This is a genomic window from Vreelandella neptunia (genome assembly GCF_000712975.1).
GTDB lineage: Bacteria > Pseudomonadota > Gammaproteobacteria > Pseudomonadales > Halomonadaceae > Vreelandella > Vreelandella qaidamensis.
In genome coordinates, this window is the sequence record NZ_JHQL01000005.1 from 57672 (window position 1) to 115342 (window position 57671).

52 protein-coding genes and 1 CRISPR repeat array (2 of these 53 cut by a window edge) are annotated in these 57671 nt (G+C 54.2%); of the genes, 28 read left to right on the forward strand and 24 right to left on the reverse strand.

The window, feature by feature from the left end; all coding sequences use genetic code 11:
• The 4 genes from CR46_RS0114725 to CR46_RS0114740 form a co-directional block, all read right to left on the reverse strand.
• Positions 1–1876, reverse strand: partial view of an ATP-dependent DNA helicase gene (locus tag CR46_RS0114725; RefSeq protein WP_030074139.1) — the 5' portion only. Its footprint begins 479 nt before the window's first position; the window shows 1876 of its 2355 coding nt (coding positions 1–1876); the start codon lies at positions 1874–1876; its stop codon lies beyond the left edge, outside the window.
• Positions 1873–3648, reverse strand: a complete 1776-nt coding sequence (locus CR46_RS0114730) for a VRR-NUC domain-containing protein (protein WP_030074140.1) — start codon at positions 3646–3648, stop codon at positions 1873–1875. Before CR46_RS0114730 ends, CR46_RS0114725 begins: the two co-directional genes overlap by 4 nt.
• Before the next feature lie 32 nt (positions 3649–3680).
• Entirely contained in the window at positions 3681–4061 is a 381-nt protein-coding gene (locus CR46_RS0114735) for a hypothetical protein (RefSeq protein WP_030074141.1), read from the reverse strand.
• 184 nt (positions 4062–4245) lie between these two features.
• Positions 4246–5151 (reverse strand): LysR family transcriptional regulator, encoded by a 906-nt coding sequence (locus CR46_RS0114740; protein WP_030074142.1) that lies wholly within the window; start codon positions 5149–5151, stop codon positions 4246–4248.
• A gap of 109 nt (positions 5152–5260) precedes the next feature.
• Here CR46_RS0114740 and CR46_RS0114745 point away from each other — a divergent pair, with 109 nt between their 5' ends.
• The 12 genes from CR46_RS0114745 (at position 5261) to CR46_RS0114800 (ending at position 15837) form a co-directional block, all read left to right on the forward strand.
• Positions 5261–6622 carry an aminotransferase family protein gene (locus CR46_RS0114745; protein ID WP_030074143.1) on the forward strand — a complete coding sequence of 454 codons (1362 nt, stop codon included), beginning with the start codon at positions 5261–5263 and terminating at the stop codon, positions 6620–6622.
• 5 nt (positions 6623–6627) lie between these two features.
• Positions 6628–7329: a CoA transferase subunit A gene (locus CR46_RS0114750; RefSeq protein WP_030074144.1), complete on the forward strand. Its 702-nt coding sequence runs from the start codon at positions 6628–6630 to the stop codon at positions 7327–7329.
• Positions 7319–7972: a 3-oxoacid CoA-transferase subunit B gene (locus CR46_RS0114755; RefSeq protein WP_030074145.1), complete on the forward strand. Its 654-nt coding sequence runs from the start codon at positions 7319–7321 to the stop codon at positions 7970–7972. Before CR46_RS0114750 ends, CR46_RS0114755 begins: the two co-directional genes overlap by 11 nt.
• Complete coding sequence (locus tag CR46_RS0114760; RefSeq protein WP_030074146.1) at positions 7972–9255, forward strand: ArgE/DapE family deacylase; 1284 nt, start codon at positions 7972–7974, stop codon at positions 9253–9255. The genes CR46_RS0114755 and CR46_RS0114760 overlap by 1 nt, the downstream gene beginning before the upstream one ends.
• Positions 9252–10442: an acetyl-CoA C-acyltransferase gene (locus CR46_RS0114765; RefSeq protein ID WP_030074147.1), complete on the forward strand. Its 1191-nt coding sequence runs from the start codon at positions 9252–9254 to the stop codon at positions 10440–10442. The genes CR46_RS0114760 and CR46_RS0114765 overlap by 4 nt, the downstream gene beginning before the upstream one ends.
• Positions 10443–10509: 67 nt before the next feature.
• Positions 10510–11976 carry a Na+/H+ antiporter NhaC gene (nhaC, locus tag CR46_RS0114770; protein WP_030074148.1) on the forward strand — a complete coding sequence of 489 codons (1467 nt, stop codon included), beginning with the start codon at positions 10510–10512 and terminating at the stop codon, positions 11974–11976.
• A 77-nt stretch (positions 11977–12053) separates the two neighbouring features.
• On the forward strand, positions 12054–12458 hold the full coding sequence (locus tag CR46_RS0114775) for a universal stress protein (protein ID WP_030074149.1): 405 nt from the start codon (positions 12054–12056) through the stop codon (positions 12456–12458).
• Between the two features lie 302 nt (positions 12459–12760).
• Entirely contained in the window at positions 12761–13246 is a 486-nt protein-coding gene (locus CR46_RS18005) for a PAAR domain-containing protein (protein ID WP_030074150.1), read from the forward strand.
• Between the two features lies 1 nt (position 13247).
• Positions 13248–14099: a polymorphic toxin type 44 domain-containing protein gene (locus tag CR46_RS18010; RefSeq protein ID WP_030074151.1), complete on the forward strand. Its 852-nt coding sequence runs from the start codon at positions 13248–13250 to the stop codon at positions 14097–14099.
• Positions 14099–14680: a hypothetical protein gene (locus CR46_RS0114790; protein ID WP_030074152.1), complete on the forward strand. Its 582-nt coding sequence runs from the start codon at positions 14099–14101 to the stop codon at positions 14678–14680. Before CR46_RS18010 ends, CR46_RS0114790 begins: the two co-directional genes overlap by 1 nt.
• 67 nt (positions 14681–14747) lie before the next feature.
• A complete protein-coding gene (locus CR46_RS0114795) occupies positions 14748–15350 on the forward strand; it encodes a hypothetical protein (RefSeq protein WP_030074153.1) in 603 nt (200 codons plus the stop codon).
• Positions 15343–15837: a hypothetical protein gene (locus CR46_RS0114800; protein ID WP_030074154.1), complete on the forward strand. Its 495-nt coding sequence runs from the start codon at positions 15343–15345 to the stop codon at positions 15835–15837. Before CR46_RS0114795 ends, CR46_RS0114800 begins: the two co-directional genes overlap by 8 nt.
• A 146-nt stretch (positions 15838–15983) precedes the next feature.
• Here CR46_RS0114800 and CR46_RS0114805 read toward each other — a convergent pair whose 3' ends face one another.
• From CR46_RS0114805 to CR46_RS0114815, 3 genes are all read right to left on the reverse strand, one after another.
• Positions 15984–16373, reverse strand: a complete 390-nt coding sequence (locus CR46_RS0114805; RefSeq protein WP_030074155.1) for a VanZ family protein — start codon at positions 16371–16373, stop codon at positions 15984–15986.
• 125 nt (positions 16374–16498) lie between these two features.
• The gene (locus CR46_RS0114810) at positions 16499–16813 is read right to left on the reverse strand and encodes a GIY-YIG nuclease family protein (protein WP_084180506.1); all 315 of its coding nucleotides are present in this window, start codon (positions 16811–16813) and stop codon (positions 16499–16501) included.
• The gene (locus tag CR46_RS0114815) at positions 16806–17279 is read right to left on the reverse strand and encodes a YchJ family protein (RefSeq protein WP_030074157.1); all 474 of its coding nucleotides are present in this window, start codon (positions 17277–17279) and stop codon (positions 16806–16808) included. The genes CR46_RS0114810 and CR46_RS0114815 overlap by 8 nt, the downstream gene beginning before the upstream one ends.
• Before the next feature lie 154 nt (positions 17280–17433).
• On the opposite strand from CR46_RS0114815, the gene CR46_RS0114820 reads away from it, so the two are divergent.
• Positions 17434–17745, forward strand: coding sequence for a hypothetical protein (locus CR46_RS0114820; protein WP_030074158.1), 312 nt, complete (start codon positions 17434–17436; stop codon positions 17743–17745).
• Positions 17746–17851: 106 nt separating this feature from the next.
• On the opposite strand, the gene argE is transcribed toward CR46_RS0114820, so the two are convergent.
• Entirely contained in the window at positions 17852–19021 is a 1170-nt protein-coding gene (argE, locus tag CR46_RS0114825) for an acetylornithine deacetylase (protein WP_030074159.1), read from the reverse strand.
• A 201-nt stretch (positions 19022–19222) separates the two neighbouring features.
• Between argE and ugpB the strand changes: the two genes are divergently transcribed.
• The 5 genes from ugpB to CR46_RS18365 all read left to right on the forward strand — a co-directional run bounded on the left by ugpB (position 19223) and on the right by CR46_RS18365 (position 23832).
• Positions 19223–20548 carry a sn-glycerol-3-phosphate ABC transporter substrate-binding protein UgpB gene (ugpB, locus tag CR46_RS0114830; protein ID WP_030074160.1) on the forward strand — a complete coding sequence of 442 codons (1326 nt, stop codon included), beginning with the start codon at positions 19223–19225 and terminating at the stop codon, positions 20546–20548.
• Positions 20549–20646: 98 nt separating this feature from the next.
• Positions 20647–21531 (forward strand): sn-glycerol-3-phosphate ABC transporter permease UgpA, encoded by an 885-nt coding sequence (gene ugpA, locus CR46_RS0114835; protein ID WP_030074161.1) that lies wholly within the window; start codon positions 20647–20649, stop codon positions 21529–21531.
• 31 nt (positions 21532–21562) lie between these two features.
• Positions 21563–22405 (forward strand): sn-glycerol-3-phosphate ABC transporter permease UgpE, encoded by an 843-nt coding sequence (gene ugpE / locus CR46_RS0114840; protein ID WP_030074162.1) that lies wholly within the window; start codon positions 21563–21565, stop codon positions 22403–22405.
• Between the two features lie 2 nt (positions 22406–22407).
• Complete coding sequence (locus tag CR46_RS0114845; protein ID WP_030074163.1) at positions 22408–23460, forward strand: sn-glycerol-3-phosphate import ATP-binding protein UgpC; 1053 nt, start codon at positions 22408–22410, stop codon at positions 23458–23460.
• A 231-nt stretch (positions 23461–23691) separates the two neighbouring features.
• Positions 23692–23832 (forward strand): hypothetical protein, encoded by a 141-nt coding sequence (locus CR46_RS18365; protein WP_156963081.1) that lies wholly within the window; start codon positions 23692–23694, stop codon positions 23830–23832.
• 7 nt (positions 23833–23839) lie between these two features.
• On the opposite strand, the gene CR46_RS0114860 is transcribed toward CR46_RS18365, so the two are convergent.
• Together CR46_RS0114860 and CR46_RS0114865 are read right to left on the reverse strand one after the other, a co-directional pair.
• A complete protein-coding gene (locus CR46_RS0114860; protein WP_030074165.1) occupies positions 23840–24505 on the reverse strand; it encodes an SDR family oxidoreductase in 666 nt (221 codons plus the stop codon).
• 125 nt (positions 24506–24630) lie between these two features.
• Positions 24631–25632, reverse strand: a complete 1002-nt coding sequence (locus CR46_RS0114865) for a porin (protein WP_030074166.1) — start codon at positions 25630–25632, stop codon at positions 24631–24633.
• A 422-nt stretch (positions 25633–26054) separates the two neighbouring features.
• On the opposite strand from CR46_RS0114865, the gene CR46_RS0114870 reads away from it, so the two are divergent.
• The 6 genes from CR46_RS0114870 (at position 26055) to CR46_RS0114900 (ending at position 30449) form a co-directional block, all read left to right on the forward strand.
• Positions 26055–27242, forward strand: coding sequence for a glycosyltransferase family 4 protein (locus CR46_RS0114870; protein ID WP_030074167.1), 1188 nt, complete (start codon positions 26055–26057; stop codon positions 27240–27242).
• Positions 27205–27744, forward strand: coding sequence for a phosphatase PAP2 family protein (locus CR46_RS0114875; protein WP_030074168.1), 540 nt, complete (start codon positions 27205–27207; stop codon positions 27742–27744). The genes CR46_RS0114870 and CR46_RS0114875 overlap by 38 nt, the downstream gene beginning before the upstream one ends.
• A gap of 913 nt (positions 27745–28657) precedes the next feature.
• Entirely contained in the window at positions 28658–28792 is a 135-nt protein-coding gene (locus CR46_RS0114885) for an entericidin A/B family lipoprotein (RefSeq protein WP_030074169.1), read from the forward strand.
• Between the two features lie 18 nt (positions 28793–28810).
• Entirely contained in the window at positions 28811–29338 is a 528-nt protein-coding gene (locus CR46_RS0114890) for a YqiA/YcfP family alpha/beta fold hydrolase (RefSeq protein ID WP_035536887.1), read from the forward strand.
• 76 nt (positions 29339–29414) lie between these two features.
• Positions 29415–29591 carry a DUF6435 family protein gene (locus tag CR46_RS18370; protein WP_156963082.1) on the forward strand — a complete coding sequence of 59 codons (177 nt, stop codon included), beginning with the start codon at positions 29415–29417 and terminating at the stop codon, positions 29589–29591.
• A gap of 12 nt (positions 29592–29603) precedes the next feature.
• A complete protein-coding gene (locus tag CR46_RS0114900; protein ID WP_030074171.1) occupies positions 29604–30449 on the forward strand; it encodes a ChaN family lipoprotein in 846 nt (281 codons plus the stop codon).
• Between the two features lie 49 nt (positions 30450–30498).
• Here CR46_RS0114900 and glnG read toward each other — a convergent pair whose 3' ends face one another.
• The 4 genes from glnG to glnA form a co-directional block, all read right to left on the reverse strand.
• Complete coding sequence (glnG, locus tag CR46_RS0114905; protein WP_030074172.1) at positions 30499–31929, reverse strand: nitrogen regulation protein NR(I); 1431 nt, start codon at positions 31927–31929, stop codon at positions 30499–30501.
• A complete protein-coding gene (gene glnL / locus CR46_RS0114910; RefSeq protein WP_030074173.1) occupies positions 31926–32984 on the reverse strand; it encodes a nitrogen regulation protein NR(II) in 1059 nt (352 codons plus the stop codon). Before glnL ends, glnG begins: the two co-directional genes overlap by 4 nt.
• 192 nt (positions 32985–33176) lie before the next feature.
• Entirely contained in the window at positions 33177–33692 is a 516-nt protein-coding gene (locus tag CR46_RS0114915; protein ID WP_332245097.1) for a DUF4124 domain-containing protein, read from the reverse strand.
• A 115-nt stretch (positions 33693–33807) separates the two neighbouring features.
• A complete protein-coding gene (gene glnA / locus CR46_RS0114920; protein ID WP_030074175.1) occupies positions 33808–35214 on the reverse strand; it encodes a glutamate--ammonia ligase in 1407 nt (468 codons plus the stop codon).
• A 472-nt stretch (positions 35215–35686) separates the two neighbouring features.
• On the opposite strand from glnA, the gene CR46_RS0114925 reads away from it, so the two are divergent.
• Positions 35687–36310: a glycosyltransferase family A protein gene (locus tag CR46_RS0114925; RefSeq protein WP_030074176.1), complete on the forward strand. Its 624-nt coding sequence runs from the start codon at positions 35687–35689 to the stop codon at positions 36308–36310.
• 25 nt (positions 36311–36335) lie between these two features.
• Here CR46_RS0114925 and CR46_RS0114930 read toward each other — a convergent pair whose 3' ends face one another.
• Positions 36336–37361 carry an acyltransferase family protein gene (locus tag CR46_RS0114930; RefSeq protein WP_030074177.1) on the reverse strand — a complete coding sequence of 342 codons (1026 nt, stop codon included), beginning with the start codon at positions 37359–37361 and terminating at the stop codon, positions 36336–36338.
• Positions 37362–37571: 210 nt separating this feature from the next.
• On the opposite strand from CR46_RS0114930, the gene CR46_RS0114935 reads away from it, so the two are divergent.
• Entirely contained in the window at positions 37572–38456 is an 885-nt protein-coding gene (locus CR46_RS0114935; protein WP_051690194.1) for an alpha/beta hydrolase, read from the forward strand.
• Here the strand turns inward: CR46_RS0114935 and CR46_RS0114940 are convergent.
• Complete coding sequence (locus CR46_RS0114940; RefSeq protein ID WP_084180508.1) at positions 38429–40051, reverse strand: sensor domain-containing diguanylate cyclase; 1623 nt, start codon at positions 40049–40051, stop codon at positions 38429–38431. The genes CR46_RS0114935 and CR46_RS0114940 overlap by 28 nt on opposite strands.
• Before the next feature lie 141 nt (positions 40052–40192).
• On the opposite strand from CR46_RS0114940, the gene CR46_RS0114945 reads away from it, so the two are divergent.
• A complete protein-coding gene (locus CR46_RS0114945; protein WP_030074180.1) occupies positions 40193–40507 on the forward strand; it encodes a hypothetical protein in 315 nt (104 codons plus the stop codon).
• A 507-nt stretch (positions 40508–41014) separates the two neighbouring features.
• Positions 41015–50138: a CRISPR direct-repeat array (repeat unit 29 nt; unit sequence CGGTTCATCCCCGCGGGTGCGGGGATCGG).
• Positions 50139–50248: 110 nt separating this feature from the next.
• Here the strand turns inward: CR46_RS0114945 and cas2e are convergent.
• The 7 genes from cas2e to casA are packed head-to-tail and all read right to left on the reverse strand — an operon-like array spanning position 50249 to position 56442.
• Positions 50249–50542, reverse strand: a complete 294-nt coding sequence (cas2e, locus tag CR46_RS0114950) for a type I-E CRISPR-associated endoribonuclease Cas2e (protein WP_030074181.1) — start codon at positions 50540–50542, stop codon at positions 50249–50251.
• On the reverse strand, positions 50543–51463 hold the full coding sequence (gene cas1e / locus CR46_RS0114955; RefSeq protein WP_030074182.1) for a type I-E CRISPR-associated endonuclease Cas1e: 921 nt from the start codon (positions 51461–51463) through the stop codon (positions 50543–50545). It lies immediately after the preceding gene.
• Between the two features lie 9 nt (positions 51464–51472).
• Entirely contained in the window at positions 51473–52162 is a 690-nt protein-coding gene (gene cas6e, locus CR46_RS0114960) for a type I-E CRISPR-associated protein Cas6/Cse3/CasE (RefSeq protein ID WP_030074183.1), read from the reverse strand.
• Positions 52162–52914: a type I-E CRISPR-associated protein Cas5/CasD gene (cas5e, locus tag CR46_RS0114965; protein ID WP_030074184.1), complete on the reverse strand. Its 753-nt coding sequence runs from the start codon at positions 52912–52914 to the stop codon at positions 52162–52164. The genes cas6e and cas5e overlap by 1 nt, the downstream gene beginning before the upstream one ends.
• Before the next feature lie 9 nt (positions 52915–52923).
• The gene (cas7e, locus tag CR46_RS0114970) at positions 52924–54015 is read right to left on the reverse strand and encodes a type I-E CRISPR-associated protein Cas7/Cse4/CasC (RefSeq protein WP_030074185.1); all 1092 of its coding nucleotides are present in this window, start codon (positions 54013–54015) and stop codon (positions 52924–52926) included.
• 58 nt (positions 54016–54073) lie between these two features.
• Complete coding sequence (gene casB, locus CR46_RS0114975) at positions 54074–54739, reverse strand: type I-E CRISPR-associated protein Cse2/CasB (protein ID WP_030074186.1); 666 nt, start codon at positions 54737–54739, stop codon at positions 54074–54076.
• The gene (casA, locus tag CR46_RS0114980; protein WP_030074187.1) at positions 54739–56442 is read right to left on the reverse strand and encodes a type I-E CRISPR-associated protein Cse1/CasA; all 1704 of its coding nucleotides are present in this window, start codon (positions 56440–56442) and stop codon (positions 54739–54741) included. Before casA ends, casB begins: the two co-directional genes overlap by 1 nt.
• Before the next feature lie 88 nt (positions 56443–56530).
• Between casA and CR46_RS0114985 the strand changes: the two genes are divergently transcribed.
• Entirely contained in the window at positions 56531–56962 is a 432-nt protein-coding gene (locus tag CR46_RS0114985; protein ID WP_030074188.1) for a DUF29 domain-containing protein, read from the forward strand.
• A gap of 5 nt (positions 56963–56967) precedes the next feature.
• Here CR46_RS0114985 and CR46_RS0114990 read toward each other — a convergent pair whose 3' ends face one another.
• Positions 56968–57671, reverse strand: the final stretch of a protein-coding gene (locus CR46_RS0114990) for a CRISPR-associated helicase/endonuclease Cas3 (protein WP_030074189.1). Its footprint extends 1972 nt past the window's final position; only the last 704 of its 2676 coding nucleotides appear in the window; its start codon lies beyond the right edge, outside the window; the stop codon is at positions 56968–56970.

Here is a 57671-nt window from a genome sequence, read left to right on the forward strand (position 1 = left end):
TAAAAAACGCCAGGTAGTGGCCGGGTTGACGCTGGTATTGATCGGACAAAGCTTCGACAATAGGCGTTACAGAGACCTCTCGGTGATGATAGCGAGTGGAAATATCGGCTCGAATACGCACTTCCAACTGGCAGGCGGAAAAAGGTGAGGCTACTTCACGCCACACGCTGCTTTGTGGCAACCCTAGTAAATCGCGGTAGTAATGAAACGGGCTAAGCGTGGCTGAAAACAGCACAGCGCTGTGGGCAGCCTTAAAGCGCGCCGCGAGAAAATCCGCCGGAATAACATTGCGCAGCCCAAGCACCGCATCGCCACGGCCATAAATAGCAAGGTCGCACAGTGAGTGATCATCGAACCGCTCCGCCAACCGGCAGAAGCCTAACGCTTCAAACAGTAGCTCTTGAAGCTCAACACTTGCGGCGTCAGGGTGCTCAACCAAATAATCAGTGATCGCGCCAGCCAATGTTTGAAGCGAGCCCACCAGCTTGCTGGGCAACGTATCAAGGAGATGGTAGCGCTGTGACGCGGCTGCATAGCTGGTCACTTCCTTCGTGAGCGCCTGCCACTGCCTGCCGACCCTTGCTAACGGTTTAGCCAGTGCAGGAGGTGAACGTCGACGCAAGCGGCTCAAGCGTTGCTGGGAAAGCTCGGCACTGTACATCCCCCGTGCTCTTTCAACCATGTTGTGTGCTTCATCTACTAACAAACCAACTCGCCAGTCGTTAGCTTGGGCCAAGCCATGCAGCAGCGCATGGCTATCAAACCAGTGATTCACATCGCCAACTACTACGTCGGCCCAACGAGCTAGCTCTTGGCCTAGATAATATGGGCACACACTGTGGGCAAGCGCCACCTCACGCAGTCCGTCACGATCTAGCCAGCAACGTGCCACCGCGGCTTGGCGAGCGGCAGGCAAGCGGTCATAAAAACCCGCCGCTAACGGACAAGCATCGCCTTGGCAAGCAGCGCCAGGGTATTCGCAGGCTTTTTGTCTCGCTACCAGCTCCAACACGCGCAGTGGCGATGCGAGTGCAGACGATGAGAGGGAAGATGCAATAGGGGGTGTTGAAGTAGAGGGTAATGAAGTAGGCGGTGATGAACTGGGGGCAGAGAGACGCGCCAGCGCATCCAACGCTAAGCGGCGGCCTGGGGTTTTCATGGTTAGAAAGGCCACCCTATCCAACTGCTGACGAGGCATTGCTGAGAGCATCGGAAATAGCGTGCCAAGAGTTTTGCCAATACCGGTTGGCGCTTGAGCCAATAGGCACCGACCAGTACTGGCTGCTTTATAGACATCTTCCGCTAGCGGACGCTGCCCAGGGCGAAAATCAGGATAGGGAAACGTCAGCGTCGCCAGCCACTCATCGCGGCGCAGGCGATGGGTATACTCCTGCTCCGCCCAAACCAAAAAGCGCTGGCATTGATCGGTAAAAAACGCCTGCAACTCAGTTGAGCTAGCCTCTTGGGTAAGCAGCGTTTCCTGACCGCTGGTAATCTCCAGATAAACTAACGCCAGCGTGACCCGTTCAAGGCGTTGCTCAGCGCACAGCAGCGCGCCGTATACCTTCACCTGTGCCCAGTGCAACGCGCGCTGGTTGGCGGCCATACGGTCTAAATTGCCACGATAGGTTTTGACCTCTTCCAAACGGTTCGCGTTGGGATCAAAGCCGTCAGCGCGGCCCGCCACGCGAAGCCCCTGATACTCACCAGAAAGCGGCAGTTCAGACAGGTAATCTTCGCCCCGGCGGCTAGCCACTAGCCTATGCCCTTCGATGCCTTCTTGGGCGCTGGGTGCTGGCGTGAATCGATGATCAAGGTCGCCCTCCCGCGCGGTGAAATCGCACAGCGTACGCACCGCTACCCGATAACGGCTCATTCGGCGTCTTCTTGTTTAGACTCTCTTTGTTTAGATTCTATTTTTTTAGATTTTTCTTGTTTAATTTCTTCTGGCTCGGGTGCTGGCTGCCAACGCACATGGCATACCTCAACGGGCATGCTGTGGCGGCAAAAGAAATCAATCCAACGGCGTTGGTTATCTTGCAGGCGGTCTCCCGGCCCTTTCACTTCTATCATTTTGTAGCGCGGCTCTCTGGGAGGCGCATCCGGCATCAACTGAATCAGGTCAGGCAGTCCCGCACGGTTATGCTTAAGGTCATCTAATAGCCGCATAAAACAGGCACGCAAGTGGGCAGGCGGCAAACATTTAAGCGCGAGCGCTAAAAGTTCTTCACTAACGATTCCCCAGTGAACGAATGGCGATGCGATGCCTTGTTTAGCGTGCCACGTGCGAAGGATCGTCTCCTTATACCGACCGTCATCCAACTGGGCCAGGCAGGCGTTAATATCAGCTTGACGCTGAGGGACAAAATCCTCGCGATATAAATCCGCTGGCCCACTGTGAAACGGGTGAAAAAACGCCCCAGGGAGCGGTTTAAAAATAACCGGCCAAAACAGCAAGCCAAATAGACCCGTTAACAAACTATTTTCAACGTAATATACCGGTGCAGTAGGCGTTGCTAACGCTTCAGCAACAGCGCGCTCTACTGGCTGAGGGCCGGGCAGATGAAGCACATAGGTAAGCGCCTGGGCAGCCTGTTGCTCAGCCCTATCAGAACGCTCAACTTTTTGGCCTAACTTGCGAGCCAAGCGCGGTAACAAGCGCATAAGGGCTTGGATCTCGCCTTCATGTGGCTGTGCGTCAAGCGCGCTAATTGTAAGCTTATAAGCGTCTGAATAACGGCCTAACCGCTCTAACACGCGCAGCCTGCGAATACGCGCATCGCTGTTATTGGAATCGGCATAAAGCGTTAAGGCGAGTTCGCTGTCGCCGCCGCGTTCGGCTTCGCGACCCATAGTCAGCAGCAGCCGTGCCCGTCGCGAGGCTAGCCAGCGGTTGCTGGAGGCTGGTAGCACCTGCGTGGAAAGCGTCTGGGGCAACTCGCCGTCATCCAAGCGTTCGCGCAGGCGGTGAAGCGTTAAATAAGTAGTGACTTCTTCACGGCTTTGAAACGCGCGGGATTCCGCAGTAAGCGGTACCTGCTCAAAGCGCTGCAGGCCCAGCTCCGTTAACACGAACTCTGCCCAGTCCTGGCGCAAGTTGCCAAAAAACATCAGCCGTAAGCGGTCGCAAAACGCCATCACCGTTAGCCGCACAACCTGCGTTGTGGCTGCTGGCCACCACTGTTGAAGAGGCGCTGGCGCTTGCAGTGGTTTTTCTTCAACTGCTGCTTGAAGCGCAGCTTTCGTGCTGTTGCGCGCTAGACCTGCGTTAGCAATTTCATCTGCCAATGCTTGGCGCAATTCGCTCAGCCGCAGCAGGCGAAATAGCTCACGGCTGGTTAACTGCGGTGCGCGGTCTACCCAGCCCAGCGCAACCAGCGGTACTAGCGCCTGCTCGGTGTCACCGATTTCCGCATAAGAGAGCTTATCCAGCCGAAACAGCTCACCTTTGCGCATCACCATGCGCACCAATAGCGCCTGAGAGGCTTGAGGTAGCGTCTCAAAATGACCGATAGCATCGCGCTCGGTGGCACTTAACAGATCATGGTGGCGGGCGTTTACCCATGACACTACATAACGGAAATTCGTCAGGTAATAGAAAGGGTCATCTAGGGAGGCGGTCGCTGGTGCGACAGGGGCACTGTTCATCTATCCATTATAACAGTGCTTTCTAGAGCAGGTTAACCCACCCGATGCTGATAGAGCACGTGTAATACATCGTCATTGTCTACCGGCTCGTCAATGGCTGGTGCCTCGACAGTAGGGGTTGACGCGCCTGCGTGGACTTCGGCAGGCTGGCGACCGCCTACCAATACATACCATTCCGCTTCTGTCAGATAGTGCTGACACCAGCGGCTTAGGCCATCGGCCACGTCGTCACGAATGCGTTCACCGCTACGAAAACCATGGGCGAGATGCAGTAAATCTTGGCGGGCAGTGCGGGCACGAGCATTACCGCCGTGCACTTTGGAAAGTGGACAGCGTCGATCGTAGGCCGCATTGGTTAGTGCATTCAACCAACGCTCCAATTCGTGCGCCTGAATACCGCCATAAACTGCCACTCTGCACTCCATGCTGAACGGTGATTAAAGTTTAATGAGCTATGCCCATTAGCATTTACTAAAAAGCAAAAGCGTTAGATTGCCCGATTTTGAAGTCACTGTCATCTTCTTGCTGGCAGACTCAACGCATTGAACTCTCAGTCAAACATTATACCTGTTAAACGATTAAAATGATTTTTAAACGTTAGTAGTTCATTAGCGTCTCTTTCGATTTTCGCTTAAGCGACGCCAGCACTTTGGACGCATGCCACTCAGGGCGATAAACAATTCCAAAACCAAACGTCAACGCAGGTATAAAAGGCAGCACCTTGACGCGATCATAATAAGACAGCTGATCTTTTGCGGTAATTGGGTTAATCACCGTGACCCCGACCTCGTTGGCTACCAACGCGCTAATCGTACCGATGTTAGCTTCCGTTTTACCGGCAATCTTAACGCCGTGTTCAGCTACCAGTTCCAACAGCGGGTTTGTGCTCACACTTGGCTGATTGCTGATTACTAAATGTTGACCACGCAAGTCGCTGACTTCAACGACGTTCTGCTTAGCTAGCGCAAGCTTTTCAGGCACCAGTGCCACAGCTTCTGTGGTCAGCAGCGCTTCGGTCAAGAGCTGGGGGGAAGTCGCCGGTAGCGTGATAAAGCCAATATCTGCATGGCTTGATTCCACCGCCGTTTGTACATCATGGCTCGACATCATATCCAGACTAATACTTATCCGACTGTTTTCAGCCAGCAACGCTGCCACTACCTGAGGTACAAACCCAAAACATAGTCCAGGAATCGCGGCGATTCTCAAGCGTGATGTACCAAACTCCTTTAGCGCCAGCACGCTATGACGAAGCTCTTCAATATTGCCCATCAGCCTGAGAATTTCATCGTACAGCTCTCGTGCTTCAGGCGTTGCTAATAAGCGGTTTTTTTCACGTAAAAAAAGCTGTATTCCCAGGTTCTCTTCCAGCTGTGCTAGCGAGCGACTGACGCCAGACTGCGTCATGCCAAGAAGGCGTGCCGTTCCTGAAGCGCTGCCCACCTCAAATAGTGTTTTGAACGTTGCTAATGCTTTCAACGAGTTAATGGTAACTTCAGGCATGACTTTTACTCATTGATATTCGAAAAACGATCATATATTGAAATATAGTAACAAGCCTACCTAGACTGCAAGGGAGATTTTTCAACCGACTATAAAAACGGAAAACGTGATGACCGACTCTCCGCTGTTCTACCAGGCAGGCCCTGCCCTGCCGGAAGTCAGCCACGCTGATGGCGTCATGCTCTGGGACACCCAGGGCAAGGATTATCTGGATGGCTGTTCCGGGGCCATTTCCTGCAACCTTGGTCATGGCCGTCAGGATATTCGTGACGCTATGCTCGCCCAAATGGACAAGGTTGCCTTCACTTACCGCACCCAGTTTGAAAGCGCGCCCGCCGAAGCCCTAGGCCAACAGCTGGTTGAGCTGTTTAACGGCGAGCTGGGCAAGGTGTTCTTTGTTTCCAGTGGCTCCGAGGCGGTGGAGTCTGCCCTCAAGCTAGCGCGCCAATACTTCTTCGCACTCGGCCAGCCCCAGCGTCAGCGCTTTGTCTCGCTGCGCCCCTCCTATCATGGCAGCACCATGGGGGCGCTGGGCATGACCGGCTATCAACCGCTGGAAGCCCCTTTTACCAGCATGACCCATGCCTCCATCAAGGTGCCAGGGCCGGATTTCTTCCGCCATCAGGATAGCGATGACGACACCCACGTGGATCGCCTGCTGGCAGAAGCACGCGCCGCCATGCAAGCCGCCGGGCCGGAGTCACTGATTGGCTTTATCCTCGAACCGATTGGCGGTGCCAGCACCGGCGCGCGGCTGTTGGGCAAGCGCTACCTGCAAGGCATTCGCGCCCTGTGCGATGAGTTTGGTTGCCTGCTGATTGCCGATGAAGTGCTCACCGGGGTGGGCCGTACCGGCGCCTGGTTTGCCTGCCAACATTACGATGTGGTGCCGGATATTCTGGTCACCGCCAAAGGCCTGGGCGCGGGCTACTACCCAATTGGTGCCATGCTGGCCCGCACTGACATCGTCGAAACGGTGATGGCCAGCGGTGGCTTCCAACATGGCCATACCTATGCGGGCAACCCGCTGTCTTGTGCCACTGGCCTGGCTGTCATCGATGCCATCAAGCGCGAAAATTTACTGGAAAACACCCAGGCGCGCGGCACGCAGTTGGAAGCCGGGCTGCGCCAGCTCGCAGAGCGTTACGACTGGGTCGGCCATGTACGCGGCGCTGGCCTGTTATGGGGCGTCGAACTGGTCGCCGATGGCGCATCACGCAAGCCCTTCCCCGCTGAGCAGAACCGCTTCGCCCAGATCACCGCCTTGGCCAAGCAGGAAGGCCTGCTGATCTACCCGCGCCGCAGCCTGGATGGCCTGGCCGGTGACCATTTCCTGGTCTGCCCGCCGCTGACCATTCAAGCCGAGGAAGTGGACACCCTGCTGGAACGTCTGGCACGTGCCATGGCGCGTTTTGACCAAGCGCTTACGCCGTCGCCTGACCTGAACGCACAACCCACCAGGGAGAGCTGAACACCATGACGCTGCTTAACCACAAGGTCTGTGAAATTGACGCGGCCATTGCCCAGATTCCTGATGGCGCCACCATCATGGTCGGTGGCTTTGGCTCGCCGGGCACGCCCTTTGCGCTGCTTGATGCCCTGCTGGCATCCGGCCAAGGCAACCTGACGCTGATCAAAAATGATGCTAACGAGCCCGGCATCGGGATTGGCAAGCTTATTGAAGCGGGCCGGGTCAAGCGCCTGATCACCTCGCATCTCGGCTTGAACCGGACGGCCATCGAAGCGATGAATAGTGGCCAGATGGAAGTCACCTTTCACCCCCAGGGGCTATTGGCGGAAAAAATCCGCTGTGCAGGCGTTGGCCACGGCGGCTTTCTCACCGATATCGGGATGGGAACGGAAATTGCCGAAGGGCGCCATGAGATCACTATCGAAGGCGCAACCTGGGCCATCGAACCGGCGCTTCAGGCAGATTTCGCCCTGGTACATGCCGAGCGGGCCGACCGCTACGGTAACCTCATCTATCGCGCCACCGCCAGCAACTTCAACCCCCTGATGGCCATGGCGGCTGATCGGGTAATTGCCCAAACCTACCGCATCGACGAACCCGGCGACCTGCCTATCGACACCATTCATACGCCCTGTGCCTTTATTAGCCAAGTCGTGCAGGTCGACCGCGCGTCCAGCCAGCAAGGAGTTCGCCCCCATGCCCTCTGACCAGCAACGCATGTTGACCCGTGCTGCCCGTGAAGTCATCGATGGCCAGATCGTCAACCTGGGCATTGGGCTGCCAACTCGCCTGTTCCACTATCTACCCGATGGCATGAATGTCCTGGTGCACTCTGAAAATGGCGTACTCGGCTGCCGCCCGCGCCACGAGGGCGAAACCCCGGATATCGACATGATTGACTCCGGCGGCGCGTATATCACCACTCGCCCGGGGGCCAGCGTGTTCGATAGCGCCACCTCCTTTGCGATGATCCGCCGCAGCCGCGTGGACGTTACCTTTATGGGCGCCTTCGAGGTTGATCAGGAAGGCAACCTGGCCAACTGGAAAATTCCCGGCAAGTTCTCACCAGGGATTGGCGGCGCCATGGAGCTGGCCCAGAAAGTCGCCCGGCTGGTGGTGCTGTGTTCGCATAATGATAAGCATGGCAACCCCAAGATTCTGACCCGCTGCCAACTACCCCTGACGGCCAGCCGCTGTGTGTCGCGCATTATCACCGAAAAAGCCGTGATGGACGTGACCCCAAAAGGGCTTGAAGTAGTGGAAATCGCTGAAGGGCTGAGCGTTGCGGCGCTGCGCGAAGCCACCGACGCTACTCTGCTGATTGATGAATCACGCCTGGGGAGGTTCTGATGCTTGATGCTACCGAACAGCGCATTATCGCCTGCTGCAACGCCTTGATGGACGACACTCTGGAACTGACCAGCGACCTGGTGAAAAGCTACAGCGTGATTGGCCAGGAACAGGGCGCGCTGGATACCATGGAGCGCCATCTTGAACGCCTGGGCCTGCCGGTCACCCGTGTGCCGCTGGATGCCCCAGGTTTTGAGGAGCACCCTCATCGGGCGCCCGCCGAGTGGCCCAGCACTGGGCGTTACAATGTGATTTCAGACCTCAACCCCGGTGCGCCAGGGCCGCACCTGGTGTTCAACGGCCATCTCGATGTAGTGCCCGCCGAACCTACCGATATGTGGACCCGCCCGCCCTGGGAGCCCTGGCAAAAAGATGGCTGGCTGTATGGCCGCGGCGCCGGCGACATGAAAGCCGGTATTGCCGCCATGGTGATGGCGGTTGAAGCAGTGCGCCAGGCAGGCGTCGAGATCAACTTCCCGCTCACCCTGCAAACCGTGATTGAGGAAGAGTGTACCGGCAACGGCGCTCTGGCTTGCCTGCACCAAGGCTACAGCGGTGATTTCGTGCTGATACCAGAGCCGTTCGGCGCTCAGATCTATGCAGGCCAGGTAGGTGTGCTGTGGTTCCGGATGCGCCTGGATGGCGTACCCGCCCACGTGCTTGACCCTTCCGCCGGGCGCAATGCCATTGAAGCCCTGCAGGACTATCTGCCCGCGCTGAAGACCCTGGAAGCGGAAATGAACAGCCTTGCGCGGCCTGAACTTTATGCCGACCACCCTCACCCCTTCAACCTGAGCATTGGCCGGGTGGATGCGGGCAACTGGGCCTCCAGCGTGCCGGCCCACGCCATTCTGGAAGGCCGCGTTGGTTTCCCCCCCGGCATGTCGCCGGAAGAGGCCATGCAGCGGGTTCGCGATACCCTGCAGGCCCGCCACGCCGAGCTTGATGACGCCACCCCGGCGCCCCAGGTGAGCTTTCACGGTTTTCGCTCTGAAGGGCATGTGGTTGATCTCGACACCCCGGGCATCCGGCTACTCTCGGAATGTCACGAAGCGCTGATCGGCGCGCCTCCCGGCCATTATATCTCCACCTGCACCACCGACCTGCGCGCCTTCCACGTATCCGGCAATATCAACGGTACCTGCTACGGTCCCGTTGCCCAGCGCATTCACGGTGTAGATGAGTGTGTGGAGATCGACTCAATCCGCCATGTACTGACCACCTATGCCTTGTTTATCCATCGCTGGGCAAAGATGGCTGAACAGCAGGAGAGCAACCAATGAGAAACGTCTACCTGGCTGACTATGCACGCAGTGCCTTCAGCCGCGCTCACCCCCGCAAGCCCGAGGTGGATGCCTGGGCCGACACCCGCAGCGATGCCCTGCTGGCCAGCGTTCTGGATGGCTTACTGGCGCGCAGCGATGTTGATGGCGCAGCGGTGGAAGACCTGAGTATTGGCTGCGCCCTACCAGTAAAAGAACAATGGAGCTTTGGTGGCCGCTACCCGCTGTGGCTGGCCGAACGCCTGGGCCCCAAAGGCCAGGCGTGCGCCACCCGGCAGATTGATCAGCAGTGTGGCTCCGGCCTTGCTGCCCTGCGCAACACCGCGCGGGAGATTCAGGCCGGTGCCGTTGAAGTGGGTATGGCCGGTGGCGTGGAAAACATGACCCGTGTGCCCATGGGCCCAGCCTTGTTCAAGGAAGGTGTGTTGACCAGCCCTGACGCGCTGCAACAGGCTGACTGGCTCGCGCTGGACGTGGTGCTCAATATGGGCCTGACCGCTGAGCGACTCGCCACGTCAGCGGGTATTTCCCGTGCTGCCATGGACGCCCTTGCCCTCAGTTCCCACCAGCGGGCGGCGAGCGCCGATGCAGCCGGCCACTTCGCTGGCGAACGTTTGACCCTGAACAACGCAGCCGGTGAGCCAATCAGTGTGGATGGTAACATTCGCGCCGATACCAGCGCCGAGCGTTTAGCGGGGCTGGACCCGGTCTTCATGCAAGGCGGCATGGTCACCGCAGGCAACAGCTCACCGCTGACCTCTGGCGCCGCCGCCACGCTTTTGATGTCAGAACCTGCCCTGCACCAGCACGGCATTAGCCCCTTGGCGCGGGTTGTGGCAATTGCCGACTGCGGCGTCAAGCCGGAAGAAATGGGGGCCGGAGCCGCCGCCGCTATCCAACGCGCCCTGAAGCAGGCGCAGCTAACGCCTGACGATATCAGCGTATGGGAAATCAACGAGGCCTTTGCGGCTGTGCCACTGCATGCCATGGGTGAGCTTTCGCTTGACCCCGAAAACGTCAATATCTGGGGCGGTGCCATGTCACTCGGGCATCCGTTAGGCGCAACCGGTATTCGCCTCGCTGGCACCCTTGGCCGCCTGCTGCAGCATCGCCAACAGCGTTACGGCTGTGCGGCGGCCTGCATCGGTGGCGGTCAGGGCATCGCCATCATTCTGGAACGCTGCTGACTGCCACTGGATTTACGAGAACAACGTTACGATAACAACGCTTGACCCCTAAGCAGGGAGAATAACAATGTCAACAACCACGCAAGACACCCATAAGCGTCCTTCATTTCTGGGCGCTATCACCGTTATCGGATTTCTGTGCTTCATGATGTTTGCACAGATTTTTATCCTCGGTGAAGACTGGGTGACGCATATTTCACTGATTTTCGCCATCGTGGTCTGCGCCCTGGTGGCACTGTATTCCGGCTTCAGCTGGCAGGATATCCAGAAAGGCATCCTGTATGGCTGTGAAATCGCCATGCTGCCGATGCTGATCTTGATGATGGTCGGGATACTGGTGGCCAGTTGGATCGCCTCAGGAACGATTCCATCGCTGGTCTATTACGGCTTGCAGCTGATCAACCCTTCGTATTTCCTGTTCACCGCGGTGATTGTCTGCGCTGTTGCCTCACTGGTCACCGGCAGTTCATGGACAACCGCCGCCACCTTTGGCGTGGCTTTTATCGGCATTGGCAGTGGGCTGGGTATTTCTCCGGCGATGACTGCCGGGGCAGTGATTTCCGGAGCAATCTTTGGTGACAAGATTTCACCAGTATCAGACTCCACCAACCTCGCCGCTGGGGTTGCCGAGGCCAACCTGTTCGACCACATCCGTTCGATGTTCTACACCACCGGCCCTGCACTAATCATTACCATTATTCTGTTCTTTTTTATTGGTATGCGCTTTGACGGCGAAGGGGCTGATATTTCGCGCACCGCTGAGCTTTTGGCCGGCATTCGCGAGAACTTTTCGGTCGGTCTGCTGCCCTTTATCCCTCCACTGGTAGTTGTGGTACTTGCCTACCGGCGTGTTAATGCGCTGGCGGTGATGGTGATTGGCAGCCTGCTGGGTGCGGGCCTTGCCGTGGCTACTCAGGGCGTTGCGCTAGGCAACATGATGAACTACATGAACTACGGCTATGTTTCGGAGACCGGCGTAGAAGCGGTTGATGACCTGCTCAGCCGCGGGGGTCTGCAAAGCATGATGTGGACCATCTCACTGGGCTTTATCGGCCTGAGCCTGGGCGGTTTGCTGGAAAAAACCCGTATGCTAGAAGTTATCCTGGAAAAGTTGGGCAAACTGGTCAGCAATTCACGCGGGTTGATCGTCACACACGTTTTCTCGTCGCTGGCCACTAACCTGTTCTCGGCCAGCCAGTATATTGCCATCATCATTCCGGGGCGCATGTTTGTACCCGCCTACCGTAAGCTGAAAATTCTGCCCTCGGTATGCTCTCGCACCTGTGAAGACTCGGCAACCGTCACGTCACCTCTGGTGCCCTGGGGGCTGGGTGGCGCTTACTACATGGGGGTGCTGGATGTTTCCGCGTGGGATTATATGGGCTGGACGTTTTTAGCCATCATCACGCCGATCATCGCTATTCTCTATGGCCTGTTCAACATCTTCATCTGGCGGGAAGGCGAGCGTAACGACGTTAACACCTATAGCCAGTCAAACGTTGAACACCAACCGTCAGCCGATCTAGCGAAGTAGATCGAGAACAGGCACGTGGCAAGAGGCGACCAAGCTATCGCCTCATGCCACCGCCTATCAGCCTGAGGATACATGTCATGTATAAAAATATTCTGATTACCACGGCGGCAGACAATAACTCGAATGTTGTGCAGAAAATCGACGTAGCACGTAAGTTGGCCGACGAAGATAGCACCATACAGATCATTTCTGTCATGGAGCGTATTCCGCCTTATATTGCACCATCACTGCCCAGTGATTACCGCGAAACCACCGCGCAACGCATTAAAGACGGTATTCAAAAGAAAATTGGCGACGAGCACTACGAGATTCATGTGGTGGAAGGCAATGCCGCCCATCAAGTGGTCAAGTTTGCCAAGCGCAATGGCGTCGACTGCATCATTATTTCATCGAACCGTCCCGGCTTTCCTGACCACTTTATGGGTTCCACCGCCTTAAATGTTGTGCGCCAGGCAACGTGTACTGTAACGGTAGTTCGGTAAACATCCCCTAAAGTAAAGCCAAAAACGCGGTGCGTTGCATCGCGCTTTATTACCAAACATAAAGAATATTTAAGCCAGGCAATTAATTGCCTGTTTTTTTATGCTTTTGAAACTTAACTACTATTTATTATGGATAATTAATCAAACGCTAAAAGTATCAATATTACACATTTTTTAGTATTTACCAGCCAGTGCTAGCTTGATAATTTAGCCAGCTCAAATCACTCTAACCATTTAAAAACTTCAGACGAGCAGTCACTTTAAGCATTCTTTAGTGGCTTTATCAGGAAGATAATACTGCCATGGAACAAGCGAAGCTTGGCGACCAAGTTGCCTGCCCCTGCAAGGGAGGCCCTCACCGCATTGTCAGTGCGGCCTCGACCACCTTTGTTGACGGCGTTCCCGCCGCCCGCGTTGGCGACCGCAGTTCCTGCGGCGCCAGTATCGTCACCGGCCTGGATTGGTACACCATTGAAGGTGCCGCGGCGGCCATTCACGGCAGCCAAACTTCATGTGGCGGAACGGTAATCGCAGCCTCCAGTGCTGTCACTGGCCAACCTTCAGGCGGGGCAAGCGCCTCGTCACTCCCCGGCATTCAACCACCTCGCTACAACCGACGCGTTGTTTTGCGTGATGAATACGGTTCCCCGCTTGCTAATCAACCCTATCGGTTAGTTCTGGAAAGTGGAGAAACAAAAGAGGGGAAAACCAACGCCGAAGGGGAAGCAGACCTGATGGATTCAGAGCTTTCCGCCAAGGTCGTCGACGTTTTGATCAGGAGCAGTTGAAATGGCCCAGTGGCAGCATATAGCACAAACCACCACCACCCCCGCCACGCTGGATGACCCTTTTATCGTCACGGTTCCCTGTCCACATAGAGATCAGGCGCTGGAAGTTGCTGCCTGGATCGTTGAGGAAATTCAGACCAACGTTGAATCCGACGACGCCCAGCGTATAAAGCAGCAGAACGCCTATAGCTGGCTTGAAGCCATAGAGCGCTGGCAGCGAGAAGGCGAGTCACTCAATATCGTTCAGCGCCTTGCTCGTGAAGTCACAAGGCCTAATTTTATGCAGATCGAAATGCAACTAAAAGCAGCGGCACTTGGCCGCTGGGCTTTACTGGTGAGGCCAGGCGGCGTATGGGATCACAAACAATACTTTGACCCAAGGGTGAATCCTGAGAGGGGAAGGCAGTTTGCAACCTTAGGTATCACGACTGAACCGTATCACCATAAATACCAAGGCTACGAATATTATTACGATATCTGGTCCAACATTCACTACGGTTATGTTGGCCGCTACATCGGCTTTTCTGAAGACAGCCTATTAGACGGCGCCGGTCTGGCGCAGTATCTCGATGATTTTAGAAAATTTGGTAGATCGCCAACTGACCGCAGTGATATTAACGGTGAGGGGGTTCGTCGCTTTGATGATGTAACCGACTACCTTTCAGTCCACTTAGGCATATCGTTGTATGAGCGTTTTACCCCTCAGCAGTTAACGGGCTCTCTACTAATGAATGAAATCACTCAAGTAGAGTATCCAGAGGAAAAGGGCTCCAAAATACCCCATACTTGCCAAGGGGTCAGACGGCGGCTGGAAGAAGTTAAATTGAAAAACAGCCAGGGAGCAGCACAATAATGTCATTCTATAGACGTAAGATTTTTATAATACCCCTAATTGTTGGCGTTGTTTTTTTTGCCTGGCAGCTTTATATCTATGGTGTTATGACCTACCAGCCTGATCCCAAACTTACTAAGAGCGCCGAAAACATCTTCGACTTTATAGATAAAAACGATATATTAAAAATCATCATAGAGAATGGAAATGCCGAGGCGTATATACGTGATGGTAGATTTCGTGCTAAACCGACAATACTAGAAAATCAAATCCCCAGTTCTGCAATAAAGAGTATAGAAGACTCAACCCTTAATATCAAAAACGCAAGCTTTACGAAAGTTTGCGGTCATTTTCAAGACTGCTACTTCGAGGCTTTTTTTAGAATTAAAAGACCTTTTGAAGTAAGCGGCTTTCCATTATACGCACCTTGGTGGTATTTAAGATACTCTCCTAGTGGGGCATATTTTGAGGAGGGCGTAATTCCATCGTTAGTAGATGCCCTCGAAAACACCGAAGAAGCCAGCCCCTTAAAAAATGGTTATTTATTCTGCGAGACTACAGAGTTGGCACATTGGTATCTCTGCACAGGTAAGCATCTCTAGCAATTGGCTATGCTGTGCTCAACCTTATTAAAAATCATCAACCAATACAGAGTATAATAATTTAAAAATGCATTTCTATCGCCGTAAAGCCATCATTATCCCGATGGTGATCAGCAGCATCTTTCTTACCTGGCTAAGCTATTTACTGGCAGTTGAGCGCTATCGGCCTGGAATAAAACAAACACAGGCTCTAACTACTCTTGCTGATCAAGTTCACGCCTTTATGCAACAAAACAACCTAAGGGCCATGGGAATAAAAAATGGCATAGTGTGGCCAGAATCACTACAAGACGAAACTTTTATCGATAGGCTTTTAGCCGCTATAACGGACGTAAATAGCAAGATAGAGCGTGTATCATTTTCTTACCGATGCCAACCTAAATTTTATTTTATTGCCTATTTTTATTTTGACCTACAAGAAGAGTTTGTTCCCGGGCCTTATCGCTACATTCAATACAACCCTGATGGCCATCTCAGACGCATACTACACCCAGATGAAATGCAAAATAGGCTGACAGAGTTTCAGCAACATAATCCATACGGCTGGACTGAGGAGTTCGTCCCCTCTATATCGGGAGCACTAAAAGAATGGAGGGCTAATAGTGGCTATTTTTATTGTGAGCCTTTAGAGCAAGAGCATTGGCATTTTTGCCGCGGGAAGTATGACTAACATTTATCATAAAGCTCCAAAAACAAACTTTATTCATACAATACGAGAGGCATTAATAGGCTTTGGATTTAAGCTATCTAGCCGCTTATACATATTACTTAAAACTGGACCAGCGTGGAATATTCGCGTAGAGCAACTACTTTCATACCCTACTGATAGCTTGGGATTTAGTTTGGGGTGTTTTTTATCACAGCACGAATTTGAACCTCAACCGCATTGCGAAAATCATGATATTTTTCATATTTTGACGGGTTACTCTACCAATACAGCCCAAGAGATAGCTATGCAATATTGGTTATGGGGGAATGGAAAGCGTAGCATTTACTCGGCTCTGGCAATGTTTGTCGGGATAATATTTTACCCTGATCACTATGGACTGTTTATAAGCTCCTACCGCCAAGGCACTTGGCATATTGCTATACATAGCATTGATTATAAAAATAAATTATCATTACCTATTTCAATTTTTAAGATTAAATTAAAATAATGAGTTAATAGAAGGGGACTCTCGGTCATGGTAAGTCTGAGACGAGAGAACACTTTCACTTCCGTGACCAGTGCTGATACAGAGTTGTGATGATATAACGATCTTGCTCAGCCTGAAGCCCAAAGGCTGTGAAAAAAAGCCTAACCTCACAGCCTCTTAATTAAATATCTATTTGTCAGATAGGCAATACTCACCGCCAGTGCTATACCGACAAAATTTGCGGCCAAGTCAAGAAGGTCAAATGTGCGAGACGAAATAAATAGTTGGCTGAATTCTTCACCAATGGTGAACAATGCGACAAGTACCGCACCATAATAAACGTTCAACTTTCCACACTGAAACGCTCGAAACTTCGAACCAATCACGGCTGCTAGTGTAAGAAAGCCAAACAACCCCATATGCCCCAGCTTATCGCCATAAGGGATGCTCCGAATAAAATCGAAAAATAGGCTATTTCCGCCAGTGTTAGCTAAATAGAGGATCCATAATATAAAAACAAAAAAGCAAACAGCGCTTGCTGATATTAATTTATACACACATCACGCCTTAAACTTAACTATTGGTTCTTATTCCCGAATGCTCCGACACTGGTTGGCGCACGCGGATGGAGTTTTCTTGATGCTTGGCAGTGATATTACCACTACCCGCCTGCCGCAGGCGGTTACCTCCTGAGAAAAGCGTCAGCATTATGGTTACTAACTTGTAACGTGTAAGGCCACTGAGTGGCCCATTCACGTTTTCGACGTGGCGTTTGGCGCTTCAGCGCATATTCAGCGCGGCTGGCCTCGGCGCGATCTGCGAATGGCTGCGCGCCAAGCAGTGCCAGCGGCGGGTTGGCACGGGTATAGCGTGCGCCTTTACCATTGCAGTGCGCTTGGTAACGTTTCGCTAGGTTATTGGTAATTCCCACATAGGTGCCGCGCTTGCACTCAAGTAAGTAGAGGTACCATTGGGTATCGGTATTGATACTACTCACCGCAACAACTCTTTATTTTTCGACCGCTGCCACATAGGCAGCGCTCATTTCGCCGTGGTTTAAGGCGCTCAATGGTCGGCACGCCATCAACATACCACCAGCGCCCGTCTTCAAACACAAACCGGGAGTTTTCTTCCAGCACCTGCCAGCGGTTTTGTTCACGAAAATAGGCTAAAAAATGTACCGTGCCCTGTTCCTCTTTTACTGGCGGTGCCGCCACAATCGTAAGCGCTTTCCACTGGGTATCTGGGTCGAGCTGCAGCTGCGCTGGCCGCGTTGATGGGTGCCAAGTGGCGAGTAAGTAATCGTGGCTATTCAACGCAAATGCCGTGTAACGTGAACGCATTAGCGCTTCAGGCGTCGGTGCCGTTACACCTTGATGATAAGGTTGGCAACACGCCGAGAGTGCAGCACCACTGCCGCACGGGCAGTTGGCTGACGTTGAGACTGGCGTTGAAAGCGTCATATTGAAGACTCTGTATTCTTTGGTTTATAGACTTGGTATACGTTTTGTTTCGGTATTGGCAAATAGTTAGGTATAGTACCAGAGCTACATCATCAGACAGACGGAGTACGACACACGATCGATCATTCTTTCCAAACGCAGTGGAGGTTCTCCTATGAAGGTTTACAAACCCGAATGGCAGTGCACGTTTAGCGTAAACGAAGGCGCGGTAGAATCAGCAACCTGGAAAGAGCGAATCGCGTGGCGGCTTAGACAAATCGCCGATCGACTAGAAGGCGGTGGCCGTACGGTAAAAATCGACTACAACGTCTCTCCGCACGTTAGCCGAGACGAAGTTGATACCTGTTTGGGGAAAGGGTTTGAGGTGACTCAGCGGCTGCTGACCCAACTTGCCCGCCAACAGGCCTGCGAAGATGTGATGCGCCATGCGAAAGCAGAGCTTTACGAAGAGCAACATCAGCATTAGTCGTAATGAGCAACGCAGCAACGTTTTAGAAAAACACCCGCCTGTCTAAACATTGGCGGGTGTTTTTTATTGTGTGCTATTTATATTCAAGGCTCATTAGCAGCCATCATCCCGAATAGGGTGTTTCTAACGCCTGACCTAATCGCTGCATAAACGCCGTGCATTCATGCAGCTGGGCCGTCTCAATATACTCATCGGGCTGATGCGCTTGAGCGATGCTGCCAGGGCCAAGAATGATTGTCTGCAAGCCCTGGCCTTGGAACTGTCCCGCTTCCGTGGCGTAAGCCACCGCATGGTCGCAGCACCCTGCTGGCAAATGGTCTTTGGCTAAGCGAAGCACCCGATCGTTTTCGCGGTCGGCCAAGCCCGGTACGGTCACGTTTAGCGGCTTAGTGGTAATTTCAACGTGCTTGCCTTTGGCCTGCAACTCAGCGCTTTGCTGGTCGCAATAGGCCTTAAAGCGCGCGTATATTTCGTCGAAGGTGTCCGTTGGCAGGTGACGAATTTCCCACTCGAACTGACACTCCCGCGCCATAATATTGATTGCCGTGCCACCTTTTATTTTGCCTACATGCAGGCTGGTGTGGGGCACGTTAAAGGCCTCGTCGACGCGGCCCTCTTCCACCAATGCCGCCATCGTGTCTTCAATAAACGTGACCAGCCTTGCCGCCACATGAATAGCTGACGTGCCTTGATTCACTTGGCTACTGTGGGCCTCCCGACCAATCACGGTGGTGCGCAGATTAGTTGCGCCTTTTTGAGCGACCACAGGCTGCATGCTAGTAGGTTCACCAACAATGACGTGGGCGGTGGTGGAGTAATGCTCGTAAAAGCGTTTAATAAGGCTAGGTGCGCCCACACAGCCAATTTCTTCGTCGTAAGAAAACCCGAAATAGATAGGCTGCTTCAGCGACGCATTGACCCAGACAGGCACCATGGCTAACGCACAGGCAATAAAGCCTTTCATGTCACAGGTGCCACGCCCGTAAAGACGGCCATCGCCGCCATCACGCAGGGTAAACGGGTCACTCGACCATGGCTGACCGGCCACAGGCACTACGTCGGTATGGCCAGAAAGCACCACGCCGCCAGGGGCATCAGGGCCTACGCGGGCAATCAGATTGGCTTTGGTTCCACACGGGCTCATCACTCGCTCTGAAGCAACACCATAATCAGCTAGATAGTGCTCAACAAATTCAATTAAGGCTAAATTTGATCCACTTGAGGTGGTATCGAATGATACTAGCTTCGCCAGTAAGGTAGTCACGTCAATCATTCTGCTCTCGCTAGTTAATCTCTTGATATTACCCTATCACCGCCATTCGCCTTTTCCTACTCAGCAGGCTTGCTGCCAACTAAACGTTGACTGTCACGTCGAGTTCATCGTGCATTCATGAAAACGTCATCTACACTTTCTAATGTTCAGTGCACCCAAAAACTTAATAAATGTACTGCGAACGACCCACAAGGAGCCGTTATGTCTCGTTTCACATTGCACGCGCTTACCCTAGGGGTGGCGACCGCCACGTTTAGCCTTTCTGCCCATTCAGCGACTGAAGTGACTTGGTGGCACGCCATGGGAGGCCAGCTTGGTGAAATCCTTGAAGAAATGACGGAGGAGTTTAACGCCTCCCAGGATGATTACCGCGTAACCCCAAGCTATCGTGGCAATTATACCGAAACGATGACCGGTGCCATTGCGGCGTTCCGTGCAGGCGAGCAGCCCCATATTTTGCAGGTCTTCGAAGTCGGCACAGGTACCATGATGAATGCTGATGGCGCCATTTATCCGGTGTATCAGCTCATGGAGGATCATGGCCGCGCATTTGATCGTGACGCTTTCCTACCTGCGGTAGTCGGTTACTACACCGACACGAACGGCAACATGCTGTCGTTCCCGTTCAACTCCTCAACGCCGATTATGTATTACAACCGTGACGTGTTTGAGGAAGCAGGTTTAGACCCTGAGCAGCCACCACAAACTTGGGATGAAGTCGCGGAGTATGCAACTCAAATTACCGAGTCAGGTGCTGCAAACTGTGGTTTCACCACCTCATGGCCAAGCTGGGTGATGCTGGAAAACTTCTCTGCCATGCACAACTCTCCGCTAGGCACGTTAGAAAACGGCTTTGGCGGAATAGAAACAGAGTTCAACTTCAACAATGAACTAGTGGCCCGCCACTGGGATAATTTGAAGACGTGGCAGGATGCGGATGCCTTTAAGTGGGGCGGCCCTGGTTCCGGCCCAGACTCTGAACCGCTGTTTTACTCACAAGAGTGTGCGATTTTCTTTGGCTCTTCTGCCTCTCGTGCGGATGTCGCTGCTAATTCCGACTTTGAAGTTGGTTTCGGTATGCAGCCCTACTATGACGACGTAGATGGCGCGCCACAGAACTCCATCATTGGCGGTGCCACCCTGTGGGCACTTCAAGGCCACACCGATGACGAGTATGAAGCCGTTGCTGCCTTCTTTGAGTACCTCTCACAGCCTGAAGTGCAAGCTGAGTGGCACCAGCAGACCGGCTACCTGCCAATCACTCAAGCGGCATGGGACTTAAGCAAAGAGCAGGGCTACTACGATGAGAATCCAGGCGCTGATATTTCGCTGAAGCAGATGACGCTAAACGAACCAACTGAAAACTCGAAAGGCCTGCGGTTTGGTAACTTTGTACAGATCCGCGACATCATCTCCGAAGAGATGGAGGCCGTGATGACCGGCGCTAAAACGGGCCAAGAAGCTGCCGATTCAGCGGTTGAACGTGGTAATCGATTGCTGCGCGACTTCCAATCAGCCAACCAGTAAGTAAGCACCCGCTCCGCCGCCTGCCTTTGGCAGGCGGCGAGCCTATTTTTAAGTGCCCCGCTTATTGGTGCCGTTTATAGACGCAGGATACGTCGCCTATGCAAACCAAACGCATGACTTTTCCAGGGCGTTTTTTGCCCTACGCCCTGCTGGCTCCTCAGGTCATTGTCACGCTGATTTTCTTTATTTGGCCTGCCGGTCAAGCGCTTTACCAATCACTGCTGCGGGAAGACGCCTTTGGTCTACGCACCACCTTTGTGGGCTTGGAAAACTTTGCGCGTCTCTTTCGCGATGGTGCCTATCTTAATTCGCTCTCAGTGACAGTGGTGTTTGCGGTAGGTACCACACTACTTTCCATGTCCGTTGCGCTGCTGTTAGCAAGTACGGTTAACCGCATGATCCGCTCACGCAGTACCTATACCACGCTGCTGGTATGGCCCTACGCGATTGCCCCGGCGGTTGCCGGTGTGCTGTGGTGGTTTATCTTCAACCCTTCGATTGGCATTGTGCCTTACATACTGGACATGGTTGGCTACCAGTGGAACCACCGTACCTCAGGCGCAGACGCCATGATGCTGGTGATTTTTGCCGCCGCCTGGAAGCAGATTTCTTATAACTTCCTGTTTTTTCTCGCTGGCTTACAGTCGATTCCTCAATCACTGATTGAAGCAGCGGCCATTGACGGCGCAAGCCCCATGAAGCGCTTCTGGACCATTATTTTCCCACTGCTGACGCCAACGACCTTCTTCTTGATGGTGGTTAACGTGGTGTACGCCATGTTCGATACCTTCGGCATTATTCACGCGACTACCCAAGGCGGCCCTGCCCAAGCGACCAACACGCTGGTCTATAAGGTCTACGCCGATGGCTTCGTAGGCTTGAACTTAGGCTCTTCGGCCGCTCAGTCGGTGATTTTGATGGCCATTGTGGTCGCACTTACGGTGGTGCAGTTCCGCTTTATTGAGCGCCGCGTGAACTACTAACACCGCTGGTTAATTGTTTGGGAGACTTTCAATGGTTGAAAACCGACCCTGGGCGAATTTTTTTGCTCATCTGACGTTGATGATTGGCGTCGCGGTGGTGGTGTTCCCTGTTTACGTTGCACTCGTGGCGTCTACCCAGGCACCGGGCGACTTGCTACGCGGCACGCTGCCGATGCTGCCCGGCGCTCATGGTATCGAGAACTTTACCCGCATGTGGCAGTCCGGCGTTTCCAACGCAGGTGCCCCACCAGCAGGAATGATGCTATGGAACAGCTTTGTTATGGCCATGGCGATTACCATAGGAAAACTGTCGATCTCGTTACTGTCGGCGTTTGCGATTGTTTACTTTCGCTTTCGTTTTCGGATGTTCTTCTTCTGGCTAATTTTCATCACGCTGATGCTGCCCGTCGAAGTACGCATTATTCCGACATTTCAGGTCGTTGCAGATCTCAATATGCTAAACAGCTTCGCGGGGCTTTCAATTCCACTGATTGCATCGGCCACCGCGACGTTTCTGTTTCGCCAGTTCTTTATGACGATTCCGGAAGAGATGCTGGAAGCGGCCCGAGTCGATGGTGCAGGACCACTCAAGTTCTTTAAAGACATCCTTATGCCGCTATCAGTTACCAATATCGCGGCGCTGTTTGTGATCATGTTCATTTATGGCTGGAACCAATACCTATGGCCACTGCTGATCACCACCGACCCTGACTACTACACCATTGTGATGGGCATTCAGCGCATGACCTCAGAAGAGAATCCCCAGTGGCACTTGATTATGGCCGCCGTGGTAATGGCCGCCCTGCCGCCCGTACTGGTGATTCTGTTTATGCAACGCCTGTTTGTAAAAGGCCTGACCGAGACGGAGAAATAAAGATGGCCAGCATTACCCTGGAAGGGCTAAAAAAAACCTATGCGGGCAACGTGGCTGCGGTCAAAGGGATCGACTTACAGATTGAAGACGGTGAATTTGTGGTACTCGTCGGGCCATCCGGTTGTGGAAAATCGACTCTGCTACGGATGGTCGCTGGGCTTGAAACCATTACCGAAGGCACGCTCAAAATTGGCGATCGGGTAGTGAATAAGCTAGAGCCCGCTGAGCGCGACATCGCCATGGTGTTCCAAAACTACGCGCTTTATCCACACATGACCGTCTACAACAACCTCGCTTATGGCTTAAAGAACCGAGGTTTCAAAAAAGATGACATTGATAAACGCGTGCGTTTAGCGGCCAAGATGCTGGAAATTGAAGACTTCCTGGAGCGCAAACCCCGCAAGCTTTCCGGCGGCCAGCGCCAACGGGTAGCGATGGGCCGAGCACTGGTGCGCGAGCCTTCAGCCTTCTTGTTCGATGAACCGCTTTCCAACCTAGACGCCAAGCTACGCGTACAAATGCGGGTAGAAATTAAACAGCTACAACGTCGCCTAAAAACCACCAGCCTGTACGTCACCCACGATCAACTGGAAGCAATGACCCTGGGCGACCGCTTGGTCGTACTAAATGCCGGGCAAATTGAGCAGGTAGGCACACCGATGGAGATCTACGCCCGTCCGGCCACGATGTTCGTTGCGGAATTTATTGGCTCCCCGGCCATGAACATGTTGCCGCTGGATTATCTGCGTACTCAAAGCAGCAGCGTGCTGGAACACCTTCCTGAAGGCACCGACACCCTTGGCATACGCCCTGACGACATGCACCTCACCCCGCCCGAGGCTCCCCATCTAGCTATCGACGCGACACTCATGCTTTTTGAAGCGGCAGGCGCGGAAAGCCATCTATACGTTAATCTCGCCGACAGCGAGCAACCCACGGTGATTCGCACCACGGGCCAGCCAGCCGTTCGTGAAGGGGAAACATTGCGCTTCTATGTAACCCGCGATGCGCTTCATCCTTTTAATAGCACCACTCGAAAGCGCACCGGTGTCTGACAGACATTGCGCTGAAACATCAGTCCTGAAAAACATCAGTCCTGAAAACATCAGCCTTGGAAAACATAAGCCCTGGCAAAAAATAGCGGGCGGCCAAGTGGGTAGCGCTTGCCGCCCACCTGGCCGTAGGCGTGCCTTAACGCTACCCTTCTGCTATGCATGACAACGTTCATACAGGTGTCATGGTTCATCGTTAGCGTGCCATAAAGGCCCAACAAAACGGTGACCATAATGGCGAATCAAACGCGCAAGCCGCTGAGCGATGAAGAAATCACCTACCTAGTCGAGCTGGCGAATGGCAACGCATTAGCCAAGCAGCGTCGCCGTGAGAAAAAACGCCAAGCGACAGCGGCGAAAAAACCCGTAGAGTAACCACGCGTTACCAGGGCAATAATTCACCGTTGGAGTGCCAGAAGCTGCCGCTATTTTCGAGGGTTAACGCCTCGATGCGTGCAATGATGCCAGCGGCGGCTTCTTGGGGTGAAATATGGCCGCCAAAATTAACCATACGGGTTTGGACATAGCCTGGATGCAGCTGCGCCACGGCAATACCTTGCGGCTTAAGATCCATTGCCAACGATTTTCCAAACGCATTTAGCGCCGCTTTAGACGCACGGTAGCCGTAACGCCCGCCAGAATCGTTATCGGCAATGGACCCCATGCGGCTGGTGATATTGGCAATTTTGCTGCCCTTTTTCAGCCGCGGCAACAGCGCTTCACAGACCCTTAGCGGTGCATAGGCGTTGATTTCCATCTGCGTTCGAATGCTGTCAAAATCAAGACTGCCCAAGGACTCATCCTGCAAAAGCCCCGCATTATTGATCAGCACATCCAGCGTTTCATCCTGCAAGGCGTTGGCCAACGCAGCGACGCTTTCTGGCTGCGTGACATCAATGCCTTCAATAACACGCTCTGCCGCCGCCTGCAGCGCATCTGACGATTCACGGCAAACACCGATTACCCGCCAGCCAGCCTGATGATACTGCTCGGCTAGTGCAAGCCCTACGCCTCGGTTAGCGCCAGTGATTACTACAGTCGATGTCATAGGAGTATCCTAAGGTTATTTTCAAATATAATAAATATTGTAACGCAAAAAGCCGATGCACTTTTAGTGCATCGGCAAAACGATCTTTATAAATTAATTACATGCTAAGGAATCTATCGAATCATTTAAAAATGATAACGTGCACCGATTGCGTAATACAGGTCGTCTTCGAAGTCATTAACAGCATCTTTATTCGCGTCATTCAATTCGACAAACACATCAAGATTGTTAGAAATATCATAATGCGCCGCAGCGGCCCAAGCGTCACGATCATCATCAGTATTATCTGGGTCAATATTGTAATAATCGAGATAGAAGGTCCAAGCGCCAGTGGCAAAAGTACCGCCCAGACCCACGGTGTCAAAACCACCTCCTCGCGTATCGCTATCACCACGGGTTTCATACCCTAAGCGCGCAGAAAAAGCGTCATTTATATCGTACGTGGCTGTAGTGCCAAAACGCGTTTCACCGTTGCCACCGCCACGAGCGGTGTCTTCTACGTAACCAAGCGCTAAGCGAACAGGGCCAGTCGCGTAAACGATGCCACCCTGTGTAGCGATCACACTGCCTTCGCTAGACTGCTGTGCTTCAGTAAGCCCACGCTCAGAAAAGTGTTTCGCTGAGAAAACCGCCTGAAAACCATTGATTTCAGGTGTTTTATAGCCAATCGAGTCACCACGTGCCTGTAGGCCACCACCGGCGAATTCATAACCGCGCTCGATGTAAACATCGAACGGTGTCATGACGTAGTTATCGTAGTAACTATTATAGTTACCGGCCATAAACGTACCGTACTGCTTACTTTCGAGGCCAAGGTAGCTATTACGTACTTCATCAAAGCCTGGACGACTGCGCTCATCCCCAGTAAAGCGCCATTCTACTCGAGCAAACGCACGCAGATCCGCGTTGATTTGATGGCCTGCCGTAAAGCGCAAACGAGAACCGAAATTACGGAACTCTTCACCGTTATCAACGCCATCTTTTTCACCGCCGCCTTCAAACCCCATGGCGATGCGGCCATAGATATCTAGCTTTGTACCATCTTGGTCATACACTACTGCCGCTTGGGCTGCAGAAGCACCTAATAAACCACTGACCGCCAGAGCAAGTGTCGTTTTTTTAAACATGATTGATCCCATAAAGTCGTTAGCGCTTTTTATAAGCACTTATATTTTCAGTAGATCTAGTTTCAATAGATTTTAAATGACAAGATGTATTCGTTTTTTCTGATCATAACTCCTTCAGAAAAACAAGAATTTTATTATCAATGTATTTTTATTTAACCTTTAACTGCGCATTGCGAAGGCACTGTTTAGGATATGCTTACCTTGTCATCGATCACTTTAAAGGCTCTATGTGTCATTCTTCTTAAAGTTTTATTTTTTAGTTATTTTTCTGAAAGCTAAGAATAAGTAGCCAGACCAACATACTGACCTGCTAAAACACTTGGCATCCCCCTTGTCATCCCTTGTTCACTAGGCTGTCTTGGCAGTGTCACTGTCGCTGCGCATAGTGGCTACAACGTGATAGATAAAGGGATGAATCGCTCATGCGGCTCTGTATCGTTAGCGAAACCTGGTCACCAGAAATCAACGGTGTCGCGCATACCCTGAATAGGCTATGTCGTGAGCTCACCCGGTTGGGGGTAACCGTGGATGTTATTCGTCCCATCCCTAAGGTGCCTGGTATCGCCAGCAAGGTTACTCAAGGGTTAGCTCAAGAGCCGTCTCAAGAACTTCAGGTACGGCGCTTCGCGTTACCCGGTTATAACGACGTGCAGATTGGGCTTGCCAGTCCCGCCAAATTACGCCGCTTTTGGCAGCAGCAACGGCCTGATTCAATTTACTTGGCGACCCAAGGCCCGTTAGGCTGGGTCGCTCGCCAGGCGGCACACCAATTAAATATTCCACTGGTGGCTGGTTGGCATACTAACTTTGACCACTACTGCCATAATTATGGAGTCCCCTGGCTAGCTGCCGCCACACGGCGCTATTTACGCTACTTTCATAACGGTTGCGACCTTACCCTAGTGCCTACTCAACAGCAGGTCGAAGCACTGCGCGGTCAGGGTATTCACGATGTACAGGTGCTCTCACGAGGTATCGATGGCGATAAATTTTCACCCGTCCACCGTGACGATGCTCTACGCAAGCAGTGGGGTGTTAGCGAACATCAACCGGTTGCCCTATACGTGGGTCGCTTAGCACCAGAAAAGAACCTGGCATTGCTACAAGAAACGCTGCAGGCCATGAGCGACGTGCGCCCCGATATGGCTCAGGTAATTGTTGGTGATGGCCCCGGCCGCGCTCAGTTACAAAACGCGTTGCCAGATGCCCACTTCACCGGCTTTATCAATAAACAAGCACTAGCACGTCACTATGCCAGTGCCGATATGTTTATTTTCCCTTCTCAATCGGAAACCTGGGGGAATGTGGTAACCGAAGCCATGGCCAGCGGATTGGCAGTCGTGGCTTATCACCATGCTGCCAGCGCTGAGCTAATTCAAAGTGGGCATAACGGCATCACCGTTCCAACTGACGAGCCGCTTGCCTTTCAGCAGGCTGCCGTCGCGTTATGCCAGCACCCTGCAGACTACGCTCGCCTTGGAAGAATCGCCCGCCTACGCGCGTTAGAACAAAGCTGGTCGGGAATCGCAGAGCAGTTTTTACGCTACTTACAAAACGCCCAGGAGACCCACCATGCGTCCGCGTCCGCTTGTCGTATTCGATCGTCTTGATGTACTGGAATGGCAGCTTTGCCAGCGAGTAACACACTTAACGCTTTATCGCCCCTGGCGGCTAACGCTGCAAACGGCCAGTAAACTAGGAGACTGGCCTGTCTGGGTGCTATTAATCGCCGCACAGCCCTGGTTACAACCTAACGGCGCTTGGCGCATCATGCAGTACAGCGCCATCGCACTATTCGCAGTCGCTATTTATAAATTGGTAAAAACGCGGATGTGTCGTGAACGTCCGTTCATCACCTACTTAGGCGGCGTCCACTGTGGCGAGCCTGCTCGGGATAAATACAGTTTCCCCAGCGGCCACACTATGCATGCGGTCATGTTTAGCGTGCTAGTGGCCGCCCATACCCCCTGGCTGCTTCCCATTGTGATTCCGCTTAGTTTACTGATCGCTGTTTCACGGGTAGGGCTTGGGTTGCACTATGTCAGCGATGTCATTGCTGGCGCTGCCATGGGCTACGGCTTCGCGCTGCTCAGCCTTTATTGGATGGGATAAAAAAACCACCAACGCGAGCGAAGGTGGTTTTTGACATTATTGTCTAATTATCGTTGTTTCTTCTTCACTTACATATCGGGAGGCAAATCGTCACGATCCTCTAATGTGGTCATAAAGGATGTTTTAAACATCATATAAAGGCCGACCCCCGAAAACCCTAGAAACAGCACAAACATGCATAACATCAATACCATCGCCATAGCGCTTGTCCCTGGAAGTTTGCGGCTGCTGCGTTGACGTTTTCTAACCGCTGAATTTTGGTTTAAACATGAGGATAGACCAAAATGTCCTGCCTATTGGGTACAAAAGCTACTCAAAAAAATAGACAACACCTAATATTCAATAAAATCAAAATGTTAAAAACCTTTAATTAACGCAAAAAAACCACCTCGCTTTCACGAGATGGTCGTTTTGCATCATTACCACTCCCTGGCGGTGATGATCAGCGTTTCCTTACACTGATAAGGGTGAGCAGGCTGACTGTCCTTTCATGTCCTTTCGCTGATATGGCTCCATGCCTTCCTTAGTTACCTATCAGCCTGCTCACGCTGTTTACTGATTGCGACTAGACTTGAGCTTAAGTAGTAATAACAAATAGCAATAACGATAGCTTATTTTTTAAATTTAAGGTTACTTATAAGTTGTCTACTCATAACTTTGCAGATAATAGGCCAAAAATCATAAATATGAAAAAATTACTTTATTAACAATTATTTATATGGAAACAAACCATGCCAGTCACGGTTCGATATGTCGCAATTTTATGGCTAAAACTGACACATGCGACAAAATCGCATTGTCAGTTGACACAATCCATAGGGAAACCTGTGGCACCAATAGCACTCAGCGATTATTTTAAATAGCAGCGTACAGCACTGCTTATTGCACGCCCCACCTACTGAGGAATCATTTGATGAAACGTACAATGGCTACCCTTTTATTAATAATAGTGACTCTAGTGAGCATCAGTGGCTGTAATACCATTCGCGGTGCAGGCGAAGACATTGAGCGCGGCGGCGAGGCTATTCAGCGCTCTGCAAGTAGTTAAGGGTTGCAACTGATGACAATGATGACCGTCTATCTATCACATGGTTTGGAAAGCGGGCCTAACGCCCTGAAAGTACAAGCTTTAAAAAGAGTCGCTGAACAGCGCCATGACTGTGAAGCCGTGGTCATAGACTACCGCGGCATAGCAGCGCCTCAGGAGCGCTTACAATATTTGCTCAATGTGATCGCCGATCGAAACGATTCGTTAGCTAACTGCGTGATGGCAGGCTCCAGTCTTGGCGGATGGTTAAGTGCAGCAGTAAGTGCTCACGAACCCGTGCTGGGCTGCTTTTTACTAGCCCCGGCACTTGGCCTGCCAAACTACCCACAAACCTCACTCACATTGCAGGCAGCCCACACGCATATTATTCATGGATGGAGAGATGACGTCGTGCCATCTGGCCCTGTTATTGAACATGCCCAAAGTCAACGCCTGTCGTTACGCCTGCTTGATGATGACCATCGCCTTCATAACAGCCTGGAAACGATACTTACCGATTTCGAGCATTTCCTAGCCCAGTGTGCTTCACCTCTGCCCTCTCACTAACAACGCGTTACAACAAATAGTCGACATGAGCCAAATAAAACTATACAAATGGTGTACACACATAAGGAGAGTGCTCATGTTTGGTTTATTTAAGCGCGACCCCAAGAAAAAGCTACAGCAAGATTACGAACGCAAGCTACAAGCAGCCATGGAAGCTTCACGCAATGGTGACATGCGAGCCAACGCCACACTAACGGAAGAAGCAGAAGCAATTTTAGCTGAGATTAATCGCCTAAAAGCAGAAGAACGCTAGGATAAATCGCCCATGCGCCATCGTGTCATTGCTGCCGTCGCTTTTAGCTGGTTGCCTTTGTCTGCACACGCCAGCTGCCCATCGCCTGGCCAATGGTGGCAATCGCAAAACAGCGTTGCCAACAGTGCTATTTTAACCCAGGCATCACAGCATCAGGTGGTGCTTCTAGGCGAGCAGCATGACGCAGCTGACCACCACCGTTGGCAGCTGCACACCCTGGCGGGGCTTCATGCATTGCGTGATGATATGGTCATTGGGTTAGAAATGTTGCCCAGAGGAGTGCAAGATGTTCTTGATGATTGGGTGGCCGGTTTATTGACCGAAGAAGAACTGCTAGCACAGTCCCACTGGGAAGAAACCTGGGGGTTTGATGCCAATCTTTATCTCCCTATATTTCATTTTGCCCGCCTTCACAACATCCCTCTGATTGCGCTAAACATTACCCCTGAGCTCCGCCAGCGCTTGTCTAGTGAGGGGTTCACTAATGTGCCTGCCGAACAGCGCCACCATATTCCTGCACCGTTGCCCCCCAGCGATCGCTATGAAAAGCGTTTAAAGGAGGTATTTGATCAGCATGCCATGGGCGACGACCCCGCCATGCTAAATCGATTTGTACAGGCTCAGCTTAGCTGGGATGTCGCCATGGCCGAAGGGCTAGCGAATGCCGCCACAGAAGGCGCACTTGCCGTTGGCTTAATGGGCCTAGGCCATGTCATTTACCACGATGGTGTACCACATCAACTAGGTGGGCTGGGGGTGGATCACACCTTCAGTTTACTGCCCTGGTCAACAGAAGCCTGTGCCCCCCCCAACCCTGAATTAGCAGATGCGGTTTTTGTACTGCCAACGGCGGAGTAACCGCTGGCAGATTGGTTGCTAACAGGGTGTTTGCTAGAAAAATGGTCGGTTAGGCATCATCTGCCAGCGCAGGCAGTAGCGTTTTTAGCTTACGGGTAAGGGTATTACGCCCCCAACCAAGCAATTCAGCGGCTTCCCCTTTGCGGCCACCGGTATGCTTCAGCGCCGTTTCAATTAGAATACGTTCAAAATCCGGCACGGCTTCTTCTAATAAGTGGGTGTGACCTTCCGCAAGCGCATGATCCGCCCAATCCCTAAACGCGGAACGCCAATCGCCATGCGCGCTGCTGTCAGAGGCAGTGACAGAGCGCAACTCGGGAGGCAGGTCCTCCACCAGAATCTCACGACCAGACGCCATTACCGTCAACCAGCGGCAAATATTTTCTAACTGGCGTACATTGCCAGGCCAAGGAAGGCGGGTAAGGTGCGTTTCAGCATCGGGGGTGAGCACCTTAATGTCTGTCGATAACTCTTTGGCTGCTTCTGCCAAAAAATGACGTGTTAAGCGTGGGATATCTTCGCGGCGCTCGGCAAGGCGTGGCAAGTGCACACGAATCACGTTTAAACGGTGGAACAAGTCTTCCCGAAACCGGCCGTCGTCAACTAACGACTCCAGGTTCTGGTGAGTCGCGGCAATAATACGCACATCGACCTTAACGGGGGTGTGTCCGCCCACGCGATAAAATTCACCGTCGGCTAACACGCGCAGCAAACGCGTTTGGGTCTCAGCGGGCATGTCACCAATTTCATCCAGAAACAGCGTCCCACCGTTAGCCTGTTCAAAGCGACCTTGGCGCTGCTGCGCCGCCCCGGTAAACGCCCCCTTCTCATGGCCAAACAGTTCGGACTCAATCAGATCACGGGGGATCGCTGCCATATTTAGCGCGATAAACGGCTTACCTGCCCGGGGGCTATGCTGGTGCAACGCCTGCGCCACCCGCTCTTTACCGGTGCCAGACTCGCCGTTAATTAATACCGTGATGTGGGAATGAGAAAGCCTTCCGATCGCGCGAAACACTTCCTGCATGGCCGGCGCTTCACCAATGATCTCAGCACTCAACCCTTCCGGCACGCTGACTGGGCGCTGACGCTCTCTGGCATGAGCTACCGCACGGCGTACCAGGGCCAGCGCTTCGTCCACATCAAAGGGTTTAGGCAAGTATTCAAATGCTCCCCCTTGATAAGACGCCACGGCGCTGTCGAGATCTGAATGCGCAGTCATCACAATAACAGGCAGATCTGGATGGGCATCACGTACCCGAGACATCAAATCAAGCCCATCAATGCCAGGCATGCGAATGTCCGTGACAAGCACATCGGGGGGATTTTCTAACAACCGCTCCAGCGCGGTATCGGCACGTTCAATACATTCAACGTCCAGGTCTGGCTGCGCTAAAGCCCGCTCTAATACCCAACGGATGGCGCGGTCATCATCGACAATAACCACTCGTGCAACATCGGTTTGTGTCGCCTCAGTCATGACGCTTCTCCGGTGCAATTAATAACCAATGGAATCAGTAAACGAAATTCGGTATGTCCAGGGCGTGAGTCGCATTCGATCAATCCTTGATGTTGGTGCAAAATCGACTGAGCAATCGATAGCCCAAGGCCGCTACCTTCAGCGCGCCCAGAAACCATGGGATAGAAAAGCGTTTCACGTAACGTTTCAGGTATGCCAGGGCCGTTATCAATCACCCCTACTTCACTGACTAAACGATGACGTTCGGCACCCAACGTAAATTGGCGGCGCGCGCGGGTGCGAAGCGTAAGTTCCGGCGAGGGAGTCCCTGCATCGCTCATGGCCTGCACGGCATTGCGCGCCACATTTAATAAGGCTTGGATCATTTGAGATTCATCGCCGGAAAGGTCCGGCAAACTCGGGTCATAATCACGTCGAATCTCAACATGCGGATGCTCGGCAATCAGCAGTGCCCGCACCCGCTCTAACACCTTATGAATATTGACCGGCTCATGTTTGACGATGCGATTGGGACCCAACATGGAATCGACCAAATCTCTCAGGCGGTCGACCTCTTCAACAATAATATGGGTAAATTCGCGCAGCGCCGGGTCGTCCAGGTCACGTTCTAACAACTGAGCAGCACCGCGAATCCCGCCTAGCGGATTTTTAACTTCATGGGCCAAACCTCGAGCCAGCACTTTGATAGTCTCTTGCCGAGTGGTCAGCGCTTCTTCGCGGGAGATCTGCATCAGCCGGTCCCGTGGTTCTACCTCTAACAGCAGCTCATCGGCTGAAAGCGGGGTCACCGTGTAGTCCACCGTTAAAGGCTCGCTGTTCAGCGGCGTAATGCGTGCTTCTCGCTGGGTATAGGGATGAAAGGCATCCCGCGCCTTGGCGAGGACATCGTCAATACTCTCATCGCCCCCTAGCAGCGTATCTAAACTAATGCCCTGGACACGGCTAAAACTCACCGCTAACAACGCTTCTGCAGCTGGGTTCATCCAGCGAACGCGGAGTTCACCGTCTAGCAGCAAGACTGCGGTGGTGAGATGTTCAAGTAAGCGCTGGTACATGGCGTATCCTGAAGCGTCGCTGTAAAAAATAGTGTTATCGAGCGTATGAAAGAGAAACTGCAAAAAGCGCGCCAATTAAGCACAAATGGCCATTTGCACGGCTAATGAGCAAGGGGCAGTGGCGTAGCGAGTCGTTATAGCGCAAACCCTACGATAATCGCACCACTCAACGCACCATTATAGTGCGCATAGTTAATCAACAATAAAAATACTCACCGGATCAGTGCGGTGCTGAACGCGCCCATCACTGTCTAGCAACTCTGCCTGTAGCTGATGTTGGCCAGCGGCTAAACCAGCAAGCCAGAAAGCATCACTGTGCAGTGCCGACTGACTTATCTCACCGTTCACCAGCAGTTGAATTCGATGATCTTCGCGAAGCGGTGGAACAACATCCACAACTACCGCGGTATGGTCGTTCTGAAGCGACGCCTCTGCCTGGGGTAGCTCAATCGCAAAACGGTCATAGGGCATAAACGGCTGACCAGGATATCCCTGTCGACGGGATGAAGCCGCAACGGGAGGCAGGGACGTGGAAACACCAGGCAAAGGCGCCAGCGTTAGCACTTCGCCACCGCGTTCCGGGTTATCGGTAAAGGTCACTTTGCCTTGTTCATCCACCACGCGGTACACCGTTTGTGACTGCGCAGCGCTTACCCACAAGCACAGCAGTAGCGTAGCCCCTGTGGATAAGCACATTTTATGTTGCAAACGTAAACTCCTTGTCATTACTGGCACACCTTCTCAGTTTGCTACCATAAAAAAACCCCGCCGAGGCGGGGTTTTCAGGCTAATCACACCGCAAAGGTGATGTTAGCAGCCGTTATTAGCAGCTGTAGTACATATCAAACTCGATGGGGTGAGTGGTCATGCGAATGCGCTCCACTTCTTCCATTTTGAGTTCAATGTAAGCATCAATCATCTCGTCGGTGAACACGCCACCTTCGGTCAAGAACGCGCGGTCTGCATCGAGTGCTTCCAACGCTTGGTCCAGGCTGTTGGCAACGGTTGGTACAGACTTGCCTTCTTCCGGCGGCAGGTCATACAAGTTTTTATCCATGGCATCGCCAGGATGAATCTTGTTTTTAATACCGTCGATACCTGCCATCAACAAGGCAGAGAACGCCAGGTAAGGGTTAGCCGTCGGATCAGGGAAACGAGTCTCTACACGCTTACCTTTCGGGCTAGCAGTGTAAGGAATACGAATAGAGGCGGAACGGTTACGAGCACTGTAAGCCAGCATAACCGGTGCTTCGAAACCGGGTACCAAACGCTTGTACGAGTTAGTCGATGCGTTGGTGAAAGCGTTTAGTGCACGGGCGTGCTTGATAACACCACCAATGTAGTAAAGCGCCATTTCAGAAAGACCCGCGTATTCGTCACCCGCGAACTGGTTTTGGCCATCTTTCCAGAACGACTGGTGTACGTGCATACCAGAGCCGTTATCGCCAACGAGTGGCTTCGGCATAAACGTAGCGGTCTTACCGTAAGCGTGGGCCACGTTGTGGATCACGTACTTCATTTCCTGAACTTCGTCAGCCTTCTTCACCAACGTGTTGAATTTAACGCCGATTTCGTTCTGACCTGCGTTAGCAACTTCGTGGTGGTGAACTTCTACGGTCTGGCCAATCGCTTCCAGGGTGTTACACATCGCACCACGAATATCGTGGAAACTGTCGACCGGGGGAACCGGGAAGTAGCCGCCTTTAACCCGCGGACGGTGACCCAAGTTGCCGCCTTCCACTTGGTTACTGGTCGCCCAGGCACCTTCGTCGGACGTAATTTTGTACATAGAACCCTGAATGTCAGACTTCCAATGTACTTCGTCAAAAATGAAGAACTCAGGCTCTGGGCCAAAGAAGGCGGTATCGCCCAGACCGGTGGACTGCAGGTAGGCTTCTGCGCGCTTGGCAATAGAACGCGGGTCGCGATCATAACCCTGCATAGTGGCAGGCTCGATAATATCGCAACGCAAAATTAGGGTAGCGTCTTCAGTGAAGGGGTCAAGGAAAGCGGTACCATCTTCTGGACGCAGAATCATGTCGGATTCGTTAATGCCTTTCCAGCCTTCAATAGAAGAACCGTCAAACATTTGACCGTTTTCAAAAAACTCTTCGTTCACGTCCCGTGCCGGAACGGTGACGTGCTGCTCTTTACCGCGCGTGTCGGTGAAACGCAGGTCTACCCATTTAACATCATGTTCTTCGATTAGCGCGAGAGTCTTGGCTGACATAGTGTCCTCCGGTATGAACGTGGCTTAAAGCTTGTGACAGTAAGCTACCGATAAAAGAGTTATTCAACAATCCGGCTATCGTTGTAGCACGCCGCGAGGCATCTGCCTACGACCCGCTAGCCGCTAACAAATATAAAGCACAGAGCATGCCAACCTTGCACCAATATGGCATAAAAAAATGGCAAATCATTGTTTAATAAGTACTAAAATATTAAATTTAATGCTTCTTAATGTAGCATACCTTCTTTCTTTTTATCCTCACCAGCTCAAAATAACGCCATAGCTTGTAAAAACGCACCAATAAAGCCCAATAAAAAACCAGAAGCACCAAAATGGAGCGCCAACCAACTAATTAATTCCTAACTGGGTATAGAAAACTTAGGCTTGCTAATAAAACAAACCAACACCTACAATAAATTACAAAAATAACCATTGGGTTACAAAAAGCGGCGTAAAGCAGGAAACCATCGACATGAGCACGGTCTGTTTTATTCTAGATGCGTTAGTCACAAGTGCCCTTCTACCGCGTCACTTGCGAGCTATTCGCCAAACAGGCTTAGCAGACCACCTGCTACCCATCATCGTAACAAGTTCCACCAATGATCCACGCATACCCTGTATTGAACAGCGCTACCGCGTTCACTTCCTTATTTCGCCATCCCAGTCATTAGGCGCCAGAATCAATCAAGCTGCCTCTCTCAGCCAAGCTGACTGGTTGCTAATTGCCATGCACCAACAAGCACTAGAGGCCAATCTGTGGTGCTTACTTTATCCGCAACTGGATACCTGCCTGCTGGATGCTGTTTTGATCGATTACCAACCACCGAGTATCTCCGAGCGGTTACTACAGCGCTTCTTAGGAGCAGGTATCGCTACTCCGCCTTACCTAGCCATCAGGCGTGCTTGGTTGGAACGTCTAGGAGGACTAGACCCTGAATTAGAAGAACCGGCGCTGGCCGATTTACTGCAACGCCTTTACGCCTGCCCCACACGTTTACAAACGTTCAGCTTAGAGGCTTCACGACTCGATCACGACTCATCGTTAATGGCCGCTAATCCTTACCGATTACCACCCACTTCGCCAACAGACACATAACCACCTTAATGCATAAGCGGTTGCATTAAACATTCAAACGTTTGCCAAATAACATAGCGCCTGTAGTGGTGGTATTAGCAATAGTGTTCAACACAATAGAGCCAAGCACACCGACTAATATCAACAGTGCGGCATAGGCCATAAGCGGTAAGGTGAAAGGCCCCACGACGGCATCGGTTAATGCAAAAAACATCGGGTGGGCCAGGTAAATACCAAACGAATATACATTGATATAACGCACCCAAGCTGGTGCTTTACGACCTTTTAAGAACCCCATTAACCAAAGGGTAAACAGTACAAAGAAAGGGATTACCCACACCTCTTTTGAAGAAAAGGCTAATCCTCCATTAAACGTGAGGGCCACGATCAACGCTACAAATCCAAGTAACCAATAGGGCTTTGATAACGATTTCATCCATTTAGGGCGCACACACTGATCTGCTTGAGGAGCCAACGGATAATAGCGGACTAACACCAATGCCAGAAAAAATAGATAGACCCAACCCAGCGGTGCGATCCATAGGAGATACCCAGGCGGCTCAATATCCAGCCAATACGCTAGCCCCCAATATCCCATGCTGACTAAGCACCCGCCCCACAGCCACGGCACAGGATTAAAGCGCCATAACCGAAACCGGGTATAGCACCAATACGCCGCGTAAAACTGCATGGCAATAATCAAAAAATAGCCATGCCATCCCGCATAAATAAAATACTCTTTGGCATTGTTCAAAAAACCAACAGCGTTATTGCTATCCGCTAATCGTATCCACTCCGCTGTCGAATAAATAAAGCCGTATACCAAATAAGGCAACATGACATATTTAACGCGCTGAAGAAGAAAACCAGGTGGGACTTGCTTATCGTAACGAACAGCAAACACAAATACCGAAATAAACAAAAAGATGGGCGTGCCCAGCACAAGGGGAAGTCGCATCAAGTCGGTGACTATATTATCGACTCGCTGGTTCAAGTGATCCAACCAATGAAATAGAAATACAGCAACACACCCGTAAGCACGCAGCCAATAAATCTCCTCGATTTTTTGCATTAGCTTCCTCGCTAATTCCTCAACACCAGCCCATCACCCAGGGTTCTCAGCACTAGACATTCAGCACCACCCTATTGGCTGCTACCTTTAAATGAATTGAACAGCGACACACTCTGCGCTGTCGGACTGCGGTAACGTTATAAAATTCCTGGAGGCTTTGTGTTCGGGACATTACTAGTAAGATACCTTTCCTCGTTAACAACACCTATTATGGGCTTACTCAGCTGGCTTATACTCAGCAGCCATGCCCTAGCAGGCGATGTTTCCCATCAGCACTTTTTCTCGCCCACGTTAGACCATAACTATCCCTATACCGTGTATTTACCTGATGACTATGACACGGATGCGACTACGCCTTACCCAGTCGTGTATTTGCTTCATGGCTCATTTGGAAACGAACGCGACTGGGTAACACGAGGCAACTTACCCCAAACAGCAGACCGATTAATCGCAGCAGGACACTTGCCACCGACCGTGTTTGTCATGCCCGGAAGCCGTAGTTGGTGGGTGGATGGATACAACGAGGCAGCGCGCAGCGCTTTCTTCAACGACTTACTGCCACATATTGAAAGCACTTATCATGTTGGTGGTGAACGCCACTTACGGGGCGTTGCAGGGTTATCTGCTGGTGGTTACGGCGCGCTTAATTTTGCCCTAGAGCGGCCCGAACTATTCGCAGCCGTTGCCGCATTAAGCCCCGCCAGCTATGCACCAGCGCCGCCGGCTAATTCGTCGGCACGTCGCCATCCCGCGTTTCTAGATGAACAAGGACAATTTGACCACGAACGCTGGGAAGCGCTGAATTACACGGCTCACTTAGAAAATTATCGTCTTCAGGTCACACCGCGAACCACAGGAGAGCGCGACATATCGCCAGTGCCTCTTTATATCAGTGCAGGGCGCAGCGATGTTTACGATGCAGAGTTCCACGCCCGCCTATTACGCCAAACGATGGAACGCATTCAGCCGGATGACGTGCGACTTGATCTTTACCCGGGTGGCCACACATGGCGCGTATGGCGAGCTAGTTTACCTGCCGCTTTAAACTTTATGTTTCAACATATTGATCAACCAAGCGCTAACGCCGCTGAATAAAGTACTGCTTGATTACGCCCCTTGGCTTTGGCCATGTACATAGCCTCATCAGCACGATGAACCAAGGCGGCTTCTTCTCTTGCGTGCAGAGGGTACATGGCCACCCCAATGCTTGCGGAAATACTCACCCGATGGCCTGCTAATAAAAATGGTTCGGCAAGTGAATTGCATAGCTGGTTAGCAACGCCCATCGCTTCGCTAGCCATTAGCGGCCCACTTAGCATCGCAACAAACTCATCACCCCCAATCCGCCCAACCACATCACCTTCACGCAGGCGATGCTTCATACGCTGGGCAACCTGCACTAATAACTGATCGCCAATCGCATGCCCCAGCCGATCATTTACCGGCTTAAAGTTATCCAAATCAATAAACAGCAGTGCCAACTGGCGACCTTCCTGTTCACACATCTGAAGCGACTCGGCCAAGTGTGCAAAAAACTGCGCCCGATTAGGTAATTGCGTTAAAGAATCCTGCTGCGCCAAACGCCGCACCTGCTCCTCCATTTCACGACGCGGGGTAATATCGTGCGAAATACCTAAGAAACTAGTGACATGCCCCTGCTCGTCCAGCACTGGCGCGCCGTTAGTGAAATGCCAGCGCCACTCACCACTGATATGCTGTACTCGATACTCAATGATGCCTTGCGGCTTAGCTGTCTGAAAAACCTTCGAGATATAGTGACGGCACGCCTCCAAATCCTCAGGATGCAGCACAAAGTTAATATTGCGCCCTAGCACCTCTTTCACGCGATGCCCCAAAATACGCGGCCAGTTAGGCGAGACGTACGTCAGCTCTCCCGCTGCATTTAAGGTATAAATAATATCGTTAGCCTGCTCCACCAACTGACGAAAACGCTGTTCGCTAGAGGTCAGTGCTGTTTCTAGGGATTTTCGTTGGGTAATATCATTAGCGTAGCCCGTCCATACCACACTGCCGTCTTGTTGACGGTGCGGCCTATCATTCGCCTCGACCCAAATGATCTGGCCGTTACGGTGAAACATTCTGAATTCGTGCTGCCATGGCCTTAACGTACGCGCGCTCTCTAACGAACTCGCTATCACCGACTCTTTATCATTTGGATGAATACTGTCCAGCAACGTTTGTGCATCCGCCAGCACCTCCATCACGCTTACCCCAAAAAACTCCTCTACACTTTCACTGACATAGCTATAGTGCCAGGCTCCTTCCAACGAATAATGAAGCTGATAGACAAACCCAGGAAGTTGCTTAAGAAACGCATCCAACGACTCACCAAACGGCAACGACGCCTGAAGCAACGCCCCGTGCACCGCACGGTAATCGCCCGACATGACCGGTGACAGCTGCAGCTGCCAACCACAAGACGACTCCCCCCAACTAACGTTGACATACTGTGGCACTTGCTGCGTATCGCACGCATTAATGGCAGCCATGACCTTCTCATACTCAAATGGAAAGCAGCGCCACAGCGCCGACTCACTCTCTTCTGAAACCCAACCAGCAACACGCCGAAAGGCCGCATTGCCCTGCACATTGGACGAGCAATGCATTGAACGCTCAACGACAAACAACGGCGTCACCGACTGTTCAAATAGCGCATGATGATTCGTCATCAAAGCCCCTCCACAACCCCTTAAAAGGCCACGTTAAGTGTCCACAACATCTCTGTCTATGCACAGTGGCCCTATTGCATCAACGCACACTACACTTAAACCTCACGCTACGTGATAACGCTCAGCAAAAGGACTCTGACAATGCATCAGCATATCGAATGGGATGAACCAGGCAGCGCAAGCGTCGCAGAATTTTTTAAAGATGACCCCGACCACAAACCACCTTACCCAGGAGCCATGCTCTCTGCCCGCTATCAAGGCCGCATTGTGCGCGTAAAAGTAGAGGTTTACCGTGAAGAAGATGCCGTCAGCATCGGCCACGTTGCCGCCATACTCGACCGCCAAGGGCATCACCATGACACCCACCACAAGCTTAAAGTAGGTGATATTGTCCGCCTGCCTGATGACAAACGTGCCATGGAACGCTGGGAAGACGACGAGGACGACAAAGCGTAACAAGCCACCCCAAGAAAATGCCTACCGTGCGCGGCCCCGCCGCCGCGCACATGCTTTTAATGAGAGTAACGCAGATTTCGAGTCGCGCGTGGTAAGCCCCAACGCACCCGCAACAAAAGCCCGACGCGAAAGCACGGCGCAGCGGTGCGATGGGCATACACTTCAACGCTGCCAGGGCGACAGCGCACGGCCAATGGGCGGGCTGCCCGCAATGCGTGATTTTCTGAACTGCCTGTGCGGCTAACATTTCCTGCGTGCCACCCTAACCCGTCAATCCCGCATGCCACCCGACCCCGTCATTCCCGCATGCCACCCGATCCCGTCATTCCCGCATGCTTTTAGCGGGAATCCATTTTGACCTTGGTATTCTTGCTACTGCAGGAAAGGTCACTCCTCCTACACGCGTAGTGAAGGAACACACAAGCCCCCGACAGCATCACCAGCACCAGAAACATCTCAGCAGTGCGGGGATCGGCGCTGAGCCAAAATCGAAAACTCTGGCCGATGCGGTTCATCCCCGCGGGTGCGGGGATCGGAGAACATGCAGCACTACCAAAGCGAGTGTGTGCGCTTCATCCCCGCGGGTGCGGGGATCGGATCGACGGCGCTGATCATGTGACGTATCAGAGCGGTTCATCCCCGCGGGTGCGGGGATCGGCAGATCTCGCGATCGAACGGCTTTCAAAACATCGGTTCATCCCCGCGGGTGCGGGGATCGGAGCGCCACCCGTACCACCCATCCCCATCATGCCGGTTCATCCCCGCGGGTGCGGGGATCGGATTGCCCAGCGTGACCGTTTGGTGGCTTTCTACGGTTCATCCCCGCGGGTGCGGGGATCGGCTGCATGAACTCGCCAACACGGTCATTAACATCGGTTCATCCCCGCGGGTGCGGGGATCGGAGCCTGCTGTCAGCCAGCATGGAACGACTTAACGGTTCATCCCCGCGGGTGCGGGGATCGGCTGCATAGCTTCATTGACAGAGGTAACTACAGCGGTTCATCCCCGCGGGTGCGGGGATCGGATCCAGCAGCCCGACTCTTCATCGACGATATACGGTTCATCCCCGCGGGTGCGGGGATCGGCACGCTGTTAACGGTCACGCCCAGCGCTTCGGCGGTTCATCCCCGCGGGTGCGGGGATCGGCGGTAGAGCTGCAGGTAACCGCCTTCGGGCACCGGTTCATCCCCGCGGGTGCGGGGATCGGATTCGTGAATAATCATCCCGTCAACCATGACGCGGTTCATCCCCGCGGGTGCGGGGATCGGTCAATGATCTCGATGCGCTTATCCCTAATCTGCGGTTCATCCCCGCGGGTGCGGGGATCGGTTTGCCATCAATACCGGACTGCCTTGGAACAGCGGTTCATCCCCGCGGGTGCGGGGATCGGTACTGAGGAAGCGTGATATGCAGCAGTTCCCACGGTTCATCCCCGCGGGTGCGGGGATCGGTCGTTGACGTTCTCCCAGTCCTTTAGCAAGCCCGGTTCATCCCCGCGGGTGCGGGGATCGGATCACGAAACGCATTCCATGCCTTTTTGTAGTCGGTTCATCCCCGCGGGTGCGGGGATCGGCGATGGCAAGAACGACCGTGCCACCCTTAGCCACGGTTCATCCCCGCGGGTGCGGGGATCGGGCACTTAATGCCTACTGTCAGCCCTGTGGCGGCGGTTCATCCCCGCGGGTGCGGGGATCGGATCAGTTCCAGCGCTTCGTCACCCAGACGGGTCGGTTCATCCCCGCGGGTGCGGGGATCGGACATAGTCGTTACGGGCAGCGACATAAGGAGACGGTTCATCCCCGCGGGTGCGGGGATCGGCTAAGATGCCTAGCTTTTACTTTTGGGTCTTGCGGTTCATCCCCGCGGGTGCGGGGATCGGAGACACAACGCACGTTCGACATCGGCCACGCGCGGTTCATCCCCGCGGGTGCGGGGATCGGTAAACTACGGGTGATAGGCTTGTCGGCCACCCCGGTTCATCCCCGCGGGTGCGGGGATCGGAGGTCATTGCGCAGTGCCAAAAAACAGGCCAGCGGTTCATCCCCGCGGGTGCGGGGATCGGCGCCGAACGATGCAGCGCCGCGTAAATACTGTCGGTTCATCCCCGCGGGTGCGGGGATCGGTGGTACTCAGATTTACGGCGGTCGTTAATGCCCGGTTCATCCCCGCGGGTGCGGGGATCGGCTGTCTAATTTCTAAATCATGCACTGCAAAGGCGGTTCATCCCCGCGGGTGCGGGGATCGGAGCAGGCCATGCCTAACATTGACGTTTCAAACCGGTTCATCCCCGCGGGTGCGGGGATCGGCTAATAGGCCAGTCTCATCATCGAGATTGCTACGGTTCATCCCCGCGGGTGCGGGGATCGGTGCCCAAATTTCACCAGGGCGATTAATAGCAACGGTTCATCCCCGCGGGTGCGGGGATCGGCACTCGACTCTTTCGCCACCTCACGCAACCGGCGGTTCATCCCCGCGGGTGCGGGGATCGGGTTAGCCGGGGCCGTGGGCGGCGGGTTGCTGCCGGTTCATCCCCGCGGGTGCGGGGATCGGATAGCGAGAACGCACGCATCCAAAAGTTAATTCGGTTCATCCCCGCGGGTGCGGGGATCGGAGGTGCCAAGATTCTGTGCCCTGCTCCAAATCCGGTTCATCCCCGCGGGTGCGGGGATCGGGCGGTCGGCCTTCTCAATAGCTTTATCGCGCTGGGTTCATCCCCGCGGGTGCGGGGATCGGAACGTAACCCGTTGGCGGGATATTAATAGAATCGGTTCATCCCCGCGGGTGCGGGGATCGGCGAAAGAAAGCCCACCTTCAGGTTTTTTCTCGCGGTTCATCCCCGCGGGTGCGGGGATCGGGGGGTCGAAGTCAACGAAAAGCACTTTGTAGCCGGTTCATCCCCGCGGGTGCGGGGATCGGGCTAGCGGCGCATCTTTAGAAAAGCCAATTTTCGGTTCATCCCCGCGGGTGCGGGGATCGGTGCTCAAGACAGCGCGCCGTTTCCGGGCATCGCGGTTCATCCCCGCGGGTGCGGGGATCGGTTCGGTGGCTCCTGGGAAACCAAAGACGGCGGCGGTTCATCCCCGCGGGTGCGGGGATCGGGCCTTGGCTAGGTCTAGCTCATCGCGGTAGTGCGGTTCATCCCCGCGGGTGCGGGGATCGGTTCAAAAGGAGAAAGCAAATGCAGTGGCGTAACGGTTCATCCCCGCGGGTGCGGGGATCGGCAGATTAGCGACACAACAGAGACAGATCAAGCCGGTTCATCCCCGCGGGTGCGGGGATCGGAAGCTCGCGGTTAATCGTTGCATTCGCTCTACCGGTTCATCCCCGCGGGTGCGGGGATCGGGTTTCATCAAACGCGCCCCACTGGCTGGCGAACGGTTCATCCCCGCGGGTGCGGGGATCGGAAAACGCCGCGTCAAGTCATCTTTGTTTTTCACGGTTCATCCCCGCGGGTGCGGGGATCGGCCGCTGAATCTCTTTCGAGATGCGCTCGCTGGCGGTTCATCCCCGCGGGTGCGGGGATCGGGTGTTTAGGGGGTGAAGATGAATGAGCCAAAGCGGTTCATCCCCGCGGGTGCGGGGATCGGAAGATCAGTGTCACCAATGTTCGTGATTCTCACGGTTCATCCCCGCGGGTGCGGGGATCGGTGTTTCAGGATGCACAGACGGCGGTAGGACGTCGGTTCATCCCCGCGGGTGCGGGGATCGGTCTTTTTGTTCCAGGCACCACGCCTGCCAATACGGTTCATCCCCGCGGGTGCGGGGATCGGTGGGCGAACAGGCGCATCGCCTAGACTCCACGCGGTTCATCCCCGCGGGTGCGGGGATCGGCGGCGTTGTCGTAAAGGTCACGCGGGTCTGCGCGGTTCATCCCCGCGGGTGCGGGGATCGGATCGATACACCAGCGTGTCACCAGACGCAATGCGGTTCATCCCCGCGGGTGCGGGGATCGGGACACCTACCCAGAGCAGTTGATTGAAGCATACGGTTCATCCCCGCGGGTGCGGGGATCGGAGCAGGAGGTGTGCAGCCCTCTACGCTCTATGCGGTTCATCCCCGCGGGTGCGGGGATCGGGCAACAAAGTCGCCAATTCGGTCGTTAACGTCCGGTTCATCCCCGCGGGTGCGGGGATCGGAGCAGGAGGTGTGCAGCCCTCTACGCTATATGCGGTTCATCCCCGCGGGTGCGGGGATCGGGGGCTTTTTCATGCCTAGAGGAAAGCAAATGGCGGTTCATCCCCGCGGGTGCGGGGATCGGATACCGAAAATAGGATCATCCGGGTTCGGCAGCGGTTCATCCCCGCGGGTGCGGGGATCGGACCCACGGCACCGACGCAATCAGCTTGGCGCGCGGTTCATCCCCGCGGGTGCGGGGATCGGGGACTTCCCCGAGCGCATGGAGACACAATATGGCGGTTCATCCCCGCGGGTGCGGGGATCGGGCGGGCGATATTGTCAGCTTTGCAGAGAGAGGCGGTTCATCCCCGCGGGTGCGGGGATCGGGTTTTTAAGGTCATAGATATAGGAGTAGTAGGCGGTTCATCCCCGCGGGTGCGGGGATCGGCCAGTGCAATACCGCTGGAACACTCGGTTTATCGGTTCATCCCCGCGGGTGCGGGGATCGGTTTTAATGCCTCGGCAAACTCGGCGCGGGGATCGGTTCATCCCCGCGGGTGCGGGGATCGGCCACACAGGCGGTTCCAGGGTGCCATCCGAACCGGTTCATCCCCGCGGGTGCGGGGATCGGCCTATACCACCTTCCGCAAGCAGATCCAGGCGCGGTTCATCCCCGCGGGTGCGGGGATCGGTATGTACTTCTCGCCGTTGTCGTCCTCGAACTCGGTTCATCCCCGCGGGTGCGGGGATCGGTTGAAGGTTCGTCAGGTGACGTTCGCCCTCCCCGGTTCATCCCCGCGGGTGCGGGGATCGGACGCCCACTTGTCCGCTAGGGATGCGTCCGCCCGGTTCATCCCCGCGGGTGCGGGGATCGGAGATAGAATAGAACGTTTAAAAGTATCTAGCTCGGTTCATCCCCGCGGGTGCGGGGATCGGAAGAATATGGGAAAGGCGTTGTAGCTGGATGGCGGTTCATCCCCGCGGGTGCGGGGATCGGGTATTGGCCGAGCGTAAAGACAACCGAGGCTTTCGGTTCATCCCCGCGGGTGCGGGGATCGGGCCTGGCACACCCGCGAGGATCGTTTCACTGACGGTTCATCCCCGCGGGTGCGGGGATCGGCGCTATGCAGGCACAAACGTGGCCCCGAATGGCGGTTCATCCCCGCGGGTGCGGGGATCGGGAGTCCTAAAAAATGAAAGTAGCTGTCATGAACGGTTCATCCCCGCGGGTGCGGGGATCGGAATAGGTAGCCAAACATCAGGATTGTCCCCTACGGTTCATCCCCGCGGGTGCGGGGATCGGGAGCGTATAAGATCAAACTCTGTTTCTGACAACGGTTCATCCCCGCGGGTGCGGGGATCGGTGCATACCGTTGAGCACGGGCTGGATAGCCTGTGGTTCATCCCCGCGGGTGCGGGGATCGGCTGTACGAATGCCTGGCGGGCACCTGCAATACCGGTTCATCCCCGCGGGTGCGGGGATCGGTAGCTCCATTCTGTAAACCAATCGGAGCGAGACGGTTCATCCCCGCGGGTGCGGGGATCGGTATTAGGTATCCTAAGCTCCCTGATGAGTCCCCGGTTCATCCCCGCGGGTGCGGGGATCGGCGAAAAAGAAGAAATGGCACAGCAAATAGTAGCGGTTCATCCCCGCGGGTGCGGGGATCGGTGGTTCTTGGTCGGTCTTTGAGATTGAACAGCTGGTTCATCCCCGCGGGTGCGGGGATCGGGCGATATAGGCACGGGCAATCAACAAATACAGCGGTTCATCCCCGCGGGTGCGGGGATCGGGCTACCATTAGACGAAGCTGAAGCGCTAGTAGCGGTTCATCCCCGCGGGTGCGGGGATCGGGCTATTAATCTCATTTAATTTACTAACACAATCGGTTCATCCCCGCGGGTGCGGGGATCGGATGAATACCCAAGAGGGAAGAGATATTTCAAACGGTTCATCCCCGCGGGTGCGGGGATCGGCCCCGCGCGTCTCGTCCCTTCGGGTAACGATCCGGTTCATCCCCGCGGGTGCGGGGATCGGACACAAGGCAAGCATTTAGGCGTAAAAGAGTGCGGTTCATCCCCGCGGGTGCGGGGATCGGGCGTCCTATCTCGTCAACGGCGATGCCAGCGGCGGTTCATCCCCGCGGGTGCGGGGATCGGAGCTCGGCAACCAGTTTTTGCTGGGTCTGAACCGGTTCATCCCCGCGGGTGCGGGGATCGGATCCTCGGCTTCGGTGCGCTCTGCGTCCCATGCGGTTCATCCCCGCGGGTGCGGGGATCGGTTGAGTCAGAACTAAACGATTAACACGCCTCCCGGTTCATCCCCGCGGGTGCGGGGATCGGAGCTGTGTACTCGCTCGGCGCGAGGGGGCTTGCGGTTCATCCCCGCGGGTGCGGGGATCGGGGCTTGGGCTTGGACTTGAGAATTACCATTATTCGGTTCATCCCCGCGGGTGCGGGGATCGGGGATGGGGTTGTTGAGGAGTCACTATGACCAGCGGTTCATCCCCGCGGGTGCGGGGATCGGAACACGCCTGCCCCGTGGCGTTAATAGCGGGGCGGTTCATCCCCGCGGGTGCGGGGATCGGGCCCCATGCGCCGCACAAGACGCGGATCATGCCGGTTCATCCCCGCGGGTGCGGGGATCGGCCTTTACTGAACTCTCGGCCTAAGTCGCTGGCCGGTTCATCCCCGCGGGTGCGGGGATCGGCTCCCGGCCGCTTTCATCGACATAAGGAACGCCGGTTCATCCCCGCGGGTGCGGGGATCGGTAGCCTTTTGTTTCTTGCGCTCCTTTTTTTGGCGGTTCATCCCCGCGGGTGCGGGGATCGGCCTGGGAGAAGGGCGCTTAACGCTATTACATACGGTTCATCCCCGCGGGTGCGGGGATCGGAGTTCTTGTAGCTTATCAGGCGTATTTAACGGCGGTTCATCCCCGCGGGTGCGGGGATCGGGTCACAGCGCTGTTCGATATTGTGCAGTATGGCGGTTCATCCCCGCGGGTGCGGGGATCGGGGGCTGGAGCGCCCCTTCTTATCGCTAATTGGCGGTTCATCCCCGCGGGTGCGGGGATCGGGTCGTGCATAGATGCGCCACGGTGCAGTCGTACGGTTCATCCCCGCGGGTGCGGGGATCGGGATGGCAAGCACGACAGTGCCGCCTTTAGCGACGGTTCATCCCCGCGGGTGCGGGGATCGGTGGCCAACTGCCTGCGCCATGTTTCCGCTTAGCGGTTCATCCCCGCGGGTGCGGGGATCGGATCGCCACGTTCAGTGCTATCCAGCTCCTCAACGGTTCATCCCCGCGGGTGCGGGGATCGGAGTTTTTCAGGGAATGGTGCCGGGTGGCTGGTCGGTTCATCCCCGCGGGTGCGGGGATCGGGTAATCATCGTCACCGCTTGCTCGCAATGTACCGGTTCATCCCCGCGGGTGCGGGGATCGGTTCTTGACGCCGATATGGAAGTCCAGGGTGTGCGGTTCATCCCCGCGGGTGCGGGGATCGGGACCAAGGGCGCGGAAGGCCGGAAACACCACGCGGTTCATCCCCGCGGGTGCGGGGATCGGACATGAAGGCTCCTTTATCAATCCAGCATGCGCGGTTCATCCCCGCGGGTGCGGGGATCGGGTGGCCCTAGTGGCATTAAAAATATTATCAATCGGTTCATCCCCGCGGGTGCGGGGATCGGAATTAAACGATATGTCAGACACGGATAAGGCCGCGGTTCATCCCCGCGGGTGCGGGGATCGGAACTAAAACCACGTTCCGATGCCGCTAAGCAACGGTTCATCCCCGCGGGTGCGGGGATCGGGTTTGATGCTGGTTTAGGGGCTTTTGCTTTAACGGTTCATCCCCGCGGGTGCGGGGATCGGATGATCGCTTTATACGATCTGAAGAATCCCCGCGGTTCATCCCCGCGGGTGCGGGGATCGGTAACTTTCTCTGATAAGAACATGAATAAGCAACGGTTCATCCCCGCGGGTGCGGGGATCGGTCCTCAGCTCGGTTTCTGGCGAAGGCTCTTTGCGGTTCATCCCCGCGGGTGCGGGGATCGGTTGTATATATTCTCATCACTCACTCCCCTCTGCGGTTCATCCCCGCGGGTGCGGGGATCGGGTACTCGACGCGAATCTCCTGGCCTTGCAGCGCGGTTCATCCCCGCGGGTGCGGGGATCGGTCAACGTGCTTTGAGTTCCAGCGCTTGCGGTACGGTTCATCCCCGCGGGTGCGGGGATCGGATTTTGATCTTACGAAGTGTAACAGCGTCTAACGGTTCATCCCCGCGGGTGCGGGGATCGGCATGGCAGTACCGTTTTTACGCTTTACGCCTGCGGTTCATCCCCGCGGGTGCGGGGATCGGGTTGTGATGTTCATTGTTTGCCCTCTTATGAGCGGTTCATCCCCGCGGGTGCGGGGATCGGTTTCCGGCATTCCATGCCTGTGCGAAGTGCTGGCGGTTCATCCCCGCGGGTGCGGGGATCGGACTATTAGTTTTTTCATAATTATTCTTCCCCGCGGTTCATCCCCGCGGGTGCGGGGATCGGGCGCTGGCATTGTTTAGTCGTTGGTTTCATAGGGGTTCATCCCCGCGGGTGCGGGGATCGGGCGGCTTTTTTAACTGCGCTTGCTCAAACTTGCGGTTCATCCCCGCGGGTGCGGGGATCGGTGATGGGCGCAACACATCCAGCACCACATTTACGGTTCATCCCCGCGGGTGCGGGGATCGGAATCTCAGTTATTTCGAACTGCCCTGCTAGGTCGGTTCATCCCCGCGGGTGCGGGGATCGGTGGGCAAGCAGGCACACCGTCTAGATTCAACCCGGTTCATCCCCGCGGGTGCGGGGATCGGATGTCTTGCAGGCGCTGGTCAATGTCGCGCCGCGGTTCATCCCCGCGGGTGCGGGGATCGGGTACCCGGCACTCTCGCGAGCTACAACATTGCCGGTTCATCCCCGCGGGTGCGGGGATCGGGATCGACGTAGATGATTAGGCCTGGCTCATACCGGTTCATCCCCGCGGGTGCGGGGATCGGCTCACCAGCAACGCGAGCAGCAAAGCCGCAAGCGGTTCATCCCCGCGGGTGCGGGGATCGGCCGTTTTGATCCTGCCATTTGCGCGTTTGCATCGGTTCATCCCCGCGGGTGCGGGGATCGGTATCCCCGTGGTTAATCGTGACGCGAATCCAACGGTTCATCCCCGCGGGTGCGGGGATCGGTTCTGCTTGAGCAAATCAGAGCGCGACTGGTACGGTTCATCCCCGCGGGTGCGGGGATCGGCTGAACGTCACGGTGTGCTTGCTGGCGTCGTGCGGTTCATCCCCGCGGGTGCGGGGATCGGCCAAAAGCGCTCCACAAATTCTCAAGACATCTCGGTTCATCCCCGCGGGTGCGGGGATCGGTCTCGCACCTGATCAGCAAAGGCGCCTAGTGGCGGTTCATCCCCGCGGGTGCGGGGATCGGTCTTGCGAACCAAGGCATCCTTCTCTTCATCGCGGTTCATCCCCGCGGGTGCGGGGATCGGACTAGTTGTAGATAATTGATCTACAAAAAGAAAATAGCAGATAAAAAATTTACCGGCTATTTTGCTTACTTTTTAACCAGATCAAATTATTAAAGATCAAATAAAATCAGTTAGTTAACTTGTGGCGGTAAAAAGCGCACCAGACGTAACCCGTCATGGTCGACTGGTTCTCGGCGGTTTTCGCCATAAGTCTGAAACTCAAAGCCTGACTCATGGTTGCTGGCCCAGGCCATGGCAACATTGCCATCTTCTGCCAAGGCTTCAATCTGCTCCCAGATCATTTCACGAATTCGCCTGCTAACGTCCCCAACGTAAACACCGGCTCTAATCTCCAAGAGCCATACCGCTAACCTGCCACGTAGACGTGGCGGCACAGCTTCTGTAATCACTACGAGCATCGCCATTTATCCGCTCCTATGCCCAGCATCACCAACTGAAGGTGGCTCTGGAATAGCAGGTGGCACTGAATCAGGTGCTGGCGGAGGTGGCTGAATATCGCCAGCGGCAAGCACATCTTCGATCATGGGGATTAAGCGCTGGAGTATGCGGGATTGCTTGAATGCATCTCGGCAAGCGATACGAACTTCCCTTTCTGGCATAGGCGGATTACGTGCCGCAACCCGAAAAGCCGCGGGCACCACCGTTTCAAACTTGACGATATCGGCAATATCGTAAACAAAACTCAACGGCTTGCCGGTATGAAGATACCCAATCGCTGGAGCGTAGCCTGCTGCCAAAATAGCCGCTTCGGTAATCCCGTATAAGCAGGCAGTTGCTGCTGATAGGCATTGGTTAGCGACATCGGAGGCGTCCCACTGTTTAGGATCGTAGCGGCGCCCGTTCCATTTAACGCCATATTGTTTGGCTAATAGTTGATAGGTTTTCCGAACTCTGGCGCCTTCCATACCGCGTAGTTGCTCGATGCTGCGACGAGAAGGTGGCTCTTCGCCAAAACGCAGTTCAAACATTTTACGTACCACTTTCAGACGCAACTTTTCATCCAGCGCCAGCTGCGCTTGGTACAACAATTTGTCTGATCGCGCACCGCCCGGCTGACCTGCGCTATAGAGCCTTACGCCAGCATCACCCACCCAAATCAGTAGCGTGCCCACCGCAGCGGCTAGCTTTATGGCGGCATGTGAAACCCGTGTGCCCGGCTCCAGTAGCAGGCACGCCACTGACCCGACCGGGATATGCATGCGCTCGCCGTTCACGTCGTCGACCACAACAAAGGCGCCGTCACGAACATCTATCTGCCCCATCCCGATAAAGATCATCGACATACGGTCTTTTTCGGGGATGGGCTTTAGCGGAATAAAGCCCATATTGGTCTCCTAAGGACGGCGCAGTAGTAACAAACCACCGCCAAACGCTTTGGCCCGCCCAATTCCGTGGACCATTGTTTCGATCAGCTTTCCTGGATTTGTCACTTCCAGCAGACCTTCGTAATCCACCGTAGAGAACTGAACCGGCTTTCCGCTACCTTTATTCAGCACATGTTGGCGATAAGCACCGAGCTCTGGCGTAACTGGCAATCGAAAGCCCCATGTTTCAGCGCGGCTTTCGAGCCATTCACGGGCTTTACCATTCATCGCATCGACACAGGCTTGGCTGGTGCGCTGCCCCGGTGGAAATGGCTTTTTGGCTGCCATCAGCACATCGGCGCGCTGGCCACGTTTTCCAGGAATGGGAACTGCTACCGTGGGGTTCGCACGCAGGCGAAATGCTAGCGTATCACCAACGTTGAGCTCTGGCGTGAAGGGTTTGCTCTCGGCGTTAAGCAGACCCGTCACCGAGGTAGGCTCACGGTCTGAAAGAACGTAAAACAGCGGTAACCCTTTGGTACTTCTACCCTCCTCGGCATCTTCCATTTCTTGTCGGAAAATAAATGGTCGAGCCCCTTCATAATCTGGGAAGAGCTGCCATAAGAGCTGGTGTGCCGTGTAAGCTTCAGCGTTCATCACATCAAACAGCTTTTCTCGAGGCAGCCCATTCAGGTCGATACGCACGCGTGAGAGATACATTAACTCGCCTCCTCGTTCGACTGGGTACGGCGAAACTCCAACCGTGGGCCAAACTGCCAGCGGCGGCGATTCAGTGGTAAATCCCACACATCATTGTATTCTGCCGCTTGACCATCGCCATCTAACCTACTGGCTTCACCCTCCCAGGCATATAAAGCTTCCTCAGGAAAGCGAAGCACCGTTCTGTCTTCTCGACCGTTGAACGCCAGTGCAGGAAATGCCGCATCAAGTGCTTCTTTGAGCGTGCTGCACTGCTGCCGCTGAGGTGCCAACGGCGCAGCGGGCGGGCAGGATTTACGCCCTAGATAAAGCGGGTAATGTGGCGTTTTCAGCGCTTGCTCAAGCTCAGCCAGCGTCAGGCTGGCCGCTGGCGTTAGCCATATAGCTATTGTCCATAGACCATCGCAGCGATAGTCACGGCTGGATAGTATCGTTTTCAGCGCATCACGCGGCCCGCTAAGCTCTTCTTTGCGGGTGGCGTAACTCACCTTTGATTGTGAAGCGGGTACCTGCACCGTATGGTAATCACGCATCAGCAGGCCGGGGGTGTACTGTTTTACGCCCATGGCAATGCTTTCGCGTAACTGTGCCTGGCCCTGGTCGTCATCGCGACGTACGCCCAACGCTGCCCCGAGCAACCCAAGTACGGCGCCTTTACCAGGATAAGTAGCCGTTGGGCGCGTTTCACCAACGGCCGCTTCGCCCCAACTGGCCAGCGGCGCATAAAGCCGAAAAATAAGATAGTCGGTCATGCCGCCCCCTTATTGGTCAGTTTTCAGGAAGCCAAGTAGCTCCGTCAGAGTGCCTTTCTTAACATCACCTTTTAGTTGAGGTTGTTCATAGTCAGGTTCGGCACTGATGACAAATCGACTGTCAGCGCCTGCTTCGTAGGCGTTATCAAACGCATTGGCTTGCGCTTCTATGCGCTTAATAGCGTCAAGCGCCTGATTTTGACCCACCACAGGCCGCAGGTAGGCAGTGGAAAGCGAACGTGGCTGTTGATTGCCTTTTTCGGCTAGCACATAGCTCGCATGGGCGCGGGAGCCGAAGCTGTTTTGCTTACCTTTGGGTGAAGTTTTGACAGCCGCTTCCACTAGGGCCGCAATCGCCTGATCGGCTAGCTCGCTGTTGCCTTGCAGGTTTTCTACCAGTTGTTGGCGGTCGATGCAGATATACAGATAGAACAGCCCCGCACCAAAGCCGGATTCTCCGATATGGGCAGCACCACGGTCTTTATCACCCGTGTTCAAGTCATCGACTGCCGTGAAGTAATCATCTTCCACTTCGGCAGCATGCACAGTGATGGCGTGAGCGACCTGGCAGGCGGCATCGACGTTATACTCGGGAACAGCGGCCAGCATGCGGCCAAACAGTGCCACATCAGCAGCGGCAGGTTTGTGGCGTAAGAGCTTTAGCTCATCATCGTTGGGCTCGCGTTTTTCTTCCGCCAGTGTTTCTACCAGCTCGCTGATCGCTAGGCGCTCTTCCAGGCCAACGTGGACTAACTGCTCAATCTCAAACTCTTTGGCTTCACCTTTTTCTACTTTGCGAAGCTTGCCAAACACACCGGCAATCTTTTCTGCGCAAGCACCTGCCGTTTTCTGATCAACGCCCTTCTCGATTAATTGATCATAAGCTTCTTTTCCTAAACGCTTGGTGCGGGTACCGACATGCCCGGCCAGGGCTTCTTCAAATAGCGCAGAGGTACGCCAGGTACGTTTCAGGCTTTGAGAAGAAACACGCAGGCGTTTTGCACCACCCATCAAGGCTGTTTTAGGGCGTCCCAAATCATCGCGGTTCAGGTTAGCGGGCGGATAAGAGGTTAGCAGGTGCAGTTGAATAAAGTGGCTCATGGATAGCTCCGACAGTCAGTTAAAAATGCGCTAAAGATGATAAAAATCAGGCTTTAAATCAGTCGCCGCAATGGCTGTAGCGAGACGTTGCGGCAAAATAGTCGTTCGCTAATACAAAGCCGAGCCGTTGCGTCGGCTTGGCAGACAAACGCCCACGATGCTCGCGCCACCAGAGTGAGATAACGCTTGCTAGCAGGACAACGCTGATGTCTTTCTTATCAGCCAACGCCAGCGCACGGCGTAAGCGCTGAATAAACTCTTCAGGGGTTTGGCAGGAAAGCAGTTGCTGAAAGCGCAGCTCGCTCATCAAGGCTTTACCAGACGACTCTTTTTGCTGGCCAAGGCGTGTGGCTAATGAGATACCGTCCTTTTCGCCGCGGAGTTCTGCGACGATCAACGCGATGCAAGACCATACTTGTAGCTTTTCAGCGCGGTAATCCGTTTGCTTCGTAGCCTCCGGCAGCGCTACCCATAGTTCACGAAAACCTTGGGTTAGCATTGCCGCATCGGCGCTATCACATCGGCGCAGCACCGCGCCGACTCCACGTGGCAACGACCGCTGATTGGTGAGTTTTGCCAGCTCGTGCGGGGGTAGCGTTAATCGTTGCCACCAACGGCGTAAAGCGGTAGCTTCGGCATACGTCAAAGCCACTAGCGATTTTTTCTCCGCCTCGGTCAATAACTCATCTTTTTCGGATGTTTCCGGCGTTACTAAATCACTCATCAGGCGTCTCCAGTCGTTGTTACAGCAGAGGCCTCGTTACGCTTGGCCTTCGCGGATGGGTCAAAACTTCCCTGCTTGATAAAATCACTGACCACTTTGCTGCCTTTACTCTTGCCACTCAGAAAGTGTTGCAACTGCCGGTGAGCGGCGGTGGCACGTTCAAGATCCATGCTTTCATGGGCACCGCTGAGCGCCAGATCTTCAAATACACGCATGGCCTCATACTTCAAGGCGAAGTACCAGTTCTCAGCAACACTGGAAGGGATATGCGGCGCAGAAGGGTTATCTTGCAATGACTGTCGAAGCCCTAGCAGGGCTTTGAAAAACACCGCTTGAGTCGCATCGTAAAACTGGCTATCAATGGCGCTCATATCGCCCTTGGCATCTGACGGGCGCGAAAACCAAGCGTTTTTCACCTGAGTGCGTACCATCCAGGCGATATTGCGGGCAAGCTCGGTCAGTTGCTGTATCCATACACGCAATTTTTCCTGCTGGCCTTGTGGAATTTCCACCAGCGGCATTTCGATGCTGTACCAACCGCGCGGCTTCATGTTGTCCATGTCGTAGCCAAACACCCATAGGCGGGTCTCTCTCAGCAGCGCCTGGATGTTATCGTCGAAACGACGCTCTTGCGTTACTAGCGGTTGCTTGCCATCGATATAGCTTTTCAGCACCGCTGCCGCTATCGCGCCACTGTTATCTTCATCATGGAGCACGAAGCCGGACCAATGCCGATAACCCAGCCCGCCGGGTTGGCCTTTGCTGGATAGCGGCAACTCATTTGGTTTCTTAGGGTCGCGTCGGTAAGGCGTCAGCGGATGTAGCCAGGGGCCATCGTAATTGGCCCCCTGTTTTTTGGCGCGTAATTCACGTACCAACCGCTGCGTTTTACGCCCGCAGATATCGCATGTACATTCATCAGCTTCATCAAACAGGAGCCGAAAACGGCGCGGCATTGACCAGTAAGCGTGTAGTGGGTGGGTGTCTTCAGGTAGCACTTCAGTGCCTTTTTTATCGCTTACCCGCGTATTGGCCATCCAGAAAAATAGCGAAGGCTCTTCTGGATGCGGTGTCGACCACTGCTGTCCTTTCTGAATGGCTTCTTTCTGCGTAATGACGTTTAGCCACAGCCGCTCCCACAAGCGGGCTGTGGACAACTCAGGCATGACCAATGTTGTCAGCGGGCCTCCGCCCCGTAGGCCCACGCGAATACCGGCGCCGCCTGCGGGGGCGTTAATCTGCATAGTGTAAAGCGCTATGGCTGCGCAAGAATCGCACATCGCGTCAACGCGGCCGCGTTTAACAAAGAAGTCGGTATTGTTCTTAATGCCGTTCGCACCGGGTGCATCAATCAAGAGGCCGCTGACAGTGGCATTCTTAACATCTTCCAGCGGGTCAAGATCCTGCATAAAGCGAGGGCCGTCGCCATCCAGCTCAAAAGCACTATTGAAAGGCTCGAACGCTGTGTCCAAAGCTGCAACACTGGGTGGTTCAAGCAATCTATCAAGCCAATCGTCATGAGTTTTCGGCGACAGTGCCGTTTGCAGCAGACCAATCAGAAACTGGTAAGCAGCCCCCTGAAAATCCGCACGCGGTAGAGCAAGATTGATGACGTCAGGATCAGCCAGCGCTGAGGGCGCGCGATAGTCCACCTCACCGCTTTTCAGCAGAAAAGGTAGCCAGGGATCGTTAAGTAGGTTCATGTACACCTCGATAGTGTCGTCTGGTGTTATTGCTTGGTTTACACTGAAACATGTGGGAATCAGTCAGCAGACGGGGAGGATCAGGACAATGGCGATTCATTATGAACAGGATGCCTACGCCTGGGCGCTTGAACAGGCGGGGCTGCTGCGGGCTGGAAAAGTGGATAAGCTGGATCTTGAGCATCTCGCTGAGGAGATTGAAAGCATGGGAAAAAGCGAGCGACGCGCCTTGATCAGTCAGCTGGCCCGCTTGCTGATGCACCTGCTGAAATGGGATCACCAGCCGGACAGGCGCTCGCGCAGCTGGCGGCTGACAATTCAGGATGCGCAAAGCAAGGTAAACCGTTTGTTGAAAGACAACCCTAGCTTGAAAGCATCGCTGCCTGATCTGATGAATGAAGCCTATGAAGATGCACGTCGAGCGGCGGCCATCGAAACAGACCGCGAGCCGCAAGACTTTCCCGAACCGTGCCTGTACAGTTTTGAAGAAGCCATCAACTTTCAGCCCAGCGAACACTGAGCGACTCATGACGTTTGCTCTTTAGCGCCAAGCCGAACGCCCCATTGGGTATCATAGCCACAATCCGGGTCATCATTAGGCAGCCAGGGCTGAGTATATTTCAGCACTTTATAGCGCTCTTGAAGGGTAAGCCACTGGCTTTCATAGCGGCTTGGCAACGCTGCCAACTTGGTAGCCTGGCTTTGGCGTAGCTTCACCTGGCTGAGCATATCAGCATGGCGGCCCTCTCCCGCCCATAGCGCCAGCTCGTCACCGTCAGAGAATGACAACAGCACGACATTAATGGTTGGCTCATCCATCAAGCGTGTGCCTATCTCTTGTTCTTCCTGCCATTGATCGCTTTTGACGTAGCCCTCTTCAAGATCAAGTGCATTGAATGTCGCCATCGAACCAGCCGTTCTCTGCATGCCTTTTTGCTCATAGCGAGCAGTCTGAAGACCATCAGGAATAACGTCAGCGACGCGGCCGTAAACGCCTTCAATAAGCTCTCTCGCCTCTTCGGGTAGACGTATCGCTTCCAGGTGGCGCAATACTCGCTGGGTTAGCCAGCTCAGCGAGGTGTCGCGGTAAACGGCCTGAGTACCTGGCAGTGTTCGCTGCAGCCATTTTTCATCGGGGTCATCTGACCATGGCGGTGCCAGAACTAAAAGCCGTGGTGGGCAGCGCAACCCACGCTGATGGCGCTGCAAACGCCCAGCCCGCTGGATAA

Excerpts from the sequence above, each read along its gene's own strand:
- CR46_RS0114815 (WP_030074157.1), bottom strand. The coding sequence starts at position 17,279 with ATGACGCTTTCAACGCCAGTCTCAACGTCAGCCAACTGCCCGTGCGGC.
- CR46_RS0114755 (WP_030074145.1), top strand. The coding sequence starts at position 7,319 with ATGCCCTCTGACCAGCAACGCATGTTGACCCGTGCTGCCCGTGAAGTC.
- cas2e (WP_030074181.1), bottom strand. The coding sequence starts at position 50,542 with ATGGCGATGCTCGTAGTGATTACAGAAGCTGTGCCGCCACGTCTACGT.
- CR46_RS0114900 (WP_030074171.1), top strand. The coding sequence starts at position 29,604 with ATGCGCCATCGTGTCATTGCTGCCGTCGCTTTTAGCTGGTTGCCTTTG.
- CR46_RS18010 (WP_030074151.1), top strand. The coding sequence starts at position 13,248 with ATGGCCCAGTGGCAGCATATAGCACAAACCACCACCACCCCCGCCACG.
- CR46_RS0114940 (WP_084180508.1), bottom strand. The coding sequence starts at position 40,051 with ATGACGAATCATCATGCGCTATTTGAACAGTCGGTGACGCCGTTGTTT.
- CR46_RS0114820 (WP_030074158.1), top strand. The coding sequence starts at position 17,434 with ATGAAGGTTTACAAACCCGAATGGCAGTGCACGTTTAGCGTAAACGAA.
- CR46_RS0114865 (WP_030074166.1), bottom strand. The coding sequence starts at position 25,632 with ATGTTTAAAAAAACGACACTTGCTCTGGCGGTCAGTGGTTTATTAGGT.
- nhaC (WP_030074148.1), top strand. The coding sequence starts at position 10,510 with ATGTCAACAACCACGCAAGACACCCATAAGCGTCCTTCATTTCTGGGC.
- CR46_RS0114930 (WP_030074177.1), bottom strand. The coding sequence starts at position 37,361 with ATGCAAAAAATCGAGGAGATTTATTGGCTGCGTGCTTACGGGTGTGTT.
- argE (WP_030074159.1), bottom strand. The coding sequence starts at position 19,021 with ATGATTGACGTGACTACCTTACTGGCGAAGCTAGTATCATTCGATACC.
- glnL (WP_030074173.1), bottom strand. The coding sequence starts at position 32,984 with ATGTACCAGCGCTTACTTGAACATCTCACCACCGCAGTCTTGCTGCTA.
- CR46_RS0114925 (WP_030074176.1), top strand. The coding sequence starts at position 35,687 with ATGAGCACGGTCTGTTTTATTCTAGATGCGTTAGTCACAAGTGCCCTT.
- CR46_RS0114800 (WP_030074154.1), top strand. The coding sequence starts at position 15,343 with ATGACTAACATTTATCATAAAGCTCCAAAAACAAACTTTATTCATACA.
- CR46_RS0114750 (WP_030074144.1), top strand. The coding sequence starts at position 6,628 with ATGACGCTGCTTAACCACAAGGTCTGTGAAATTGACGCGGCCATTGCC.
- CR46_RS0114745 (WP_030074143.1), top strand. The coding sequence starts at position 5,261 with ATGACCGACTCTCCGCTGTTCTACCAGGCAGGCCCTGCCCTGCCGGAA.
- CR46_RS0114775 (WP_030074149.1), top strand. The coding sequence starts at position 12,054 with ATGTATAAAAATATTCTGATTACCACGGCGGCAGACAATAACTCGAAT.
- CR46_RS0114730 (WP_030074140.1), bottom strand. The coding sequence starts at position 3,648 with ATGAACAGTGCCCCTGTCGCACCAGCGACCGCCTCCCTAGATGACCCT.
- CR46_RS18365 (WP_156963081.1), top strand. The coding sequence starts at position 23,692 with ATGGCGAATCAAACGCGCAAGCCGCTGAGCGATGAAGAAATCACCTAC.
- ugpE (WP_030074162.1), top strand. The coding sequence starts at position 21,563 with ATGGTTGAAAACCGACCCTGGGCGAATTTTTTTGCTCATCTGACGTTG.
- CR46_RS0114935 (WP_051690194.1), top strand. The coding sequence starts at position 37,572 with ATGGGCTTACTCAGCTGGCTTATACTCAGCAGCCATGCCCTAGCAGGC.
- CR46_RS0114870 (WP_030074167.1), top strand. The coding sequence starts at position 26,055 with ATGCGGCTCTGTATCGTTAGCGAAACCTGGTCACCAGAAATCAACGGT.
- casA (WP_030074187.1), bottom strand. The coding sequence starts at position 56,442 with ATGAACCTACTTAACGATCCCTGGCTACCTTTTCTGCTGAAAAGCGGT.
- casB (WP_030074186.1), bottom strand. The coding sequence starts at position 54,739 with ATGAGTGATTTAGTAACGCCGGAAACATCCGAAAAAGATGAGTTATTG.
- cas7e (WP_030074185.1), bottom strand. The coding sequence starts at position 54,015 with ATGAGCCACTTTATTCAACTGCACCTGCTAACCTCTTATCCGCCCGCT.
- CR46_RS0114985 (WP_030074188.1), top strand. The coding sequence starts at position 56,531 with ATGGCGATTCATTATGAACAGGATGCCTACGCCTGGGCGCTTGAACAG.
- CR46_RS0114885 (WP_030074169.1), top strand. The coding sequence starts at position 28,658 with ATGAAACGTACAATGGCTACCCTTTTATTAATAATAGTGACTCTAGTG.
- CR46_RS0114875 (WP_030074168.1), top strand. The coding sequence starts at position 27,205 with ATGCGTCCGCGTCCGCTTGTCGTATTCGATCGTCTTGATGTACTGGAA.
- cas6e (WP_030074183.1), bottom strand. The coding sequence starts at position 52,162 with ATGTATCTCTCACGCGTGCGTATCGACCTGAATGGGCTGCCTCGAGAA.
- CR46_RS0114795 (WP_030074153.1), top strand. The coding sequence starts at position 14,748 with ATGCATTTCTATCGCCGTAAAGCCATCATTATCCCGATGGTGATCAGC.
- glnG (WP_030074172.1), bottom strand. The coding sequence starts at position 31,929 with ATGACTGAGGCGACACAAACCGATGTTGCACGAGTGGTTATTGTCGAT.
- CR46_RS0114890 (WP_035536887.1), top strand. The coding sequence starts at position 28,811 with ATGATGACCGTCTATCTATCACATGGTTTGGAAAGCGGGCCTAACGCC.
- CR46_RS18370 (WP_156963082.1), top strand. The coding sequence starts at position 29,415 with ATGTTTGGTTTATTTAAGCGCGACCCCAAGAAAAAGCTACAGCAAGAT.
- ugpB (WP_030074160.1), top strand. The coding sequence starts at position 19,223 with ATGTCTCGTTTCACATTGCACGCGCTTACCCTAGGGGTGGCGACCGCC.
- ugpA (WP_030074161.1), top strand. The coding sequence starts at position 20,647 with ATGCAAACCAAACGCATGACTTTTCCAGGGCGTTTTTTGCCCTACGCC.
- glnA (WP_030074175.1), bottom strand. The coding sequence starts at position 35,214 with ATGTCAGCCAAGACTCTCGCGCTAATCGAAGAACATGATGTTAAATGG.
- CR46_RS0114765 (WP_030074147.1), top strand. The coding sequence starts at position 9,252 with ATGAGAAACGTCTACCTGGCTGACTATGCACGCAGTGCCTTCAGCCGC.
- CR46_RS0114845 (WP_030074163.1), top strand. The coding sequence starts at position 22,408 with ATGGCCAGCATTACCCTGGAAGGGCTAAAAAAAACCTATGCGGGCAAC.
- CR46_RS0114790 (WP_030074152.1), top strand. The coding sequence starts at position 14,099 with ATGTCATTCTATAGACGTAAGATTTTTATAATACCCCTAATTGTTGGC.
- cas5e (WP_030074184.1), bottom strand. The coding sequence starts at position 52,914 with ATGACCGACTATCTTATTTTTCGGCTTTATGCGCCGCTGGCCAGTTGG.
- cas1e (WP_030074182.1), bottom strand. The coding sequence starts at position 51,463 with ATGGGCTTTATTCCGCTAAAGCCCATCCCCGAAAAAGACCGTATGTCG.
- CR46_RS18005 (WP_030074150.1), top strand. The coding sequence starts at position 12,761 with ATGGAACAAGCGAAGCTTGGCGACCAAGTTGCCTGCCCCTGCAAGGGA.
- CR46_RS0114945 (WP_030074180.1), top strand. The coding sequence starts at position 40,193 with ATGCATCAGCATATCGAATGGGATGAACCAGGCAGCGCAAGCGTCGCA.
- CR46_RS0114740 (WP_030074142.1), bottom strand. The coding sequence starts at position 5,151 with ATGCCTGAAGTTACCATTAACTCGTTGAAAGCATTAGCAACGTTCAAA.
- CR46_RS0114860 (WP_030074165.1), bottom strand. The coding sequence starts at position 24,505 with ATGACATCGACTGTAGTAATCACTGGCGCTAACCGAGGCGTAGGGCTT.
- CR46_RS0114760 (WP_030074146.1), top strand. The coding sequence starts at position 7,972 with ATGCTTGATGCTACCGAACAGCGCATTATCGCCTGCTGCAACGCCTTG.